Origin of the sequence: Siphonobacter sp. SORGH_AS_1065, assembly GCF_030818595.1 — a bacterium.
GTDB lineage: Bacteria > Bacteroidota > Bacteroidia > Cytophagales > Spirosomataceae > Siphonobacter.
In genome coordinates, this window is record NZ_JAUTAM010000004.1 from 1,482,501 (window position 1) to 1,540,171 (window position 57,671).

Sequence of the window (57,671 nt, forward strand, 5' to 3'; positions counted from 1 at the left end):
AATCTGAGGAGTAATATTTAAACCTCTACTTTCGATTTTCTCTCTTAAAGCCATTTGAGCAGCGTCGTCTTTTACCCGGAAAGCTACGTGGTGTACACTTCCCCCCGCTACATGGCCTCGACGTTCGCCAGGAACTTCTACCAAATCAATCACACTGGCTGTCTCGCTGTTGGGATTTACAAAGCGGTAGCGGTTCACATGTTCCATTTCCAGTTTGTAGTCCAGCAAATCGGTTAAGATTTCAGCGGTTGCCTGAATGGAGTTCAGCGTTAAAGTTACTCCAGAGAATCCTTTGATACCGTGTTCGGCCTTAATGTCATCAGTGGTGTTGGCTTCGCGGTTATCCTTTTGAGAGGTTACCGTTAATTCCAGTTTTAATCCATCGGGATCTAATACGGTCAAATATTCTTCTCCAAACTTGGTTGCTGGCTTATTATAGATGACTCCATGTTGGTCGAGACGTTTCAGCCAGAAGTCTAAACTTCCTTCAGGAACCGAAAATCCGACTTCCGTTGCCTGCCCCGTCCCCCTTCTTCCTTGAGGTACGGCTTTACCCCAGGGGAAGAAGGTCCAGATCGTTCCGGGTTCAGCCTGGTAATTTCCATAATAGAAGTGGTAGGTTTGCGGATCGTCGAAGTTCACGGTCTTCTTCACAAACCGCATTCCCAGTACTTTGGTATAAAAATCATAATTCCGTTTTGCGTCTCCTGCAATTGCCGTAACGTGATGCAGTCCTATTACTTGCGTTTCCATATCGATTTATGTTTGAGTACTATCAAATTGATGATACAAATGTCATGCATAGAGACGATTGGAAGAATGGCGAAATTACGGAAAGCCTTGTCGAAATCGTGGATGGGTTAGAAAACTGCATAAAAAAGCCCGAAACCAGCAGTTTCGGGCTTTTTCCTTATTCACTAAACACTTTCATTTAATCATCATTTTATTACTCCCTGATCACTTCCCCTGTCCGTTCGACGTTGAGAGAGCTTACTTAGGCAAGAGGCGAAACTTGAATAATGCAAGCAGTGCCCCATTAAGAATGTTTTCTCAGCCTTTCTTAGTAAGGTTCTTCGCCTCGCTCTGAATGACAAAAGAGCGTTTTGAGTAATTGAATGACCGATTTATGTAACCAAACAAGAGATTAGATTCCCAAATAGGCATTTAGTTAATTCATAAATCCGACGCCAACCGTTGCGTGCGAGAATTCATCAATTAATATAAAGGCTCCGTTGGAGGGATTTTCCTGATAGGTGTCGGCAAAAATGGGTTTGGCCACCTTCAAGCGGATTCCACCGATTTCATTCAACTTTAGCTGAGCCGGGTTCTCGCTTTTTTCCAACGTTTGAACATCAATGAGCTCTTCCAAAGCCAGCACTTTTGCTTTTGTGTCATTAATACCATGCTGGAGCAATAAGGTTTTACCCGGTGTTAAGGCCTGGTAATCCAGCCAGCAAACCTGAGCGGAAATTTCCCGCAGTTGCGTAGGCTCTTCACCCGCCTTTACTAACATGTTACCCCGTGATACGTCTACGTCTGTTTCCAGACTGATTACTACCGATTCGCGGGCGTGAGCGTGCTGCAAGGATTGGTCAAATTTCTCAATGGATGATATCTTAGAGCGTTGCCCCGTGGGTAATACCACGATTTCATCTCCTACGCTAAAGGTTCCACTGGCTACTCGTCCGGCGTATCCGCGATAATCGTGATACTCTTCCGTTTTAGGGCGAACGACGTACTGAACGGGGAATCGAGCCGCATGGCTGGAGTCTGTCTTTACCTGATCATCGAATTTTTCCAGTGTCTCTAATAAAGAAACTCCCGAATACCAGCTTATCTCGTCAGACTTTTTGGTAATGTTTACCCCATATAAAGAAGAGATGGGTACAAACTCAATTTCCTGACCTGAAAATTGCACTTTTGCCGCAATGTCCTGAAACTCCTGTTTGATTTGCTGGAAACGTTCTTCACTGTATCCTACCAAATCCATTTTGTTCACGCAGACGATTACCTTAGGAATCCGTAACATAGACGAAATGAAAAAATGGCGGAAGGTTTGCTCTACTACGCCGTGCCGAGCATCGACCAAAATCAGCGATACTTTCGCATTTGAAGCACCTGTTACCATGTTACGGGTATACTCAAAGTGACCCGGCGTATCGGCGATGATGTATTTGCGAGTAGGCGTGCTGAAGTAAATATGAGCTACGTCGATGGTAATCCCCTGCTCACGCTCGGCAATCAGACCGTCGGTTAATAAGGATAGATCCAGGAAATCCAGTCCTTTGCGTTTACTGGCGGCTTCGAGTGCTTCCAGTTTATCGCGGGTGATGGATTGCGTTTCGTATAATAAGCGGCCAATCAATGTGCTTTTGCCATCATCAACCGAGCCCGCAGTAGCTATTCGTAAAATGTCCATAGGAAGGATTAAGAATTGCAGGAGTCAACTTTCCCGCCAGATTCGGCATTCTCAGTTTAGCTGAAAATGCAACCATATCTTATTATATATAGGAAGGGGTTAAAAATAGCCCTGCTGTTTACGTTTCTCCATCGCCGCTTCCGAACGTTTATCGTCCATCCGGGCTCCGCGTTCTGAAATTTCTGCGGAAAGAATTTCTCCGATGATGTCATCTAATTCCGTTGCTTCAGAAAGAACAGCTGCCGTACAGGTCATATCGCCTACCGTGCGGAAACGGACGGTGGCTTCGTAAGGAATTTCATCCGTATCCTTATTAATGAATTCTGAATCGGCCCATAACATGCCATCGCGTTCAAAAACGGGACGTTGGTGCGAGAAGTAAATGGATGGTAATGGAATCCCTTCTTCCTTAATATAATTCCAAACGTCTAATTCCGTCCAATTGGAAATAGGGAATACGCGAACGTTTTCACCTACTGAAATCCGGCCATTGAGCATATCGAATAATTCGGGACGCTGACGTTTGGCATCCCATTGGCCGAAATCGTCACGAACACTGAAAATCCGTTCTTTCGCCCGAGCCTTTTCTTCGTCCCGGCGTGCTCCACCGATGCAGGCATCAAACTTGAATTCTTCGATGGCATCCAGCAACGTTACTGTCTGAAGAGCATTCCGGGAAGCATACTTACCCGTTTCTTCCTGTACTTTACCCTGATTAATGGAGTCCTGAACGTAACGAACGATCAACTCGGCTCCTACCTCCTTAACCAGCCAATCGCGGTAAGCAATGGTTTCGGGAAAGTTATGACCTGTATCCACGTGCACTAAAGGAAAAGGAATTTTGCCGGGGTAAAAGGCTTTTTGAGCCAGACGAACCAGGGTAATAGAATCTTTACCACCCGAGAAAAGAATGGCGGGACGCTCAAATTGGGCGGCTACTTCCCGCATGATGTAAATGGCCTCGTCTTCAAGCTCACGGGGGAAAATCGGATTTTCGAGAGCCGAAGCCGGAATCAGTGACTTATCTCCAAAAGAACTCATTAGGGTATAATTTCAGATTAAACAGATCCTGTAAGATCCATCATTATATATAAGTAAGCGGCTTACGCCGAATGCAATCCACACTCTTTTTTAGACTCTTCCCACCACCAGCGACCGGCACGGGGATGTTCGCCGGGTTCGATGGCCCGCGTGCAGCAGGCACAACCGATACTAATGAAGCCCTGACGGTGCAAAGGGTTATCAGGAACCCGGTATTTCTCCAAATACGCTAATACTTCATCGTAAGTCCAGTGAATCAGCGGATTATACTTTATTAACTGATTTCCTTTGTCCCATTCCAGAATAGGCATGTCAGCCCGGTTTTCGGATTGCTCGGCCCGTAAACCCGTAATCCAGATTTCGGCACCAGCCAAAGCCCGTTTCAGGGGTTCAATTTTACGAATGAAACAGCATTCCTTCCGATTTTCAACGGAGTAATAAAAGCTGTTAAAGCCTTTTTCCTGCACTAACGCCTCTACCCGTTGTGTATTGGGAAAGTAGGTTTCGATGGAATGATTGTATTTGGCCCGCGTCGCATCGAGCAAATCGTAGGTCTGCTGAAATAAACGACCCGTATCGAGCGTGAAAACTCGTACGGGCAAGTTATTACGATAGATAAAATCCGTAATCACCTGATCTTCCTGACCTAGTGAGGTAGAAAAAACTACTTTACCGGGAAATTGCCGGGTAAGGAGTTCGATGGCTTCAGCCGGATTAAGGGCTTCCAGCTGGGGGGTTAACTCCTGAATTAACGCTTCATTGTTCATACCGTCCACTAATTTTTCCATCCCTTCGTATTGCTCATTATTTATTCTATCCGACAAAATTAGACAATGTCTATAAATCAGATAGAATAAATAAATAATTTCTCTGTATTTGAGTTCATTCTCAAGGTCTTATCAAATTCATGAATTTACTTAAATATGGCATAACTTGCTAACTCACAGACTATTATCTGTAAAATCAAGGAAAAATATTTCTTAAACTTATTTACGACTCTTCGTTTGAAAAATTCCCACTAAGAGAAATAGATAATTAGACTTTTCTTAGAAAGCAAAACAGACCCGCCCAAGGGGACGAGTCTGTTTTATAAGAGGTTACCAGCGATCTATTCTTAATCAGCTTCCTACGAATTTTTCAGCTTCACGGGCTTTTTCTTCTTCCTGTTCGGCTAGCTCCTGAAATTCCGAGTCGTTTTCTCTTTTTTCTTTAAACTGATCCTTTTCCTGAGCATTATTCGTGTCGGGTTCTTTCTTTTCTACTTCTTCCAGAAATTTTTCAACCGTGGGTTCTGGTGTTTGAGATGTTTGATTTTCCATAGTTTCCAAGGGTTTTGAGCGATTAATAAAAGAATAATACCTCCATTTATGCCTTGCAGTAACCCGGAGTTACTTTTCCCCATTTTGGGAATTCCTGCAATGGCATATCCTTTTCGCTAGTTGATCACGTCACTAAATATACCTCTTATCCATGGAAACGCAACAACTCACTCGTCCACTACCCGGAGAAAAATCCTCTGGTATTCATACGGATACACCCTCTGAAACCGCACAGGAACTGGAACTAGAAAAGTCAATGGAAGAAAATGAAGGCGATCTAGGTTTGGGAGATGAATCTTCGTATCCACAGGAAACCCGTAAGGAAGAAGATGCCGCTACTCGTCCTAATGCTATTTTTCCAGGATCAGTACCGGAAGTACCTGCCACACCTGAGTTGCCTGAAATTGATCCGGTAACGCCTGATATTCCAGGAACTTTTCCTGACCAGCCCCATGCTCCAGAGGAAATTCCTGATTCGGTTCCCGAAGCTCCCGTAGAGACGCCACCACTGACAGATGTTCCAGAGGTGACTCCTGATGAAATTGGCGAAACGCCCGAAGGCCTTCCTGCTCAGGAAGATGTAATGCCTGTTCCCACGGCTATTTCGGAAGCCGATCAGCAGAACCGAATTCACCCGGCATTTTAATAACGTATATCACTCCATTTCTTCAACTCTAATCTTATCTAATCAATGGCAACGGAAGTAGAAAAATTAATCGACGATTTAGACAATCTGGTTAAGATCAACAATGATCGAACGCATGGGTATCAACTAGCATCTCAGGATATTGAAGATCTGGATTTGAAAAGCCTCTTTTCCACCTTTGTTAAAGAGAGTGAATCATTTGCTGATCAGTTAGGCGAAATTGTTAAGCATTATGGCCAGACTCCTTCAGATTCAGGTACTACGGCAGGAAAACTGCATCAGACCTGGCTTGACCTCAAAGCGAAAATAGTAGGGAAAGATCGGGAAAGCATCCTAAGCTCCTGCCAGACGGGGGATAAAACTGCTATTGAAGCTTATGAAACTGTACTGGATCACGAAAAGGTGAAAGCCCTTCCTGAAGTATACGCTTTGCTGTCTAGCCACCGGGAAGTTATCCAACAGGATTTACTGCTCATTGAATCCCTGCAACAAATGCACAGTAACTCATAGGAAATGCTCCGCTTGGAACGATATTAGTGACCATAAGCATAGAAAATCTATAGCGTCTTTCGTATATACGTTTAGGTTATCGAAATATCCATCCCGTTTTTTAATGCTTATAAATCGTTCCTTTTTATGGAAAGATCTGAAAACCACCGCCTAAACGATTTGCTTAATGCAATTATCAACGCTCACGAAGGCCGTAGTCGCGTTTATCAGTTACTTGCTTTACGTGTAAATTGCCTTTTGGTGAAGCCTTTTTTAATGAGAGGAATCACTAGCAGTAATCTTTGTAAAACACAATTAGTGAATCAACTGTGGAATTTTGGGGGAAGAATGTCCTATGATGTGGCATCAACGCCAGAATGGTATTCCTCAGATGATCATGAGTCATACGAAAAAGATTTAAGAGCTAAGGTAGATAGTAACTTACTGACTCTCTATAAAAACGCTTTACGCGAAGATATGTCTGATAGCCTCAGACACTTACTTACCAGCCAGGTTAGTCTGCTGAAGGCGTTTATCAAACGATTAGAAGAGTTAGAACCTGAAACGGTTAATCATTATCTGATGAGTGCTTAAGGTTTAGCTTTATAAAAAGAAGGGGCTCCTGAACTGATTCAGGAGCCCCTTCTTTTTATAAAAAAATCTTTAATTAATACTATTTTTATTTTTCTCCTTTGCTATAAAAAAAGGATATGATTACTGGTCATACCCTAGTTAATTTATTGCGTTCTTAACGTATCGCTTTCTGTTACATAAGCACTATCGCCCGCCGTAACAGCTCCGGCTCCTTTCGGTGAATCTGGTTTATTACCCGTGAGTAAACTTCCGAAGATGGCCCACAAAATAAACGCTACAAATACTGCACCTATAAATAAGAGCAATTTACGGATATTAGGATTCTCGTTTTGTGGGGTATTTAAAGGTTGGTTAGCCATAGTATTAAAGTCGTTAGATTGAATTATTGGTATGAATTACTCCATAAAATTGTCATGCCTGTTTCGTTAATAACTATCTTAACTCACTCACATATAATAAATTAACACAAAAAAAGGACTTCACGAATGAAGTCCTTTTTTCGCTGCTGCTGTAGACTATTTTCCTCGGTCTAAAAGATCATTAGCTTCATCAATTTTCTTATCTACATCGCTCAGGAATCGGTTACTTTCGCGTTTCGCTTTTCTCCAGTCCCGACCACTTGATTGGTTAACATCGTAATACACCTGGAATAACTGCATCCGTTTTTCTTCTAACTCGGTTTTCAATTCTTCGCGTTTGCGGCGTTCCTTACGGCTTTCACCCTTTTGTTTTTCGTCGAGCCATCCAATTCTTTCATTCACATCTTCAATCTGCTCGCGAATTCTTTCGGATAAGTCTTGTTTGTCTAGCTCTTCTCTGGATAAATTTCTGCGACTGTAGTTATCTTCATCGCGGTAACGATCTTCGTTGCGGTTGCTTCTGTAATAATAGCGATCCCGGTCCTCATCCCGACGGCTGTCCCGGCGTTCGTCTTCGTAACGATCCCGGCGTTCATCCCGATCGTCATTTCGGCGATCATCTCGGTCATCCCGACGATTATCTCTTACTTCTTCATCCCGGTACCGATCGCTGCGAATTTCTCTTTCTTCGTTACGGCTGCTGTCACGATCATCGGATCGACGGCTGTCGCGATCGTCTGCTCGCATGTCCTCCCGAAAATCCCGGGCTTCTTCCCGGCGTTCCTCGCGGGCTTCCTGACGTTCTTCGCGTTCTTTCCGCTCCTGACGCTCTTCTTTCCTGTCCTCGCGTCTATCGTCCCGGTTACGGTCTGAGTTTGCATACCTAGACGAGTTACTGCGTTTTAGACTACTAGAGAAGTTATCTACGCCTGCACAAGAGCTTAAGAATAATCCACTAGCTAAGGCTCCAATTAAAATAAGTTGACGTTTCATGGCTGTTAATGCTTTTCCCTGTATAAAGGCTTAATGATTAATTTGATAAATTATGATACAGATCAGTACTATTAGAAATTATAACGAATCCCTGCATTTAACTGTGGGCTGAAGTGCAGAAAGGCGGGTAATAACTCTGCGTATAATCCTCCCTCAAAAAAGATAGAATAAGGGGTTTGTTTGGGAAGAATCTCAAGACCGATGTTAGCCGTAGGCCCAATACCAACGTTTTTGACGTAAGCATTGCTAGCAGCAAACTCGCTGGGATAGTAGCGACGCGAAGTTACCTGAGCTCCGACACCCCCATAGAGCGAGAGTCGATCATTCATAATGGGAGCGTACCAGAGATAAGATGCGTTGATAGCAAAGCCCACGCCTTTCAATTTTCCCTGTCGGTAATCCGTAGTACCACCCAGCAGACCTCCATAGGTTCCTACGGTCAAATCAAAGGCGTTTCGATCGCCATATTTACGTAAGTTCAAACCCGTAGGTTGACCTACTTTCACTCCAACTGCCCAATCTCTGAGCTGAGCATGAGCCATAGAACTACAGGCAATCAGGAATAATGAAATTACAATTTTTTTCATAACGATAGCGGAATTATTCAACCATGTTGGTTAGGATAATAAGCTTTATTACTTAAACAAGCAAGTCTAAACTAATAGTTTACTATCAATGTATGGTTCAAATGCTGTGCCAATAAGATTATCAATCAGAAAGTCAGATATCTATAGAAAAAAATACTATTTTGGGTAATTTAATACACAGTATTTTCCTTTATATTACCCTTCCTGAATAGGCATAATCCTTTCTTTTTGTGAGTCATCATATAATAGGATAGCCATGAAAACTGATGAACTACTTCACACGCTCTCTCCCACTACGCGGGAACGTGCGTTATTGATTGCCAAACGATTAATGAACAATGGGATTCGTAATCATGGCGAAGCTTTAAAGATTGCCATTGAGATGGCCCGCCGCTGGGCTTGGCGGAATGCGGCAACGAAATCTATGACTACTCTTGAAGCATAACCCTGTCTATTCACAACGCATGACCTCACAACAAAGACTTGCCAATTCGGTGGCCATTATTACGGGCTCCAGTTCAGGAATTGGAAAAGCCATCGCTATAGAAATGGCCCGCGAAGGGGCCTCCGTAGTTATTAACTACCACAAAAGTTCGGAAGGAGCCGACGAGGCTCTGGAACAAATCAAGGGCTTCGGCGGAACAGGCATCACGGTTAAAGCCGATGTCAGCAAAGAAGATGACGTAAAAGCTCTTTTTGCTCAAACTATAGAAGCGTTCGGAAGACTGGATATTCTGGTTAATAATACGGGCCGTCAGATGGATGCCCCATTTCTGGAAATGACTCTGGAACAATGGGATGGTGTAATTTCAACGAATCTGACGAGTCAGTTCCTTTGTTCACGCGAGGCTGCTCATCAATTCATCAAGCAGGCTAAAGATCAAAAAGAGGAAGATCTATCAATTGGAAAAATCATTTGCATGAGTTCCGTTCATGACATGATTCCCTGGGCGGGCCATGTCAATTACGCAGCCTCTAAAGGCGGTGTACTGATGTTTATGAAATCTATTGCTCAGGAGCTGGCTCCGTTGAAGATTCGGGTGAATGCCATCAGTCCGGGAGCTATTAAAACGCCGATTAATAAAGAGGTCTGGAGTGACCCGGAGAAGTTACCTGGCCTGCTGGACCTTATTCCTTACAAACGCATTGGAAAACCCGAAGACGTAGCCAAAGCTACCATCTGGTTAGCTTCCGATGAATCGGATTACGTAACGGGCGAAACCTTATACATTGATGGTGGAATGATGCTGTACCCAGAATTCGCCGATAATGGTTAATGAACCATCCGAACAAGAAGAAGGGGTTATGAAACGTGTTTTATAACCCCTTCTTCTTACCTGCTTAAATCTGAGTGGAATCGTAAACGACTACCTTACTCCACAAATGGTTGTTCTTATCAATAAAGGCCTTATGCTCGGGATGAACAAGATAGGTTTGTTCGTCCTTTGCTGACGCAAAAACCAGCATTACCGAGAAAGAATACGTCCCGTCGGTAACAGACTTATCAAATTCAGTCACTACGGGCTTACCAATGTGAGCGTGCTGAATGACTGATAATTTTCCCAGAGTTTTCAGAGCATTTAGCATCTGGTCATAGTCAGCCTTGTTATCAGGGTTTTTCAACCAGAAAAAAACGTGGTGTACGAATGTTAGTTTTTCGCGGGTTTCGGGCATTACGCCCGCACCAGCCGCAGCTACAGAAGCATTTTTCACAAATGATCGGCGATCCATGATTTGAGGTTATAATTGAAAGTAAAATAGACGCTTGGCGATAGTCCTTCACCCTTATTCTGCTTTGGTAACTTCTGCCCCGGGACGAAGGACCGAAACCCGGACTTTTTTGATTCGTTTCTGATCAGCAGCCAGAACCCGGAAGGTGAAATACTGATGCATTACCTCTTCGTTTACTTTGGGTAAGCGGCCAAAAAGTTCAAGTAACAAACCTCCCAGTGACTCACTATCGCCGCGAACGGTATCAAATATTTCCGAATCCATCGATAGTACTTTGGTTACGTCGTTAAGTGAAGTCTTTCCTTCAAAAACGTAAGTATTATCATCGATTTTAGTGTACTGAATTTCCTCTTCGTCGTATTCGTCCCGAATATCCCCTACGATTTCCTCAATGATGTCCTCCAGCGTAATCAATCCCTCGGTTTCTCCGTACTCATTAACGATAATGGCTACGTGCACCCTTTTTTCCTGAAAATCATGTAACAAATCGTCAATTTTTTTGCTTTCGGGAATGAAGTACACGGGGCGTAGTGTTTCCTGCCAGTTGAACGATTCGTCCTGATCAATGTAGGGTAGTAAATCCTTGATATAGAGAATCCCCTCAATTTTATCGATGGATCCTCGGTAAACCGGTACTCGTGAATAGCCCGACTTATTAATCTTATCCATTAACTCGTGGAAATCCAGCTCAATGTCAAAAGCGGTAATGTCCATCCTTGAACGCATAATCTGCCGGGCCGAGATGCTGCTGAAATTCACGATTCCCCGAAGAATTTCCTTTTGTTCCAGCGACGTATCCTTCCCCGTCGTAATTTCTAACGCGTGGCTTAGTTCTTCCGCCGTAATGGTGTATCCTTTCCGTTGAACCCGTTTCTCGATCATATTCGAAATACTCATCAGAGGAATCGAGATGGGCTTAAAAATAACCTGAGCCGCTTCTATAACCGGAGCCGTTATTTTTAGAAACTTAATGGGGTTTTGATTAGCCCATACTTTAGGGATCAATTCTCCGAAAAATACAATCAGGAAAGTAACTCCTACGGTCTGAATCAGGATACTAACCCAGGCTTCTACTCCTTCGCCCAGAGCTTCTTTGGTAGCTACTGCTGTTAGGGTTACCAGTGTAATATCCAGTAAGTTTTTAAAAATCAGGATGGTAGCCAGAAGCAACTGCGGATGGTCGAGCAGTTTAGCAATGCGTCGCTCGGAAGCATGGTCACTATCGCGGATGTCATTGCGAGCATCGAGCGAAAGAGAGAAAAAACCTACTTCAGAGCCGGAAGCCAGGGCTGAGGCGGCTAGTAACAGAATCAGGATAAGTCCGTTACTGATGTAGAATCCGGCACCTACCGCGTTGGCGAGAGGTGCCCAAAGAGGGAATGGGTCTAGGATATCGCCTAGAACAGGTTCAGTGAGCAAATGTGGCTCCAAAATGGAAAGCGTTTGGTCTAACGTAAGCCAAGATAACAAAAAAGTATCCGTTAACCCCGGTTGAATTGCAAAACAATCAGGATTAACGGATATGTGCTAATTATTTTTTATGCTTTTCTTAAATTAGAAGGGTAAATCATCCTCTTCGCCCGAAGAGCTACTAAAGGTAGTTGGGGTCGCATTTGAAGTCGGCATCGCGGTAGGTTGTGAAGCCGAAGTCGCTTGTTGAGGAGCTGACATAGAGGAAGATACAGGAGCAAAACCACCTTCGTCGGAGCGATTATTATTGAGCAACTGTAAATCAAGCACCCGAAGACGCAAAGCCGAACGCTGATTACCGTCTTTATCGGTATATTCCTCCATCCGTAAACGTCCTTCCAGATATACCTGATCTCCTTTTTTCAAATACTGAGAAGCTACATCACTCAGACGATCCCAGGCTTCGGCACGAAACCAGGTCGTCAGGTCCACTTTCTCCCCGTTTTTCGTATTATATGACTCTGAAGTAGCTACGGGAAAATCCGTAACCTTCGCTCCGCTGGGAAGCGTACGACTCTCTGGATCACGGCCTAAATTTCCGATTAATGTTACTTTATTGAATGTACGTGCCATATTGATTATCAACAGATTGAATATAAATTTACGAAATTCAAGCTTCAAATCAAAGAGAATTTCCAATAACTTACCTTACCGCTCAATCAGTATTTGTACTCGCTAACTTGTTTAAATAATTAACGACTAAGACTGGTTTGGGTAACTTTTCAATTTCGTCCAGCTCATGAAATTGCAAGGATGCTGGGAAGTTACTTTCCGAAGTGGTTTCCAGGTGCCAGAACTTAGCCTGAATCCGCTGATGAGAAAGCACATGGGTATATACCGGCGATTCGCTTTTGAGCGTTAACTGCGAAGCTACTGCCTCAAGCGGCGGATGTTCGCTCAGCGTATCCCAGTCCAGCAGTCGGTCGTCTTCCACCAGCCAGAAATCGAACATGGACATCCAGACATCTTTGGGTGGCCTTTCCCGCATGGCAAACCGGCCTTGGTGTTCAATAACGAGGTAATGAAAGTAACGCTCCCGCACTTTTGTTTTCTTCGACTTCACGGGCAATTGAGCCTGCCGCCCGGTGTTGCTGGCTTCGCAAACGGTATTAAACGGACAGAACATACACTGCGGCGAAACGGGCACACACTGCGTCGCTCCGAAATCCATAATGGCCTGGTTGAAGCGGGCGGGCTGAGATGGATCAATCAGTTGATTAGCCAGAGCCGTAAACTCTGCCTTGGCCGCATGACTGGCGATGTCGGTTTCAATTCCAAAAATGCGGGCAAGCACGCGGTACACGTTTCCATCCAAAACGGCCACAGATTCATTAAAAGCGAACGAAGCGATCGCGGCAGCGGTGTACGGTCCGATGCCCTTGAGTTTTAGTAACTCCTGATAAGTACCGGGAAATTCACCACCGTATTCTTCCACGATAATCTGAGCGGTGCGGTGCAGGTTTCGGGCCCGGGAATAATACCCCAATCCCTGCCAGAGTCGTAATACTTCGCGTTCGTCGGCCTGAGCCAGATCTTTAACGGTTGGAAACGCTTCGACGAATTTATAGTAATAAGGCATGCCCTGCACTACGCGGGTTTGCTGAAGAATGATCTCCGAAAGCCAGATGTAATACGGATTGGTGGTATGCCGCCAGGGTAGATCCCGTCCGTGACGATCATACCAGGCTAGTAATTGAGGAGCAAAAAAATCGTTGGTCATTTCATGGCTTAAAATACGGAAAAGTAAAAGAACCAGACCAAAGGTTTTGCCACGTCAGAGTGTCAGTATGGGTTAGAAAAAGCCTAAAACAGCCTATGAAGCCCCGGTCTTTTTATTTAGTTTTTAGCATAAATTACCTTCTAAAAACCTTACTATTAGGTATTTATAAAAAAAATATCGAGGACTTTTCTGAGGAATTGTTTTGCAAATGAATTCAAACCCGTACTTTTGTGCCTCTAAAATTTTGAGCCTTAGGCACTTTCTCAATAAAATAATTAATAAACCTTTAAAGTTTACCCCAGTGACCAAAGCAGACGTTATCGCAAAAATCGCCGAAAAGACCGGCATTGACAAAGCTGATGTAGCTCAAAGTCTGGAGACATTCTTCGGCGTAGTGAAAGAGGCTCTCGTGGATGGCGAGCCGGTATACGTTCGCGGTTTCGGCAGCTTCGTAAACAAAAAACGAGCTAAAAAAGTAGCACGGAACATCTCTAAGAATACAACGATGGAGATCCCTGAGCACTACATTCCTAGCTTCAAACCAGCGAAGGAATTCACAGAATCAGTAAAGACTTCTGAAAAAGCTAGCCAAGCTGTTTAATCAGTTCGGTTAGAGAACAGGCAGGGTAGGAAGAAAATAGCTGTCCTCTTCTACTTTCTTTCTGCCCTTTTTGTTCACAAGTGTATTCAAGTAATGAATTGATTTGCTTTGGTAGTTGTTGAATTTGTGACTTTCTATCCGAATGGATTCTAACGGTCCCAAATTTTAGTAAACATTACTCCTGTGAAAAAATCATTTATCGCCCTTATTGTTGTTGCAGCGGCTTCGATCGGCGGTCTTTATAGTCTGCCCAAGATTGCTGTGAAGGATGATAAACGTGCTGCCGCAGAAACGAAAGTACCAACGCAGTCAGAAGCAGCTTCAAAACCTGCCTCTTCAGCTCCGGCAGCTGAAACTCATCTGCAACCCGTTTCAACCGAACAAAGACAGGCTTTGGATAAAGCTCGTCAGACGTTTGAAACAACCAGCAAACCCACGGACGAACGCATTCGGGCCGCTGAGCAATTGGTGGAACTCTTTACTAAAGTTACCCGGTTTGATAGTGCAGCGTATTTCGCCGGAGAAATTGCTGGATTACAACCTTCTATCGACCACTTTTTAAAAGCGGGCGATCGGTATTACGAAGCCTTTACGTTTGCCCTTGATTCTGACAAAGCGGCAACTCTAGGCCAACAAACGCGTGATTGGTACCAAAAAGCATTAGATAAGAACCCTAATCTGATGCAGGCCAAAGCCAACATGGCTATGACTTATGTTTCTACGGCGAATCCTATGCAGGGTATCGCCATGCTGCGTGAGGTCTTAGAACAGGATCCTGACTTTGAACCTGCCTTATTTAACCTGGGTATTTTGTCGATGCGTTCCAACCAGTATGAAAAAGCGGTTGGACGTTTTGAACGAATCCTGCGGACTCACCCCAACAGTACTCGCTCGATGTTTTATTTAGGCATCTGCTACGCTGAAACGGGCCAAAAAGAAAAAGCCAAGTCTCTTCTTGAAGAGGTGCGGAAGAAAGAAACTGATCCCTCCATTCTGGCGGGAGTCCAGGAATACCTGGAACAGTTAAAATAATTTTTTAACGTCGTTGACGGTTATCGGTTCGTTCTGAATAGATCTACTGTTCGGGCAACGGTAACTACCAACATTAAACTCATTACAATTATGCCTTGCGGAAAAAAACGTAAACGCCACAAAATTGCTACCCACAAACGCAAAAAGCGTCTCAGAAAGAACAGACACAAGAAGAAATAACATTGAGTGAAAGGTGAAGAGTGAAAAGTGGTTTTTCACTTTTCACTTTTTAGCTTTTCATTTTTCACTCTCTGGGCTGGCTCGATGGAGTTACAGCCTTTTTGTGTATCCACCCATTCCTGTTCTATCGGAATAACAGATTCAGCCCTACCGATTTTCGAGGAGGTATGATGCTGTATTCTATTATTCCTTAACCCTCTGAGCATCACCTGTGAGCAATGAATTAATTATCAATTCGACTCCCAAAGGTGATAGAATCGCTCTTTTGCAGGACAAAAGAATCGTTGAATATCACTTTGAAGAGTCTGAAGAGCACTTCTCTGTGGGCGATATCTACCTGGGCACCGTTAAAAAACTGGTTACCGGGCTCAATGCCGCTTTCATAGATATTGGGTATGAGAAAGACGCCTTCCTTCATTACCTTGACTTAGGCCATAATATCAACTCCTTGAATAAGTTCACCAAGGACGTTATTGCCAAACGAGTTAGCGACGGAATGTTAAATGGCTTTGAAATGGAGCCGGAAATAGATAAGCATGGAAAGATTGACAAGGTCTTAGCTAAAAATGCTCCTATTCTGGTTCAGGTTGTCAAAGAACCCATCTCAACCAAAGGTCCTCGACTTTCCTGCGATATTTCGATTGCAGGCCGCTTTTTAGTGCTAGTGCCTTTTGGCCATTCGATTAATATCTCTAAAAAAATTACCAGCAAACAGGAACGGCAACGTCTCCACCGGCTGGTACAGGGCATTAAGCCTCCCAATTTTGGAGTAATTATCCGAACCGTAGCCGAAGGAAAAGAATCCGAAGAGATTGAACTGGACCTCCGAAGCTTGCTAGCCAAGTGGGAAGCCGGAATGAAAGCTCTTCGTGATGCCAAACCCCGGGACAAAGTCATTGGTGAAATGAGCCGGGCCACGTCGATCATGCGGGATATGTTGAATGATAACTTCGACAGTATTACGCTTGATAATAAAGAAATGTACGAAGAGGTACGTTCGTATGTCACTCAGATTGCCCCCGAAAAACAGAACATTGTTAAATTCCATCAGGGAAAAAACAAGGTGTTTGAACACTTCGGGATTGAGAAGCAATTAAAAATGCTTTTTGGCCGTTCCGTCAGTTTACCCGGCGGCGGTTATCTGATCATCGATCATACGGAAGCCTTACACGTCATTGATGTAAACTCCGGTAATAAATCCAATCAGGAAGAAAGCCAGGAGGACACTGCCGTCAATGTTAACATGGAGGCAGCGAAAGAAATTGCCCGTCAGTTGCGGCTTCGGGATATGGGTGGTATCATCGTCATTGATTTCATTGACATGAAAAAGCCCGAAAATAAGAAGCAGATTTATGATGTGATGCGGGAAGAAATGAAGCTCGATCGTTCGAAATTCACCATTCTGCCACTTACTAAATTTGGTCTTATGCAAATTACCCGTCAGCGGGTAAGGCCTGAGCTTAACATCCAGACCCAGGAGGTTTGTCCAACCTGCGGCGGAACGGGAAAGATTACAGCGAGCATCGCAGTTTCGGATATTGTGGAACAGAATCTGGACTACGTGCTGAGCAAACAGAATGAAAAAGGGCTGCGAATTATGCTTCACCCCTATCTGTATTCATTCTTCATGAGCGGTTTTCCGTCTCGCCGAATGAAGTGGTGGCTGAAGTATCGCACCTGGGTTAATTTGGTTCAGGACAGCTCGCTGGGTGTAACCGAATTCCACTTTTATAATAAATCCGGGGAACCCATTGAGGTTCACGGATAGTAAATACGAAGAAAACGGGCCGGAATCAAATGATTCCGGCCCGTTTTCTTTAGTAATAGTTACGAAGAAAGTCTTTCAGATTTTCATAGTTCCGATTGCGATTGACCTCATCTTTCAATTGCTTAATAGTTGTTTTTAGCTTTCTGATTTCCTGGGCAAACTTGACATCCATCCGCTGGGGTTCGGCTACGAAGCGAGCGTGAAAATCATTCTTTCTTAAGTCATTCAACTGACTTTGTAGCTGATCTGCCTGTTTCTTTAATGCCTGATTATAGCTGATCATTTCTGGCATATCCGCCAATTCCTGGGCTTCAGAATGTTCACTTTGCAGTTTCAGTAAGGCAAACCAGTTCCCCTGCTGATACGCTTCTGTTACCTGCTGCATTAGCTTTGTCTTATACTCCCGCCAGGCTTCGTCCCGCTCCCGATCCGGGTGAAAAAGTTTAGCTAAAGCCATATAAAGCTTCCGTAACGGCACCATTGCTACGGGTACAGATTCTGGATTACTAACTGCCTTTTTCTGTTTTTTCTTCTCTTTTTTTTCTGCCCGCTTCTGCCGTTTTTCGTCCTGACGGGCCTGCTGCTTTCCAATTTCTTCGGCCACATAAGCCCGAAGTTCTTCTTCCGAGTTAATGGGAATGCCTTCAAAACTGATTCCAAATTGTTCCGAAAATAGTTCTTTTAACTCCGCCAGACGGTCTTTCTCGGAAACGTTCTTCTGCCCCGTATGCTCGTTATAGATGGCCCGCAGATCTTCCCGGCCAAATCTTCGAATCAATACTTCTGATTCCTGGATAATGAATTCCTTCAAAGCCACTTTTTCAGCTTTACGAAACGCTTTGGAATGATACGCATCATTAAATCCATGCACCCGTAACACGTGAATTTCGATTACCTCCTGTTCCAAAGGTAAGATATCATTCATTACCCGCTCCCGAGCCATGGCTTCCCAAGCTTCCTGATTTTGTAGGTCTTCCCGCAGTTTTTCAATGCGTTGCAGTTGCTTCTGAAATGTTTCCTGAGCCTCAGACGGGGCTTTTCCTTCCGGCGTATGTATGAGCTTTTCCACCAATCAATTCGAATTATTCTGCGAAGTAAAAAGATAATCTTTCAATCCATCTAAAAGGAATATACCGCAGAGTCGCCAAATATTATTTCCTCTGGCCTTTACCTTTCTGTTTAATTGATAGAATCGTTCCTTTTTATGATACAAATGAAGACCCAGGCAAGAGCCTCTATTTCATTACTTTGAGGATCGTTATTAAGTACTCTTATTGATTTCCACCATTCTTTAAACAGCCTTCTTTATGCTACCTACTACTATGAAAGCGGCGGTTGTTCGTGCCTTTGGTCAACCCCTAACCATCGAAGAAATGCCCGTTCGGCGACCCGGTCGTAACGAAATTCTGGTCAAAGTAATTGCCAGTGGCGTTTGCCATACCGATCTGCACGCTGCTGACGGCGACTGGCCCGTAAAACCCAAGTTACCCCTCATTCCTGGCCATGAAGGCGTAGGATATGTAGTTGCTCTGGGACCGGATGTGAAGAATGTAAAAGAGGGTGATGCCGTGGGTGTCCCCTGGTTATACAGTGCCTGCGGCTGTTGCGATCATTGCATTACGGGCTGGGAGACGCTTTGCGAAAGCCAGCAAAACGGAGGGTATAGCGTAGATGGAGGGTATGCCGAATACGTCATTGCGGATGCCCGTTACGTGGGGAAGCTGCCTTCCCACGTAAATTTCGTTGAAATGGCTCCGATTCTCTGTGCAGGTGTAACGGTGTACAAAGGCTTGAAAGAAACCGAAACCAAACCCGGTGAATGGGTCGCTATTTCGGGCATTGGTGGGTTGGGGCACGTAGCCGTGCAGTACGCTAAAGCCATGGGTATGCACGTAGCTGCTATTGATGTAGCCGACGATAAACTAGAATTAGCCAAACGCCTTGGAGCCGACTTAGTGGTCAATGCCAAGAATCAGGATCCCGGTGAATATTTACAGAAAGAAGCAGGAGGCATGCACGGCGTGCTGGTTACTGCTGTCTCTCCCATTGCGTTCCGGCAGGGAATTTCAGCTCTCCGCCGCAAAGGAACGATTGCCCTTAACGGATTACCCCCCGGAAGCTTTGATTTACCTATTTTTGAAACGGTGCTTAAACGTATTACCGTTCGCGGTTCTATTGTGGGCACGCGGAAAGATTTGCAGGAAGCCATTGATTTTGCCGTCGAAGGTAAAGTCAAAGCTACGGTTCACACAACGCCGCTTGAATCCATCAATGAAGTGTTTGACCAGATGAAAAAAGGAGCTATCGAAGGTCGGATGGTCATGGAAATTGCTTCTGCTTAATGCTTTCTTCCCTCTTTTTTATAGAAGTACAAACAGGCGGCTTTCAGTCGCCTGTTTTGTTTTATGAATACCTCTTATTTCATCAGGTGGTTTTTAAATAACGACCCCAAGCCACAAACAGGGCTAATGAAGCAAAAACGGCATTAAACCCAACGGAAGAAATTTCTCCTCTGGTCACGTGAAAAACAATAGCACTTATCATTAAGGCGACCACTCCGGCGGCGGTGAAAGCTATAAGCTGAGGTTTAGTCTGGAATAAACCTGGTACAATCAAACCTAGTCCTCCTAACAAATCAATACAGGCCGTCAGTTTTACAAATTCAGGAGATACGTCTCCCGTCCACGGCCACATGGTTGCTAATTGATTGATCGGCTGAACCCATTTCATTGTCGCCGCCCAGATCAGGGTAACTGCCAGTAAGATTTGAACCATCCACAAACTCATCTTTAATAGCTTTGATTGTTTTTTCATGCCTAGTTATTTTAGAACAGGCTAAAATTAGGTATCATCGCTTTCCGTTAGATAGTACTATCCTATTGGATAGCACTATCCGATGGGATAGTAACGACTCATTACATTTATACCTTGACATGCTCAACGGAACCCCTTGTCCTAAAACCTATTTATCCATCAAGGATGCTTTGGAAGCACTGGAAGGTCGCTGGAAGTTATTGATCTTATTTGCTTTATCTGCCGGCCCCCGGCGGTTTAAGGAATTATCGAGAGACGTACAGGGAATTACGGATAAGACGCTTTCGAAGGAATTAAAGGCTTTAGAGCTAAATCAGTTAGTTAACCGGGAAGTCAAAGATACCTTTCCGCCAACGGTAGAATATTCCATTACTGAACACGGTCTTTCGCTGGAGAAATTAATGGATGAACTGCATTACTGGGGGCTGGCTCACCGGGAGAAGATTATGGGGAAATGATTCTGGATTATTTATCTTATTTGAGTTGAAAGATATAAACTTGTTCCCATTAACGAGTAATATAAAAGTATATTGATTATTAAATAGATCACTTCTTTACCAACAACAGATTCTCTTTCGAACGTAGTGAGAACTTCGGAGATCAGTATACCAATGGATAGAAAAACTAAGACTACTGAAGCTATAAAAAAGCAGTAAACTATATTTTCGTAATACGAATAACTAAAATTACTTTCACTAAAATAATAATTTTGAATCCCAAATAATAGTATCATTAGATACAATACTATTTGATACTTATAAGCTTTTATTATATTCATTATTTCCTTAGTTCACAAATAATTTTACCAGAATTTAATTCTAATGTAAAAGAATTATAGTAACTACGATGTACAAAATTTCTATAAAATTCATTCAAATACCGTTTCATCATACGACTATCTAGATTCCCCTTATCTTCTTCTATAGTTAATACATAACCTTCCAGATCCTTTATCTTGCCTGTCTCAACGTCTCTGAAGTACCAGAGCGTATCTTCGTTATTATAAACATTTGCAGAAATACCATACTTACTATTTAGAGTATGAAGCAGCCGTTCTGTTTCCAAATTTGGAAAATAAGGGCGTTTAGCTCGTAAAAACCACACAAATGGATTTAAATAGATCAATAGAGGTAAAAGTACAAGACCTATAAAAGCTATTTTCAGTATTCCTTTCATATAGGATAGTATAAGCTTAAAACTCAAATATTCATCTCTAATGCTACTTCTTTCGATATTGGTGATGATAATAAATCAATGATGTGTTTCTATTCCTAAGAAGTCAGTAATTCCAAAACTGATGTTATTAAATAATATACCAATAATCCCATTTAATGCTACACTAAGAATCAATACATTTGAGTACGAGCTTAAAACTTGATTTTTATTATTTTTCAATGAATTCCAGCCAATAAAAGGAATAATTATGACAAGTATAGGAATTCTAAAATAAGGACTAAAGACCCATACCTGATCTTCATACCAATAACTTATAATAACAATCAAATAACTTGCTAAAGAACTACCTAAGGAATAGGCAATATTCTTTTTCGAGATTTTATTTCCTCTAATTAGTTTAAAAGATTTTATGATACTATACATTACTATAACCAGCGTAGATAGTAAAAAAGGTATCAGAATAATTCCCATTGATTATACTACTTTGAAGTAACAGATGATGGTTAGGTACTAAATAATGCTTCAATTTAAGAAAAAGGAGAGATTACTTATGCTTCTTAGGCTAAAATCTCTAGTTGCCGAAAGTTACCTTATTGGCAATTCATACTAGCCCATAACCATAAGGTTAGCATTAATAGACCCTACAATCGGCAATCCAACCGCTCATCCCAAAAATATAGGCTTTTGAACTATCTCGGCTGGTACGCTTGTTTCACTCTTTAGAACTGATTCTTACTACTTCCCGATGAATAGAAGTCTTACACTCCTTATAACATTAGCCGTGTTGCTGGTTGCTGACTGGTATGGCTTTCAAGCCGTGAAAACGGCTACCCAACACGCTTCGTCCGGCTGGCAACGCTTCGCCCGGATTTTATACTGGAGTTTTCCAGTAGTAGCCTTATTCATGTTACTTACTTCGGTTACCCTGGGTAGCGATTTTTGGGGCAAGTTCAGGCTCTTGCGGGGCTTTCTCTTTAGCTATATTCTGATTGGGTATCTGGGAAAGATTTTCATGATTCCCTTCTTATTACTCGACGATCTGGGTCGCGGGTTTCGCTGGGTTATGGCTCACTTCAATTCGTCTTCGCCCGTAGACAGCTCGGAAACGCAACAAGCCGTTATCGCTCCTGAGCCGCATCCACAAAAGGATACCATTACCCGAACGGAGTTTTTAAGTAAAGCGGCTTTGGCGGCTTCGGCCATTCCGGCAATTGGTTTTACGTACGGAATTGTTTCCGGTGCTCACGATTACCGCATCCGTCGCATCCCACTGGTGCTTAAAAACTTACCCCGCGAATTCGACGGACTACGGATAGCCCAGATTTCAGACATCCATTCGGGAAGCTTTTTCAATAAAACAGCCGTCAAAGGTGGAATTGAAATGTTGATGGGCGAAAAGCCCGATGTGGTCTTCTTTACGGGTGATTTAGTAAACGACCGGGCCATCGAGGTAAAAGATTACAAAGACGTTTTTGATAAAGTAAAGGCTCCTATGGGCGTATTTTCAACGCTGGGTAATCATGACTATGGCGATTATACCCAGTGGAATAGCCTTCAGGAAAAACGTCAGAACCTTTTAGATCTCGAACGGGTCCATAAGGAAATGGGCTACGATTTATTACTTGACGAGCATCGTTTTCTGGAAATGAATGGCGAAAAGCTGGCCATCATTGGTATTCAAAACTGGGGTACGGGCGGTTTTGCTCAGTACGGTAACTTGAAAAAAGCCATTGCGGGTACGGAAGACGCTCCCGTGAAGCTGTTACTTTCCCACGATCCCAGCCATTGGGATGCTCAGGTCCGCACGCAATTCCCAGAGGTAGACGTGCAGTTTGCGGGCCACACGCACGGGATGCAATTTGGTGTAGAAACCAAGTACTTCCGCTGGAGTCCTGTTCAATATCGCTATAAGCAATGGGCAGGTCTTTACGAAGAAGGCAATCAGAAATTGTACGTAAACCGAGGCTACGGTTACATTGGTTACCCTGGTCGGGTTGGTATGCCCCCTGAGATTACCATTTTTGAGCTGAAAAAAGGGTAATGTTTTTTTTGTTTAGTGTTTAGAGTTGGTACTGCCTCTGTTGCTTCCGGCCAACTTCTGTTATCATCAGAACTTTGGGTTATCGAAATTTATTGACTTATTAACTATGGTACTCTTGCTGTCTGCTCTAAAGCTGGTAGCAGACTTTAAAAAAATAGCTGGCCTTTCTGCCAGCTATTTTTTTGGGATACCAAACTCTAAAGATCGAACCCAAAACCCCAAACTCCCACAGAACATCTTTTATACTTAGCAGTTTTATACTAGTAACACACCTCGTTGTCGAGGGCTTTCCTAAAAATAGAAACGCATGAAAAAGCTACTCCTTGCCATTACTTTGGTTGCTAGTGGATTGAGCTCTTACGCTCAAAGTTGCTGCGAACAGGCTGACGCTGCTTGTCACGATACGAAAAAAGAAGCCATGCGTCCTGATGAAATGCAGTTGATGGCCTCTACGAAAGAATTCCAGGCGATGCACGCCGAACCCCGGCCTTTTACCTTCACCAGTAAAGCAGGTGGTGAAATGATTAAAATGGATGCACCCGATGGTCAGGCGGCCAGCGGGTTTTTAATTAAAGCGAAAAACCCTTCCAACAAGTATCTATTAGTATATCAGGAATGGTGGGGCCTCAATGATTACATTAAGCAGGAAGCCGAAAAATTCTATAATGAGTTGGAAGGTCAGGTAAACGTGCTGGCTTTGGATATGTATGACGGGAAAGTAGCCACCGCTCGCGAAGATGCCGGTAAATATATGAGTCAGGCGAAGCCAGAGCGTTTGGAGGCAATCATGAAAGCCGGAATTAATTACGGCGGGGCGAAGGCCAAATTCGCGTCTATTGGCTGGTGTTTTGGTGGAATGTTATCCCTGAAATCTGCAATGCTGGAAGGTTCTAAAGCCGTAGGCTGTGTGATGTATTATGGCCGCCCCGAGCAGGATATCGACAAACTGAAAACGTTGAAAACGGACGTGATTGGCTTTTTTGGTTCAAAGGATAAGGGCATTCCCCCTACCCTTGTAGAACAGTTTGAGAAAAACATGAAAATGGCAGGCAAACAAATTGACATCAATATGTATGATGCCGACCACGCCTTCGCCAACCCCAGTAACCCGATCTATGACGAAAAAGCTACCAAAGACGCCTTCGAAAAAGCCTCGGATTACCTCAAGAAAAAGCTTTTGAGCGAATAGATTTGAAGTTTTGAGCTAAATTATAGCTGCCGTGGCTAGTGTCCTCACAACCATTATTCTTTAGCAGACTGGCTGGTGAAGACACCAGCCAGGGCGGAGGGTCCATCCAGACCGGGGCCAATTCCGGCATTCCCCCCGGATTATCATCCGGGGCTATCCATATGGAACCCCTCCGGGGCTACGATTCCCTTTCCCACTATCTCTCTTATCTTTATGGGTTTTCTCTTTCCAACTGACAACTCAAAACGACAATAAGAAATAAACAGGCGTAACTTGCGTTAATACTTTATAAACTAGACAATCTGATGAAAAAGCTTCTTCTCACTCTCTTGATTGGAGCCATGGTGTTACCCGAATACGCCTCGGCATCTACCTATTCATCCGGTACGACGGTTCAGATGGAACAGGCCAGTGCCCGCCGACGCAAATCCTATCGCAAGAAAAAAGGATTTATGTGGGGATTGTTCAAAAAGAAAAACAAAGGCTGCGGCTGCCCTAGCTATAAATAAAGTTATTATGTTTTGAGTTTAGGGTTACAGAGTTTTACTACGATTCATTAACTCAAAACAACAAAACGTTTACATTTTCAACTGAAGACCGTAAACCAAGAACTGTAAACTTCTAAACCCGTCCCGGATGGACGGGTTTTTTCGTAGGCTCTCTTACCTTTGTAACACTTTCCTGAGGAAAGCATCCGATTTAGTCTTTTTTCCTTATTAATAACCAGTAAAAGCCCTGGTTATGATCCGATACAATGAGCAAGTATTTTCATTTAACGGTTAAAGAAGTCGTTCGTGAAACGGAAGATACCGTTACCATACATTTCTGGCATCCGCCGCATGCAACCATTGCATACAAGGCTGGTCAATTCCTGACGTTAATCGTAACCGTTGAAGGAAAGAAACTTCGCCGGGCTTACTCGATGTCCAGCTCCCCAACGAAAGATGCGTCCATTGCGGTGACGGTGAAGCGACTGCCTAACGGACAGGTTTCGAATTACCTCAACGATCACGTAAAAGCGGGTGATGTCATCGAAGTCATGGAGCCCATGGGTCATTTCGTCTATGAACCGAAGCCTGCTAAAAGTAAATCGTTGTTTTCTTTTGGGGGTGGCGACAAAGGACGTCATTTAGTCTTTTTCGGAGCAGGCAGTGGCGTAACGCCTTTGATGTCAATGCTAAAAACAGCATTACCCGCCGAGCCTCAGGCGAAGGTTACGCTTTTTTACGGCAGTCGCACCGAAACGAATATCATCTTCCGCGATCAGCTTTCGCAGTTACAGGAAGAATACGGCAACCGTCTGGAAGTAATTCACATCTTAAGTCAGCCCAAAAGCTGGTCTGAACGTACGGGTCGTATCAATCAGCAGGCGGCCATTCGTCTACTCGATGAAACGGGTATTAAAGTTCCCGCTGCGGAGTATTACCTCTGTGGCCCCGACGGTATGATGGAAGAAGTTCAGAACGCCTTAACGATTCTGAAAGTCCCCAAAGAACAAGTACATAAAGAAAGTTTTGCACCTTCAAAAGACACCCATGGCGAAGTGGTAGAAGAGGAAGATGACAGCAAACTCAAAGCTCGCGAAGTAACTATTATTTACGAAGGAGCGGAATATAAAGTAGAGGTAAAACCACACCAGACCATTCTGGAAGCGGGCCTTGAAATGGATATTGACCTACCCTATTCCTGTCAGGCGGGTATGTGCACGGCCTGCATGGGTCGTTGTCAGTCGGGAAAAGTAATGATGGACGAAGAAGACGGTCTTACCCCTCAGGAAATTGCCTCGGGTTTTGTGTTAACCTGCGTGGCACACCCGCTCAGCGATGGAGTCGTGGTAGAAATCGAATAATTACGAAAAAGAGCAAAGTCAAATGGCTTTGCTCTTTTTGTATCCTTAACTGAATTTACTGACTTAATTCCACAGGTTAACTCCCCAGTAAGGATTTCGCCTGGCTCCTATGCTGTCTTTGATATGCTCTTTAATGATGCGATCGTGATCGGCCATATTGATTTTCTTCCCTTTCATTTTCGGTAAAACCAGCTCTTTAGGATCGACTTTCTTCATTTCGACTTTAGTAGCCGTGATCACACTCACGCCGTCGTTATAATCCAGTTCCAGAATAATTCCGGGTAAACCGTACATCCGCTCAGGGCCTACTGATACAGGAATATCGTCGGCAAACCAGGCAATAATCTTCTGGTTTTTCACAAGGTCTTCCGTTTCTGCCTTCATGCAAATGTGGCCCGCGATGTCTTTCAACTGGTTCAACACTTTCCACTTGGGGGCCTTTAGGGAATCCTGAATGATATAGGGTTTTACCCGCAAATTCCTGAAGCTCTGTTAAGGTTTGCTTTTCGAAATTTCGCTGAATAACGTAATCAGACTGCCGCCAGGACCATCGACCGTCATCCGTCTCCCCTTGTTCTCCGATGTAGGTGTAGAGGCTTTGATCGGGTGTAAACGTCAATTTCATTTTCTGCTTATCCCCCTCTTCATTCCCCCACATCATCTTCGCCCGATCTTTTTCTTCCTGACTCAAATAAGGGAGTTTAGCGACCATTTTCGTATAACTCGTATTTCGCTCGTAAGTCACGGTTCCCTCCAGTTCCTGAGCCTGTGCATACGTACACATGACCATGAGCCAACCGAATACAACCAGTAATTTCTTTTTCATCGACAGATTTGGTTAATGTGTAATCTGATTAAAATCCATTATTGCGACGCATATTCGCCTTCACACCCCGCATGTTGTAAGTGTAGCTTAGCATGAAATAACGGGTAATCGTTTCCACCCGCGTCTGCGTGAAGTAGTTTACCCGAAGCTCCCTGCGTAATACCCAAGTTTCTGCGGAACAAGTCATATGCCGAAAGACGTACTTCTGACTTCTTAGCCTTACCCAGTAACTTATATACCGCCAGATTCAGAATCGGAATGTTCTGATTTAAACCGAAGCGATCATTCTTATAAAGCCGGTAGTCAAACGTAGCATTGAAGTACGCCTCCCAGGGCAGTTTTACGTTCATCTGACCGCTATAACTCTGATTCCAGATTTTTTGATTCTGGGTAGTATTAATTGAATACCTCACATTGCTATAACTCCAGTTGGCATTCCCGTAGAACGTAAACTTCTCGCTTGGCGTTAATTCCAGATTCGTACCCCAGTTATAGCTATTGTTATTCGTCCGGTTTTCTATATCGTTAATCAGGGTATAATTACGATTAAAGTTAATATTGGTGTTGAAACTGATGTTGGCCTTATTCTTCTTGAGCGGAAAACCTACACTCAGATACGTTCCAAATCGCTGTCCTCCCGATACGTTAGCTGGGCGGGTTCTGGTGACCAGCAGGGAATCAATGGTCTGGTTGTAAACGACTTGATTTACTGCATAGTTGTAATTGATATTGCCAAAGAACCGTGTAAACGAAGAAGGATTAAAATACTGATATCCCGCGTAGGCTTCATGGTTGACCGTTGGTTTCAAATTAGGATTTCCCTGCGAGATATACAAAGGATTCGAGTAGTCGATAATCGGCTGCAAATCCCGAATGGAAGGCTGCTCCACGTTTCCGGCGTACTCGGCGTATAAGTAACGATTGTTTTTCATGTCCATATTGAAACTTACACCCGGCACCACGATGGTATAATTCCGGTTGACTTCCATGACGTTCGGAGAGCTCTGATCGGCTGAAAATTTACCAGCGATATTCATATTGATAGCCGCAAACCCTGCACTGATATTGGTGCCTTTGTAATTATAACGAAGCCCCGAACCCGCCCGGTTATGCATAATTTGGTTCGTGTAATAACGGCTCAGAGAATCATTACGAAGATTTCCTTCCAATTGGTTAAACACGTCACGGTCTACTTTATCACTACGAACACCGAAGTTGTAGAAACTCTCCCAGAATACCCGCTTACTAATGGGCTGTACGTATGATAAACTGCTACGAATCTGATTCTGACGGTTGCGGTTGGCATTAAGCAGACTGAGTTGGCGGGAAAATAAAGGTGTACCCGTGGTCGGGTCAAAGAACTCGTTCAGCGAACGCTGTTCGGCATCCGAATTACCGTTATTTAATAGATAAGAAACACTGGCAGCGAAGCTCTTGCCTTTGGTTTTGAACTTCCGGCGGTACAAGACCGAGCCGGAAAGATTCAACGTCAGGGCTGAGTTCCCATTATCCTGAGTAGTTCGGTTGGTTAACTGCGTAGCCGAACGACGGTTTTGCTGCGATAAGTCCTGTGAGTAAGAAGAATTGTTAATCGTTCCGTTTGCCAGGACGATCAGCGTATTAAGCGAATCCAGATTATCTTCGTAACGTATCTGAACTTTGTGGTTATCATTCTGGGTATGTTCGTTGGAACGGCTGTCGGTTTCAAAGGCGTTATCCGACAAAATACTCTGGCGGTTAATGATTTGATTGGTCCAATTGCGACGCTGGTTGAAGTAATAATTCGACGTAAACTTCCGCTTTTTAGTTTCGAAGTTATAGTTAACCCCACCCGAATACGTGTTATTAAAACCACGGTCACTACCGCCGCCGCCGTTCATAATGATAATGTTCCCCCCCTGCATGATGATTCCATCACCGCTGTTACCACCACTGGTGATACCGCCCCCAAAACCAAAATCGGTTTCATCCCAGCGGAACAGCGAGCTACCATAAAAATCCTGACGATCATCCCAGGACATTCCCGACTGATTGATGTTATTGCCCGAAGCCACGACAGCGAACTGCTGCTTATCGTTGAATTTATTATAGTTTCCCCGCACATCTACCCGCTGGTCAGTACCTACACCAGCTTTAATTTTACCAAATCCGCCTTTTTTGAATTCTTCTTTCAAAGCCAGGTTCACCGTTTTTTCCTTCTTGCCATCGTCAATACCGGTGGCTTTTGCCTGCTCGGTTTTGCTGGTATAGACCTGCACTTTATCAATAGCTTCGGCATTCAGGTTCTTGGTAGCCGTCTTGGGATCGCCGCCGAAGAAATTTTTTCCATCCACCGTCACCCGTTTTACTTCCTGTCCCTGAGCCCGGATGCTTCCATCCTGCTCGACCTGAAAGCCGGGTAATCGACGTAATAAATCTTCCACCGTTGATCCGGGTGGCACTTTGAAGGAACTGGCATTATATTCAATCGTATCGCCCCGAATATTCAGCGGAGCTTTCGCCGTTTTCACCACGACTTCAAAAAGCTCTTTGGAAATAGGCTTCATTTTCAAATCACCTAAATCCGTTACGGCTCCTTCGGCGGGAGTTACTTCCGTCTGAAAGGGTAAGTAACCCGTGTAGGACATTTTCAGAAGGTACGTGCCACGTTTGGCATTTTTTAATTCAAAACGACCATTTTCATCCGCCCGGGCATAACTCACCAGAGCCGAATCTTTGGGCGTTAATAACATAACGGTGGTAAAAGGCAGGGCTGTGCTGGTGGTATCTACGGCTCGCCCCTTGATGGATAATCGGGTTTGAGCTTCAACCATACAGGCACAAAGAATGAAGCAGGCACTCAGTAGAAGGTGTCGCATGCGGAAAGGATAGGTTGTGAAGGACAGCGTACTCGTTATTTGAAACGAATATATTAGTTTATTAACTAAAAGATTCGTTAAAATGTGTTAATAATTTCTTATCTATTGTATCAGGCACTGGCTAAAGACGCTAAGAAGGAGTTTAGTGTTGCATTTAACCAAAAGAATATTTTCTATTAAGTACAGATCAAGGCTTACGTCAGCTACAGGTGAAAATGATGATTTCTATATTTTTCTATCCTCTGATTAATACTTTTTCGTACATACTTCCGTCAACCAATCTTTATCTTTCTTTATGAAGTTTTTTTCGAAAGTAGTTGCTCTATTTCTATTTTCAGTGAGCATTCAACATGTACAGGCTCAGTTACAGGTAGGCGTGCATGGTGCCTATGCAATTCCTACCCCTAAAGAAGCGGGGGCCAAAAACAGTTTCGGCGGAGGAATACAGGCCCGGTATTTCCTTTCACCCAACCTGGCAGCGGGGTTGGAGGCGAGCTTATTGACCTCAAAAGCTACGCTGGATTATGGCTGGGCCGGCACTTACACGGTTAAGGAGAGGTTAATTCCATTTACACCCAAAATCGAATATTTTTTTATCGATGGTCCGCTTCGGCCTTATGTAGGGTTGAAAGCAGGCTTATACTTAGCAAGCGTTTCGGTCAATAAGCAATCGGAGTCTGAATCATTTTTTGGCTTTGCTCCTAAGATGGGGGTTCAGTATAAGCTCCCACAAAATCTGGCTGTTTTTCTGGAAGGAGATTATAATCTACTACTGAACAAAAAAGAAGCTCGTGATTTAGGGGGTGATACCTTTGGTTCAAAGTTCATTCAGTTTAACCTAGGAATTGCTTATACCTTAGATTTATAACTCAGGAAAAAGCATCTATAAAAACGAGGCCGTTTATGAACGGCCTCGTTTTTATTTTAGATACAAATTACCCAAAGCGTCATAGCCAATGAGTTCATCACTAACCAATTCACGAACGGTTAACAGAAATCCATTTTCGTTTTTAGGAGCGAAGTGACTGACTAATTGCTGAATTGTAATGGCTCCGTTGGCTAAATAGTCGAGAATTCTTTGTTTTTCCTGCGAATCTCCCGTTCTAGCTTGCCGGGCTTTCTTTCGGGCCAGGCAATGATCGCAAATGCCGCATTCGTAATCCGTTTTTTCATCGAAATATTCCAGTAAAACCTGGGTTCGGCAACGGTTGGTATGGTAAGCGTAATTAATAACGGAATGTACCTTATCTAAGTCCCGATCTTTTCGGGCCGCAATATCCTTTTTGGAAAGTGGTAAAGCCGCTGCGTCATAACGAGCCGTTAAAAACGTGAGTTGAGGCTTCGTTTTTTGAGGATCGTATTCAATAATGTTCATTTCTGCCAGCCGATACAGCAGGTTTCGTACTTCGGCTTCGGTTACCAGAAATACCTTGGCAATAGCGGTTTCCGAAATGATTACATAATCAGTGAAAATACCACCGCCGTACATCCGAAGTAACAGCTTGGTAAAGGCATCAAAGCGTTCGTTCCGAACCTGGAAATCGTATAACTCCCGACTGTTAATCAGAAAATGTAAGCGTGAAGGATTATTGTAGGATTCGCTCATCTGAATAAATCCTTCGCTTTCCAACAGTTTTAGAGCATAATATGTATCTGTCGTGGCCAGTCCGAACGTAGACTGAAAATCAGTTAAATCAAAATCATAGCTACTGCCCTCACCCACGCCAATGGCCAGCCGGAAGTAGTTAGCCAGGCACTGATACACCCGCCGCACAAAATCCAGGTCAGGGTATTGCTGTTCGACTTGCTTGATGAGTTCTTTCCCATCCGCAGGAGCTACTAAAGCTACGGCATAGGCCTTTTCCCCATCGCGTCCAGCCCGGCCTGCTTCCTGAAAATAAGCTTCCAACGTATCCGGTAAATCGACGTGAATAACCGTACGTACTTCGGGCTTGTCGATTCCCATTCCGAAGGCATTTGTCGCCACCATTACCCGTACCCGACCCTTTACCCAGGCATCCTGTCGCGTATGCCGATCTGACGTACTTAAGCCTGCATGGTAAAAGGTTGCCGAAATTCCCTGTCGCATTAACTCATTGGCGATCAACTGCGTCCGGCGGCGATTGCGAACGTAGATAACGGAACTTCCAGACACATTGTCCAGAATTTTCTTCAGTCGCACTTCCTTATCTTCCGTCATAATCACCGAATACGATAAATTAGGGCGGGCAAAGCTCTGCTGAAAAACCCGCTCGTTCTTCAAAGTCAGTTTTTGAATAATATCGGCCTTTACTTCCCGCGTGGCCGTGGCGGTTAAGGCGATCAGCGGAACGTTTGGAAACATCTCCCGGAACTCGGCGATTTGGAGATAGGGCGGACGAAAATCATACCCCCAGGCGGAGACGCAATGGGCTTCATCGACAGCGATGAGGTTAATCTTCATCATTTTAGCCCGTACCCTGAATAGCTCCGTGCGAAGGCGTTCGGGCGAAACATAGAGAAACTTGACGTCATTATAAATGCAGGCATCCAGTGTATGATCAATCTGACGGTAACTCATGCCCGAAAACACTGCCTGAGCATTAATGCCCCGTTTGCGAAGATTCTCGACCTGATCTTTCATTAGGGCAATTAATGGCGAAATAACCAAACAGAGGCCTTCCCGGGCCAAAGCCGGAACCTGAAAACACAGAGACTTTCCGCCACCCGTCGGCATTAAAGCCAGCACATCGTGCCCCTCCAAAACGGACGTCACTATGTCTCGCTGCAAGGGCCGGAATTCGTCATATCCCCAAACCTGTTTTAGTATCTCGTCAATCGTCATACTTCTGATAAAATCAACGCTGGTGGCGTTTCAATCCATTATTTATTGGGCTCAAAAATAACAAAACCTGAGTCGGGTTTCACGGCTGGCTGAGCTATTTCAAATCGCTTTAGTTATAGGTAGTTATTTAATCGGAATACACCTTTGTTCCGAACCCCTTTTAGTCTATGACTTTATTTTAAGGATTTCCTATTATTCCATACTGCATTTTGTATTTTTACTTGATTACGATCCTGTCGCTATGAAAAAACTTTTACTAATACCTTTTCTTTTGATTGGCAGTTTAACCTGGGCCCAGAAGGAATTGCCTCAACCGAAAAATATTCGCACTAAATCTTCTTCAGATCTGATTTTCTTACCCGCAGAGAAGACGGTTTGTTACTCCACAGGGCAGGCCGATAGCCGCATTGGCCCCCCACCCGAATTTTTAAGAAAACGCGGAGGCCGCACCACCGCTACTACGTCCGAGTTTACGGTGGAATACGTGGGTTTTTCGGATAGTGCCCGCGTTGCTTTTCAACAAGCCGTTGAAATCTGGAAATCCATCATCGTTTCGCCCGTGCCTATTCGCGTGTATGCCGTCTGGACGGATTTAGGAAGTGGCTCCAACGGCTCGATTATACTGGGTGGAGCTCGCCCCTATTCATACGTGACTGGATTTCAGGGAGCCACTAAAACCAACACCGCTTACCCCATTGCTCTGGCTGAAAAACTGGCCCGGCAGAGCCTGAACGGGAACCAGCCTGATATTTACTGTGAGTTTAACAGCAATAAAGCTGTAAACTGGTATCTGGGAACGGATGGAGCCACGAATGGTTCGGCAGGTCGGCAGGATTTTGTTACCGTAGTAACGCATGAATTGGGGCATGGACTGGGTTTTACCAGCTCTTTTTATGCCAACAATAGCCTAGCCATGTGGGGAGATGATTCGAATTATGGCTATCCCCGTGTTTTTGATCATTACATCAAAAATGCGAACAATCAGCAACTGATTAATACGAGTGTTTTCAGTAATCCATCGACCCAGTTATACAGTCAGGTAACGGGACGAAATCTCTTTTTTGACAGCCCGATTGCTAATGCTCAGAACGGAGGTACCAAGCCTAAGTTATACGCTCCGACTTCTTACAGCGTAGGTTCCAGTATCTCACATTTGGACGAAACCACCTATCTAACGGGCACTTCCAATGCGTTAATGACGCCGAATTTGGCCCGTGGAGAAGTCAACCAGAACCCTGGCCCGATTGTACGAAACATGTTCACGGAAATGGGCTGGAAATCAACATCCATTCTGCATAATCGATTAACGGATTCGGAAGATTTACTAGGACAACCCATTGCATTTACGGCTCAGGTGGTCAGTGATACATCGGTCGTAGGCCCCGTCCGCCTTTCCTATACCATTAACGACACGACTCGGGCCAACGCCACTACGGTTCCCATGACTCAATCAGGAAACACCTATACGGCAAACCTCCCGGCTTCGAGTCAGGCCCGGACGATTCGTTACTGGATTTCAACTACGGAAGCGAGTTATCCTAACCGTACCTTTAGCAGTCCCGCCGAAGCTCCCAGCCGGGCTTTCTGGACATTCAAAATTGGCACTGATAATACGCCTCCCACCATCACGCACGCTCCGCAAACATCCATTTTATCTTCTACAGACTCGCTGATTGTTGATGCAGATGTATTTGATGATTTTAGTTTTGGTATTGATACCACTTACATTGAATATCGGGTGAATGGTGTGGCTCGCCCTTCAGTGCCAATGCCCCGGTTGGGTTATTACGTAACCAATGGTATTCGTTCCAATAACATTTACGCCGTAGGAGCCATGACCTTCGGAGCGGGGAGTTTGAAGGGCGGTGATAAGATTGAATACCGCATCGTAGCCCGTGATCGTTCGAAAGCCCGCAACGTGGGTTACGCTCCTTCGACGGGTTATTATACAGTGAACGTAGCGGGAATTTCGGCAGCCGTAACCGAGTATGTCAATGACTTTAACGCCACTACAGCCAGTAGCGATTTTACAGGTACGAATTTCAGCATCGCCACCCCTACGGGTTTCATCGACGGAGCCATTCACTCGGATCACCCTTACAAAGACGGGCCCGAATCTCAGGGTTATGAGGCTAATTACACCTATACCTTACTCAAACCCATTCGCCTGAGTGATCAGGATCCGTTCATTCGTTTCGATGAAATCTGTCTGGTTGAACCCGGCGAAGACGGTTCCGTTTTTGGCAGTAGCAGTTTCTATGATTACGTAGTGGTGGAAGGCTCCAGCGATGGCGGAAAAACCTGGAGGCCTTTTCAGGATGGCTGGGATGCCCGAGCTAATAATCAATGGTTAACGGGTTATAATTCCAAAACAGAGCAAGTTAATGTCAACGGAACAAACGTAACCAACTCCACTTTTGCCGGAACAGCAGGACTCTACAAAAGCCGCGAGATCAACATGGTTGGATCGGGTTACTTCAGTCCCGGCCAGCAGGTATTGGTTCGATTCCGCCTTTTTGCCGATCAGCTTTCACACGGCTGGGGCTGGGCCATTGATAACCTGTACATTCAGAAGACAAAACCCATCATTACTTCGACCGAACCAACCCTTACGCAAACCACTATTCAGGTTTCCCCCAACCCCAGTCAGTACGGTCGTTTCCTGATCGATGCCGAGTTTCCGGCTTCGGTTAAATCGGTTGATATCAGTGTGACAAACATCATGGGACAAGCCGTTTATCAGAAAACTGCCAAGCAACCGGGGTCGTTACGGGAAAGACTGGAGCTGACTTCAATGCCCGCCGGAACGTATTTGTTACGCTTTGTTTCCGAATCTGAAGTCATTACCAAACGCATCGTTATTACTCAATAAATGAATCGGGGAAGTCAGTGGCTTCCCCTTTCTGTTCCTATGAAGTTACTAGTCATTATCAGTTCGGTAGTCCTCACGCTTTCGCTGACTTCCTGTTCCGTGAGCAAGCGAACCTCTTCCCTGAACAACTTGGATTCACTCTGGACTTCGGTTACGTTTGGAAATCACCACGCTGGGCTTATGCTCTACGACCCCGACCGAAAGCAGACGCTTTACGCCCACAACGCCGAACGTTACTTTGTCCCCGCTTCCAATACCAAACTTTTTACTTTTTATGCCGGACTTAAAACGCTGGGCGATTCGGTAGAAGCTCTGCGGTACCTCGTTCGAAATGATTCGCTGATTTTTTGGGGAACGGGCGACCCGACATTGCTAAACGTCAATGTTCCCAGCAGCAAAGCTCTGGAATTTTTAGCCCGCCGCCCGGAAAAGCTGTTTTACTGGCCGGGTCATTTCCCTCAAAGACCCTTTGGTAGCGGCTGGGCCTGGAATGATTACGAGGATTATTACCAGCCCGAAATCAGTGCCTTACCCGTCTATGGCAACGTAGTTCGTTTCTTGGCTTCCGATAAACTAGCGATTAACGTTATTCCCCAATCATTCGTACTTGAAAAAGACACCAGCCGTGCTACATTCCAGGTTCGTCGTGACTGGATGAGTAATCAGTTCACGGGTACTTCTGGTGTAGTGCCTGCTCATTTTGAACAGCACGTACCTTTTCAGACTTCGTCTGTATTAACCACTCAACTCGTAAGCGATACTTTGCATAAACGGGTAACTTTATTACCCTCATTTTCTACCAAAGTGTATCAAAGTCTTTCCTCCATTTCGGTGGATACGCTTTACAAACACATGCTGCAACCTTCCGATAACTTCGTGGCTGAGCAAATTCTCATGCTTGTTTGTTCGAAAATAGAGCAGCCTTTTCAAAGCAAAACCGCCATTGATTACGTCCTCAAAAATCACCTGACCGATTTGCCTGATCGCCCCAACTGGGCCGATGGCTCCGGGCTTTCGCGGTATAACCTCTTTACGCCCAGAAGCATCATTCGTCTGTTGGAAAAAATGTACACCGAATATCCAGCCGAGCGAATTTTCCCTTTACTAGCCATTGGCGGCCAGGCCGGATCCATAAAAAATGCGTATAAATCCGCCGACGGGAAGCCCTTCATTTTTGCCAAAACAGGTTCTTTATCAGGCGTTTATAACCTGAGCGGTTACTTACTGACTAAAAGTGGGAAGACGTTGTTATTCAGTTTTATGAACAATAACTTTAACCGCCCTACCAGCGAAATTCGCCGCGATATGGAACGAATTTTGACCCAGATTCGGGAAAAGTATTAAGTGCACGGAATCTGAAAATCAGGGTTATAAAACCAGCTTTTCAAATCCTGTCGCGTGGCTTATGTAAATGTTGCGTATTTTTGCACCGGAAATCCACAATACATGCAGTCGCAAAAACCTTTCATTGTTGGCATTACTGGTGGTAGTGCGTCAGGTAAAACGTTGTTTTTGAAAAGCCTTTTATCGGCTTTTCCACAGGAAGAAATCACCTTAATTTCTCAGGATAATTACTACCGCCCGCGGCACGAAATTCCGTTGGACCGCCACGGGGTTCATAATTTTGACTTACCCGAGTCCATTGATTTTCAACAATATGCCCAGCATATTCACGACTTACGGGAAGGCAAGGACGTTCAGAAACTAGAATACACCTTTAATAATCCCGACCTTATTCCGGCGATGCTGACGTTCAAGTCTACGCCGATTATTGTGGTAGAAGGTATTTTCGTTTTCTATTTCGAAGAAATCGCGAACATGCTTGATTTGAAGGTATTCATTGATGCTAAAAACAAAATCAAGCTCAACCGCCGGATTCGCCGGGATTCGGAAGAGCGGGGTTACGACATTAATGATGTATTATATCGCTGGGAACACCACGTCAAACCAACGTACCAGAAGTATATCAAACCTTTCCGGGCTCAGGCCGATCTGGTTATTCCTAATAATGATCATTTTCAAAAGGGACTCGATATGCTGGTGCATTATTTGAAAATGCTGATTTCGAATCAGACAGGCCCAAATTCGGTGGACATGCCTTCCAATTCAGAGCATTAAAAAAGCTTCCTGGGAAAATTGATTTTTTAGGGCTTTCAGACCACTAGCAAAATGCGTTACTTTGCAACGCATTTTGCGGAGTAAAGAAAGAGCATCCGATTACCTTTCTTTCATTCCTTTTTTAGACAGGAAATAACCATAAACTTTTCTTTATCTATGAGTACGATTCAGTACGTACACGCCCGCCAGATTCTGGATTCGCGTGGAAATCCGACCGTTGAAGTTGACGTTCGCACTGAAAATGGCTTTTTAGGCCGTGCGGCGGTTCCCTCTGGAGCTTCTACGGGCGTACACGAGGCCGTTGAACTTCGCGATGACGATAAGTCAGTATACCTGGGTAAAGGTGTATTGAAAGCCGTTGAGAATGTCAACGAACTGATCTACCCTGAAATTCTTGGTATTTCTGTATTCGAGCAAAACATGATTGATAAAATCATGATTGAACTCGACGGTACGGCAAACAAAGGCAAATTGGGAGCTAACGCCATCTTAGGCGTATCTTTAGCCGTTGCTAAAGCGGCTGCTCAGGAAGCAGGTCTGCCTTTGTTCCGTTACATCGGCGGCGTAAACGCGAACACGTTGCCCGTTCCGATGATGAACATCATCAACGGTGGTGCTCACGCGGATAACGCTATTGACTTCCAGGAGTTCATGGTCGTTCCTGCTAAAGCAGAAACGTTCTCGCAATCTCTCCGTATGGGAACGGAAGTATTCCATGCCCTGAAAAGCGTATTAAAATCAAAAGGTTACTCTACGAACGTGGGTGATGAAGGTGGTTTCGCTCCTAACATCCAGTCAAACGTAGAGGCACTGGAAACGGTATTACAAGCCATCGAAAAAGCGGGTTACCGTCCAGGAGAAGACGTATTCATCGCTATGGATGCGGCTGTATCTGAGCTTTACAACGCTGAAACGGGTAAGTATATCTTCAAAAAATCAACGAAAGAAGAATTAACTTCTTCTGAGCTGGTTTCTTACTGGACAGAGTGGGTGAACAAATACCCCATCATCTCCATTGAAGATGGTATGGCCGAAGACGATTGGGCTGGCTGGAAAGCTCTGACTGACAGCATCGGTTCTAAAACGCAGTTAGTGGGTGACGATTTATTCGTAACAAACGTGAAGCGTCTGGAAATGGGTATCGAGCAGGGTGTAGCGAACGCCGTTCTGGTGAAAGTAAACCAAATTGGCTCGTTAACCGAAACGATTGATACCGTTAACTTAGGCAAGCGTAACAGCTATAACAACATCATGTCTCACCGTTCAGGTGAAACGGAAGATGCAACTATCGCTGACTTAGCAGTTGCTCTGAACACGGGTCAAATCAAAACGGGTTCTGCTTCTCGTTCTGACCGTATGGCAAAATACAATCAATTAATCCGCATCGAGGAAGAATTAGGCGATTCAGCTTACTTCCCCGGTATTAAAGCGTTTTAATTAGAATACCTGAGAAGGGCTATGGATTTGAGCATTGGCTTAAACCCATAGCCCTTTTTTTCGTTTACAGAGTAAGTAACGCTTTCATTTTTAACTTTCTGAGCAGCCTATGTTTCGCGTCTGGCCTCCCAAATTTCCCGTCATAGCGATCACCATCTGGGTCGTTTTGATTGCCCTGAGTGATTATAATCCGCTGAAAAAATATCAGATGAGCCACGAGCTTTCGGAACTGGAAGCTCAGAAAGCGTTCATGGAAAAGGAAATCGTCCGTGTCCATAAAGAGCGGCAGGAAATCACCGAATCCGACGCATCCCTGGAAACCTTCGCCCGCGAGAAGTACATGATGAAGAAAGATAACGAAGAAGTTTTCGTACTCGTAGACGAAGAGGGAAATCCTGTAGAATGAGTTGGCGATGTTTTGAGTTTAGGGTTTTGAGTTATTATGCTCGCAATAATCAGTATGGTTAAAGCCTTTAGTCTCAACATCTATTTGCTAACTCAAAACCCAAAACTCCAAACCTAGAAACGCTTATGGTTAAAGTCCTTTTTGTTTGTTTAGGTAATATTTGTCGGTCTCCACTAGCGGAGGCTTTGTTTAAGAAAGCAGTAGAAGATCGCGGCCTTACGGATCAGATTTACTGCGATTCGGCAGCGACGAGTACCTACGAGATTGGGAATCGTCCTGATCGCCGGACGTGTGCTAATGCTGAATCGCACGGACTAAAGCTAGACCACCGGGCCAAGCAATTGCGGAAATCAGACTTTACGGATTTTGACTATATCATCGGCATGGATGACTCGAATTTCGATAACATTCACGCCATGTCGCACCGATTCAGTGGGTCGTATCCTTCGCACGAACAGGTTTTTCTATTGCGAAAATTTGATCCCTTTGTGGAGGTTTCACGCGGTATTCCTTCCCTGCCCGATCCGTATTACGAACCAGATGAGGCTTTCGAAGAGGTCTACCAGATTGCCAAACGCAGTACCGAAAAACTGCTGGACTGGATCATTAAGAAACACCATTTACAGTAGAGACGTCGATTGTATCGCGTCTTTTTTTTGTTTGAGTAGAGGTGCTCTCGGCAGTCGCTCAGTTTTGCCGAGTGACTGCGGGGTTGGATTACCATCATTTCTAGCCCAGACGCGATTAATCGCGTCTCTACGGGTTGGGGTTTCTAATGCTTTTTTAGCCTTTTCTAAACTTCTGCTTCGATTCTAACGGCTTCGGTTTAACTTTGTCTGTACCAACATTGTACCTGATTCATTCTCATTCCCGAAATATCGTGAGCAAAAAAGTTCTGTTAGTTATCCTCGACGGTTGGGGCATTGCCAAACAAGGCGAGGAAGATCGTTCGGCCATCATTGCCGCTCAGACCCCCTTTTACGATTCGTTATTCGCGAATTATCCACACTCTACACTGGTGACTTTCGGTCCCGAAGTAGGTTTGCCCGAAGGTCAGTTTGGTAATTCCGAAGTAGGTCACATGAACCTCGGAGCGGGTCGTACCGTCAAACAAAGTCTGGTTCGTCTCAATGACGCTATCGAGCAGGATACCCTTCGCCACGAACCTGTACTGGTAGAAGCTCTCGAATTTGCCAAGGCTAATCATAAACCCGTTCACTTCCTGGGTCTGGTTTCTGATGGGGGCGTTCACGCTCACATCAATCACCTCAAGGCTCTTTGCAATGTGGCGAAAGACAATGGTCTGGAGAATGTATTCATCCACGCCTTCACCGATGGACGCGACACCGATCCTAAATCTGGTGTAAAATATATCTCTGACTTACAGGCTTTCCTTCCTACTTCGGTGGGTAAAATTGCCAGCGTTACCGGACGGTATTATTCCATGGATCGTGATAATCGCTGGGAACGTATCAAACTGGCTTACGATGTGATGGTGAAAGGGATTGGTCAACCCGTTGAGGCCAGCCAGTTAATTTCTACGCTTGAAACGTCGTATTTGCAAGGGGTTACCGATGAGTTCATTCAGCCCATCGTTATTACCGAAAACAACCTGCCCGTTGCAACCATTCAGGAAGGTGATGTAGTGATTTGCTTCAACTACCGTACCGATCGTCCGCAGGAAATCACCAAAGCTCTTACGCAGGAAAACTTCCCGGAATATGGCATGAGCAAGTTAGATATTCGTTACCTGACGATGACGAATTATAACAAGTCATTCACGGGTGTAAACGTCATTTTTGATGATTCGAACCTGCCTTATACGTTAGGAGAAATCATTTCCAAAGCGGGCAAAACGCAAATTCGTATCGCGGAAACCGAGAAATATCCGCATGTAACCTTTTTCTTCTCAGGAGGCCGTAACGAACCCTTCGAAGGCGAAAACCGAATTCTGTGCCCTTCGCCTAAAGTGGCTACGTACGATCTTAAACCCGAAATGTCGGTATATGACGTTCGTAATGCCCTGGTTCCTGAACTGGAAAAAGGATCGGCAGATTTCGTGTGTCTAAACTTTGCCAACCCTGACATGGTAGGCCATACGGGTAGCTTTGAAGCCGTAGTAGCCGCTTGTGAATCAGTTGACGTATCGCTGAATGCCGTAGTGACGGCAGCTCGTAACAGTCACTATTCCGTTATTGTATTAGCAGACCACGGTAATGCCGATTACATGATTAACGACGACGGAAGTCCAAACACTCAGCACAGCCTGAACCTGGTTCCCTGTATTCTGCTGGACGACGACCATAAATCCATTAAAAACGGAAAGCTCGGCGACATCGCACCAACGATTCTGGCCTTAATGGGCATCGAAAAACCCGAAATCATGACTGGCGACGTTTTGGTTTAGTTGTTGTTAGTTATACAAATAAAAACCGTCCGAATAAGAAATTCAGACGGTTTTTATCTATTAAGTCAGGTTATTATCCAGGAACTAATAACCAACAACTATTAACCCCTAAACATTAACCATTAACTGAACTGCTTCTGTCGCCAGAAATACCAGCCACCGCCTAACAGAACAATGAAGACTAGTGGACCTAACAAGTTTAATACTTGCCAGACCGTTTTGTTTTCTTCTATTTCCACTTTGTCCAGCGGCCGTAACTTGAATTCTTTCGTTAGGGCCGTAATTACTCCGTTGTCATCGAGCAGATAATCCACTGCATTCAGGATAAAATCTTTATTGGCATAGATGTGGCGATCGGGGCTGAAGCGGTCAAAACCCAAGGGCAAAGGTACCTGACGTTTCGGATCGAAATCGTTGAGAGCTAAATCTCCGTCAGCTACTACTACAATTTTGGACGGTTTATCCTGAACGGCGAACCCTTTCGAGCGAGGATCGTCGGGTAATAATCGATTGCGGAATAATGACGAAAACTTACCCTCCAGCAAATAGGCCACCGCTTTGGGTCCGCCCGTATACTGCGTTGGATCAGGTTTGCGGCCCGCTTCGTTGTAAGGAATAACGGCTGGAGCCCGTAGGGTTTGGGTATAGGCGGAGGTAAATACCAGCGGTGTTTTTCGAATGCCTTCCGCCGCTACGGTATCGAGTGAACCTACGTAACGCCCGTATAAAGCATCCAGATTACGGGTAATGGGTGATTTACCGTACGAATTCAGCAAAGGATAAAACCGCCAGGGCATGAGCTGAATGTTAGCCTTATCGCCCATCGTTCCGACGTTTAGCGGAATTTGAGCCGAGAGCATATCCTTCACGACTACCGAGTTAGCCCGGAGCCCATAACGGAATAATAACTCATCAATTTTCAGATTCGTTGGCTGAGCATACACACCTTCGCGTCCTACCGAATCGGTCTGCACAGCATCCATGAAGAACAGAGCTTTACCTCCGTGCACAATAAACTGATCGAGCTTTAACTGATCGTCCTCCGAAAACTCCTGATCGGGTTTGATGACCAGTACCGCATCCAGCCCATCCAAATTAGGCGAGGTTTGCAGGTTCACCTGAAAAATATCGTAGTTCTTTTGCAGAGCCACAATCAAATCCGAAATCCGCACGGGATTCAGTTTTTTGGAGAGTGTAGATAATAACCCAATCCGCTTTTTTTCTTTCTGGGTTAACTCCCTCAAAGCCGTAGCCAGCGAGTATTCCACGTTTTCAGCCGAAAGATTCAGATTTTCCTGAGCCGACTGCGAGATATTTCCTTTCAGTAACTGAACCGAAGTCTCCTTATTCTGAAAGGTTAATAAAGCTCCCGGCCACACCAGCTTCTGCGAGCGACTGTCTTGGCCCCCTTCTACTACATTCGTAGGGATTAAACCTTTCTCAGTCAAGGCTTCGTATAAGGCATTTCGCTTCTTGGCATCTGTTTCAGCCGAAGGATCAATAAATCGATAATCGAGGTGACCACCGGAATGAGCTTTAAATTCTTCCAGCGTTTCTCGAATGGATTCCCGCAGATGCCGAAAACCAGGGTTCAAATCACCGTCGAGGTATACTTTCACGTACACCTCGTCATCGAGCTGGTCAAGTATATTTCGGGTGGCATCCGAAAGACTGTAGCGGCGGTCTTCCGTTAAATCGAGACGGAAATAGAAAAAACCGGCCAGCACATTCAGGGCTACCACTCCAATCACTAATAGCAGGGGACGCAGGTACTTGGATTTCATCATATTCTAGGCTCAGAACAAGCTGAGATAGTCACTAAAAACAAAAGTCCGGTTTCTTGAGAATCCGGTTAATTCTTTCAATATGCCTAATTTCTCAAAATCAGCGGTTAACTCTCCCGCAGCTTTAGGGCTCAAATGACAGATCGTCTGTACATCTTTCACCCGAATAACCGGATTTTGAAATAAAGCTGACATCAGCGTTAGCCCTGATGTGACTTTGCGGCCTAGTGTAGTTCGGATTTCAATTTCGTATTTTTCTTTTAACCCTAAGATTTTACCTAACGTATCGCAAGCCGTTTTACTAGTCTTTTCTATTCCAACGAGAAAATATTTCAACCATTGTAACAGATCATTTTTATCTCTAACCCTGGTCAGGTTATCGTAGTATAGGGCTTTATTTTCCTCAAAAAAGGAAGATAAATACAAAAGTGGCTTGTCCAGGTAACCCGCTGATACGAGGTATAACGTAATTAACAATCGACCAATCCGGCCATTTCCATCTAGAAAAGGATGTATGGTTTCAAACTGATAATGAGCAATTCCAATCCGTATCAAGGCTGGTACCTGAATATCTTCATTATGAAGAAAATTCTCCAAATCGCCCATTAATTCATGCAAATACGTATGACTAGGCGGAATGAATACTGCATCTGCTAAAGAGGCTCCTCCAATCCAGTTTTGACTACTCCTAAATTCTCCTGGTAACTTATGCTGGCCTCGCACTCCTTGAAGTAATATTCTATGGGTATTTCGCAGCAATCGGGAGGAAAGAGGGAGGCGATCTAGCTCCAGCAAAGCCGCATTCATGGCTTCTGAGTAATTTTTTACTTCATACCAGTCATCCCGACGTTCGGGGTCAATATCTTCTATAGGCAATAATGCCTCTTCAACGTTTGTCTGGGTACCTTCGATTCTGCTGGAATCTACAGCTTCCTTAGTAACGTGTAACTGGATAAACAAGTCAATATTAGGGACTAAACGAGCGAAGGAATTCAGTTGACCCAATTGTAAAGACGCTTTTTCAAGTAATATATTCAGACTAGAGTCCGACCAAATCCATTGCCGATTTATTTTTTCTGGAACAAAGAAAGAATAGCCTATGCCGCGTTCCTTATGCCCAGAAACAAAATCCTCAACTTTACTTGATTGAATATCCATATATATGACTTTCAAAATGGAGACGAAAGTAAAAAACAAAATTTTATATTTTACTTTCAGGCCTAAAAGTAAAATATAAAATTCTATAGTTTACCTTAAGGCCTAAATCATAGGAGGTCAATTTCATGGTAGAGTGCTGCTCCCAAGCCTTCTAAAAATTTTCTTTCCCTAACTTGTAACCTTTCGCTTTTTCCGAAGTACCCTTCTACAAAATCAACCATCTGTTAACCCCGCTTCCATGACCGACGAACAGGCCATGCAGGCCGTAAGTGAAGGAGACCTCGACAAAGCCGCCATTTTGTACGAACGTTACAAAAAGTCGTTGCTGAATTTCTTTCTCTATCGGCAATCATCCCGGGACATTGCCCGCGATCTCACCCAGCAGGTATTCCTGCGGTTGTTGCGGTATCGGCATACCTTCCGGGAAGGGGCAGTTTTTCGAACCTGGATCTATGAGTTGGCCCGAAACATCTATAACGACCATCTGAAAACGCTGCGGCATCACACGAACGAATTTCCTGATATCCTGCTGGAAGAAGATGAAAGCGAAGCCTATCACCAGCGGTTACATCAGGCTCTGGAGCTTCTCCCTGATTCATACCGGGAAGTGTTGCTGCTCAGCCGCTTTCAGAATATGAGTTACGAAGAAATCGGGCAGGTACTGGGCCTTTCCGTAGCTAATGTAAAGGTGCGGGCCTTTCGGGGACTCCAGAAATTACGTGAATTGTATTTCCAGATCAATGATTAATTATTCTCTGTTCATGTCATGGAAAAAGATACTTTATTAATTGACTATCTGCTGGGCAGGTTATCCGAACCCGAGCGATTGGCTTTTGAGGAAATGCTTGCCAACGATTTACCCCTCTGCCAGGAAGCCGAAAGTCTCGAAAAAATCTGGCGGGATGTTCAGCGTTACGAGGTAGAACCAGATGCAGGATTAGACACGGCTTTTTACGCTTTGCTGGATCGGGAAAAGGAGAATCAGACGCTTGAAAGTCAGCATCAACAGGAGGCAAACGTTATTCCGCTTCCTAAAAAGCGAGTTTACTGGCCTTATGCCGCCGTTCTGGCTGCTTTTGGAATCATGTTCTGGCTGGGACGGATGACAGTTGCTCCCGAAATCAAAACGCAGACCGTAACCATCGAAAAGCCCTCTTATCGACCTTTGGAAATACCACCTGCGGAGGAAGTGGCTCAGCTAGAGCCCTCTACCAAAGAGGAAACGAAAGACGTTTCCATCAAAAAAGTACAACAGGAAGTAGCCACGCTCCGCAAAGAATTAAAAGTTACCCAGGAATTAGTGGTGCTCGGCTTACTCCGAAAAGAGTCAGCAGCCGAGCGGTTGAAAGGACTGCAATACGCCAGTAATATGCCCTCTCTCCCACCCGATTTATTACAAGCACTGGCTCAAACCCTTCGCAAGGATGAAAACATTAACGTTCGCCTGGCCACGCTGGAAACGTTAAAGAGTTACGGCAAAAATCCATCGGTTCGGAAAGCCTTACTGGCCCGGCTGAATGCCGCCTCGGAGTTACCCGAACAGATAAGTGTAATGGAAACGCTTGTCATCAACAAAGAAACGGCGGCCTTACCTCGCCTGAAACAACTAGCAGAAGACGAAGCCGCTGACCCCATCATTCGCAAACAAGCTCAACAGAGTATTCAACTACTAACGATCTAACGTCATGAAAAAGGTTTTCATACTTACGCTGCTTCTTTCGGCATATTCGGCATTGGCTCAGGAAGAAAAAGAGACCAAAACGTACCGTATGCCTCTTAAAACGAAGAAAGTTTCTTTTCTGATCAGTAATGCAGAAGTAGCCATTCAGGGATACGACGGCACTGATATTGTTATTGAAGCCAAGGGCGTTACGCCCCCACCTAAAGAAGCGGAAGGACTAAAGGCTGTGGGGGCCGGCGGCACGGATAATACCGGTATTAACCTGTCCTCGCAAACGGAAAATGGGGTAACCATTTTTAAAACGGCTCTTCGGCAGGACGAGATCTCGTATGTCATTCGTCTACCTAAAAACACTGATTTACTCTGGAAATCGGGTAATAATTTCTTTGCCAATGATGACGAATTAACAATTACGGGTATTGAGGGAGAAATTGAAGTTCGTACGGCCTCTACGAATATCAATCTGAAAGACATCACAGGTCCGGTGATTGCTTATTCAACGATGGGAAAAATCAGTGCTCAATTTAGTAAGGTAAATCAGAATAAGCCGATTTCCCTGTCTACGAGTCACGAGGCCATTGATGTAAGTCTCCCATCGGACACCAAGGCTTCTGTCATTCTGGATGCTTCTCAGGGTAATGCTTTCACAGATTTTGACCTACTGCCTTTGCCTGAAAAAGAAGCCAAACAAAGTGAGTCCCAAAGTGTAGATGGGTTAGTCGTAGTGGGTTCTGGTTCCAGAAGAAAAGACAGTGAAAATATAGCCAAAGGAGCAACTAGTTCTAAAAATAATTCGGCTTCTAATTCATCTGCCTCTTCCATAAGCATTAGCACGAAAGATGTAAACATTCAAACGGATAATAATCAAATTCTTAGCTTCGCCAGTGCAAAGCCATTTACCATTAACAACATTTATATCAACGGTAACGCAACCAAAGGTATCATTAATGCTCCCGGCGTTTCAATTACCTTAAAATCTTCGATGGGTAATATCTACCTCCGAAAGCGAAAATAATCAGCTTAATGAAAAAGAGCAGGCTACTAAGTCTGCTCTTTTTCATTAAGGAAGTTTCACCAGCATTTCAATTTGTTGCTTCAGTAAGGTTTTGATAAACTCATCCTGGATCTCACCTTCTACCCAGTTCTTTTTCAGAAAAGGAATCTTAACCCGTAAGCCTAAAACCGTGGCGTTCATAAAACTTAGGATATCCGTCAGGTGACTCATACCCAAGGGATTTCCACTTCCCCCATCCGAAATACCGACCAAGGCTACCATCTTTCCACTGAGCTTGCTGGGGTAATGAAAGCCGTCTATAAAAGCCTTCAGCACGCCGGGAAACGAACCATTATATTCAGGCAAAACAAAGACCAGTTTGCTGGCACCTTCCACCAGATCACGCACAGCATTGAAGGCATCGTGCTTGCCAAAATTCCCGTAAAGGGCCGATTCAATAAAATCAACGGGCAAATCTGCCAGGTCTACTACGCGGGCATCCGCCCCTGCCGCCTGTATTTGCTGACGGTAATATTCAGCCACCTGTCGACTACGGGAGTTTTTCTGATTGGTTGAGGAAACGATGGTAATCATGGATACTATTATCTTTTCTGAGTGTCAATTCAATACCTATTTCTAGGGTAGCAGGAATGCTTGATACTAATAAATAATAATCAGCAACCTGCATTTGAAATTTAAAGTTGCAGTCTTTCTCTAAACTTTTCTATAGCAATTTATTCTATCATTGTTCGCAACTAAGTAACTGCTCTTTCGGATTTATAATCCGAAAGCTATCTGTCAGGGATTTGTAATCCTACGCAGCAACCATAACCGCCTCTACCCAGACGCGACTTCATCGCGTGTCTAAATTTTTTATCCCTATTAAAAACCACTACCCACTTTTCTGGTGGTAGCCTAAGGGATGCCATAAGTCCTACTGTTAGCGAAGTTACCTCAATCTTCGCTTCGCTCTGAATGACAGGGAGGGGTGTTTGCAGTTGTTAATATCTCTTTTCTTCAACTGATCAATCTTGCGAACGCAAGAGGAGATCTTGGCTAATAATGAATCGAAAGTTGAGGAAATATAAGGTAATAGTGGCTGGCAGCATGAGCTATGCGATCAGCAAAAAAGCGGGTAGTGTCTTTCTCGAACTATATCCCTAGTCCGAGAAAGAAATTGCTTGCAGATAACGTTTACCTTTGCTTTTCCTTCATTCTACCTCCATCATGTCTCATCAGGACGTTATTCAATTACTTCAGACTCAGGCTAATCCCGAAAAAGCTGCCTTCGTCGCTCGTTACTTCAAAACCGGGCCGGGCGAATACGGGGAAAATGATCGTTTTCTGGGATTAGCCGTCGGCGAAGTTCGGAGCATTGCCAAGAAGTTTCGCTCTTTGCCTCTGGAAGAAGTTACTCAACTCATCCAAAGCCCTTACCATGAATGCCGGGCCGCGGCCCTGTTCATTTGGGTAGATCAGTATAAAAAGGGAGACTTGAGTCAGAAACTGGAAGTTTTCGAAGCATATTTAGCTCATTTGGAATACGTCAATAACTGGGATCTCGTCGATGTTTCTGCCCGGGATATTGTCGGGGCATTTCTTCACACCCAGGATCGGCAGTTACTTTACGATTTCGCTCGTTCCGAGCGAATTTGGACGGTTCGCGTCGCTATCATCGCTAACTTATATTTTATCAAAAAGAAAGAATACAGCGATACACTGGCGATTGCTGAATCTCTGCTTTCTCACAAACATGATCTGATTCACAAAGCCTGCGGCTGGATGCTCCGTGAAGTAGGGCAGCAAGATCTGGAAGTGTTACGGGAATTTTTAAACGAACATACCCTTGCCATGCCCCGCACCATGCTTCGGTATGCCATTGAAAAATTACCCGAATCCGAACGACAGTATTATTTAAAGCTGAAGTAATGCAGGACACTAAGTAGTTGATCGTTTTTAGTGGCTGCGGTAGTTAATTAAACCGCTCCCGCTGCGTGGTTAGTTGATCATTCGATAGTCAACGTTTTACAACCTAACCATGTATTGAGAATACATGTAGAGACGCGACTTTATCGCGTCTGGTTGGGAGATGAAAATAAATGACTAGTAATAAAACCGCCTTTTACCCAGACGCGATAAAGTCGCGTCTCTACATTTCTAAACCCTAATAAAACTGCTCTTTCGGATTTGTAATCTGGAAGCTATCTGTCAAAGATTTATAATCTCAAGCAGCAAAACGGGCAGAGAACCCTTCCCTATCATTTAGAACGAAGAACTCACTGGGGTTTGAGTTGAGAAACCTGCTGCCAGCAGAAAAGCTGGCAGCAGGAGCTATGTAATGGAAACGCTTCCCAGTCACTCTTACCTTTATTTTCTCAACTCTCGCCTCATTGTCAGTCAAGTAACAACGAAAAATCAAAAAACGCTGACAGAACTAAATCTGCCAGCGTTCTCTAAAGAGTTAAGGTTCAGTAACTCAACACACCAAACCCAAAACTCCAAACTACTATAAGTATTGGTTTACGTTAACCGCGTTCAGATCTTCGAAAGCCGCTTTCAGACGAGCAATGAAAGACTTCTCACCTTCGCGTAACCATACGCGGGGATCGTAGAATTTCTTGTTCGGAGAATCTTCACCCGTTGGGTTACCAATCTGAGCCTGTAGGTAGTCTTCTTTGGATTTGTAGAAACCTAAGATACCATCCCAGTATGCCCACTGTAAATCCGTATCAATGTTCATTTTGATAGCACCGTAGCTGATTGCTTCGCGGATTTCTTCGCGAGAAGAACCTGAACCACCGTGGAATACGAAGTTCACGGGTTTCTCAGCTTCCAGATTATACTTCTCACGAATGTATTTCTGAGAGTTATTCAGGATTACGGGTTGCAGTTTCACGTTACCGGGTTTGTATACACCATGAACGTTACCAAAAGCTGCTGCTACCGTGAAGCGAGGAGAAATAGCATTCAGTTTCTCGTAAGAATAAGCTACTTCTTCAGGCTGCGTGTACAGACGAGAAGAATCAACGTCAGAGTTATCCACGCCGTCTTCTTCACCACCCGTTACCCCTAATTCAATTTCCAGAGTCATGCCAATTTTTGACATACGCTCGTGGTATTTTGAAGAGATTTCGATGTTTTCTTCCAGGGGCTCTTCTGATAAATCGAGCATGTGAGAAGAGAACAGAGGCTTGCCATTTTGCTCGTAGAATTTCTCCCCTGCTTCCAGCACGCCATCAATCCAGGGAAGGATTTTCTTGGCACAGTGGTCCGTGTGAAGAACTACCGCAACTCCATATTTTTCAGCCAGCAGGTGGATGTGCTGAGCACCTGAGATCGCACCCGCAATAGCGGCTTGTTCGTTTTCGTTTTTCAGGCCTTTACCCGCGTAGAACTGCGATCCGCCGTGCGAAAACTGAATGATTACAGGGGAATTCAGATCACGAGCCGTCTCCAGAACCGCGTTTACGGTGCTGCTTGAAATTACGTTTACGGCTGGAAGTGCAAATTGATGTTTTTTGGCGAGTTCGAATAACTCCTGCACAGCGTCTCCAGAAAGAACACCTGGAGCAATTTTAGTTGCATTGGCCATACCAATCGTTGAAATGAGAGATTATGATATAATTTTTACTCGTATCAAAGGAAGTCTTGAATCACTGGTTTTAGAGTAGGTGCACTCTTCCATTATTGACTCTTAACATCTCATGCTGATGAAGAAGAGGTGCTGCTTTCCGATTCTGAAGAATTGAAAATCAACTGTTGCAAACTTATGCATTTTTCCAGGGATCATCAGTACATCTCTATAAATAAGCTGGATTATGGGGTAGTTCGTTCAATTTTAGGTCTAAAAAATCCAATATTCTGTAAAAATTGGATTAATGCTGCCTTGAAAAGTACAAATTCTCGGTCTATCCCACGCATACAAGTCAGGAATGATCTATCTTTGATGTCCTAAATCAAGTGCTGAATGGCTTGACTTGAGGATACCCTCCTCCCTTAACCTTTCAGACTTCAAAACAAGAAGCAGAAATATGTCTTGGTTCACCCGGAAAGACAAGGGTATTCAAACGCCCACTGAAGCCAAACGGGAAGCCCCCGACGGGCTCTGGTACAAGTGCCCCGAGTGCGGTAACATCATGCATACCCGCGAGCACAAAATGCAGGCTTACACCTGCTCGAAATGTAATTACCACGAAAAAGTAGGTTCTCAGGAATACTTTGAACTACTCTTCGACGATACCCTTTATACTGAACTCGACGCCACGATGACCTCGGGCGATCCGCTTCATTTCAAGGATACCAAAGCGTATCCCGATCGTATCAAAGCCACGGAGAAAAAAACAGGTCTGAAGGATGCCGTTCGCACGGGTCACGGCAAAATCAATGGTATTGATCTGGTGGTTGCCTGTATGGACTTTGGCTTCATCGGTGGTTCGATGGGTTCTGTAGTAGGTGAGAAAATTGCCCGGGCGATGGATTACTCCCTCAAAAACCGGATTCCCTTCCTGATGATCTCAAAATCGGGCGGTGCTCGGATGATGGAGGCAGGTTTCTCGCTGATGCAGATGGCCAAAACTTCGGCTAAAATTGCCCTGCTCGACGAAGCAAAGATTCCTTATATCTCCTTATTAACGGATCCTACAACGGGAGGCGTGACGGCATCTTTTGCGATGCTTGGCGATTTCAATATCTCCGAACCTGGTGCCTTAATTGGTTTTGCAGGTCCCCGCGTCATTCGGGAAACCATCGGTAAGGATCTTCCTAAAGGTTTCCAAAGTGCTGAATTCGTTCAGGAACACGGTTTCCTTGATTTCATCGTGGATCGTAAAGAATTAAAAGATCGGCTGAGTAAGTTACTTGAAATAATTTGGGTACAGCCTTCCTAACGTACTAGTGAATGCATGAAAGCCTGGGTGAAAATCCAGGCTTTTTTTGTGGGTACTTAGATGGGATGAGCACATTCTAAGGGTTAACCTCTATTATTCTATTTTAAATCTTTCAAGTCTAGTATCTTTAGCCACTTGCTTAATCGTAAACATTGATAATCCTGTTGCTTTATGCGTCGTAGCTTACTTGCCGCTTTTCTTCTGCTAAGCGTCTGGGTATGCCTGAGCTGTAAATCTTCCGAAAAAACTTCGGGAGAATCGAGCGTGGCCATTTCCTGGAAACTCCTTACTAATTTCCCGAAAGATACCACAGGCTTTCAGGCCCAGTTTGTCTTAACTAATAAAGGTGAAGAAACCTTAACCAATGAAGGATGGACGCTGTATTTCAGCATGTCGCCCCGAACGATTCTGGCTTCCACTACCCCCGTTCCCGGCACCGTCGAACACATTAATGGCGACTGGTACAAACTCACGCCCACTGAAAGCTTTGAGTTAAAACCCGGAGCTTCCGTAACTATTCCTTACGCGGGGACAATCCCCATCAATAAAATGATCGACGCTCCGGTCGGACTTTATTTTGTTTTTGGAGAAGGCGAAAACGAACGCATCGAAACGGTAACGGAATATACCCCAGAGCCGATGACAGAAAAAGAACAGATCCTTCGTGGTCCGAACGACCAGATGCCTTTGCCCACAGCGGCGTATCATTACCAGCAGAATTCGGCTTTATCTTTACTCTCTCCCGAGCAGTTACCCGCTCTAACGCCGATGCCCGTTCAGGTAACCAAAGGTCAGGGCAATGTGAGTCTGAGCAGCCAATGGCCCATTTATTATACTAAAGAATTACAAAAAGAAGCTACTTTCCTCCATAACCGTCTGCAATCCTTAACGGGTACTTCCTTCCCACTGAAAGAAGCGACGACGGCGGCAAGCAAAGGAATTTTACTAAAGATTGCCCCCGTTACGGTAAATGGTGTTTCGAAAGAAGCTTATCAATTGAATGTGAGTAATGAAGGCATTACCATTACGGGTAATGATGCCGCTGGCGTATTCTATGGCGTTCAGAGCTTACTGGCTTTGGCTCCTGTCGCGGCTTATAACAAACCTGTGGCTTCGCTTACGTTACCCGCTCTGCAAATCCAGGATGCCCCACGTTTTGGCTTCCGCAGCGTTCATCTGGACGTTTCGCGTAACTTCCAAACCAAGGAAAGCGTCCTGCGAATGCTGGATTTATTAGCTTTCTATAAAATTAACAACCTGCTCTTCTACATTACTGAAGATGAAGGCTGGCGTTTGGAAATCAACGGATTACCTGAGCTTACCGAAGTGGGCTCACACCGCCAGCATGTGAAGAATATCAAGGATAATGCCTTACCTCCGGCTTATGGTTCTGGCCCAACCGCAAACGCCAAGGACACCTACGGAAGCGGTTACTATACCCGCAAAGATTTCATTGAAATTCTTCAATATGCGAATGATCGTCACATTCGTATTATTCCTGAAATAGGCTTTCCCGGCCACTCGCGGGCGGCTATTAAGTCGATGGAAGCTCGTTACGAGCGTTTCATGAAAGAAGGCAATAAAGAGGCGGCGGAAGAATTTCGTCTGATTGATCCTGATGATAAATCCGTATACAGCTCGGCTCAGGCGTATTCAGATAACGTGATTTGCGTAGTTCGTCCTTCGGCGGCTCATTTCTTTGAAACGGTGGTGAATGATGTCGTTAAAATATACGACGAAGCCGGTCTGAAACTCAACGCTCTGCACGTCGGTGGCGATGAAGTTCCGATGGGTGTCTGGACGAAATCTCCCCTGGTGGATGCTTTTCTGAAACAACATCCTGAAGTGAAAGGCCCCCGGTATTTACAGAGTTATTTCTTCGGTCAGATGTTACCCAAGCTGAAAAAGCATAATTTGGAAGTACACGGCTGGGAAGAAATAGGCTTGAATGTGGACGCGAATGGTACATACGTAGCAAACCCCGAGTTTGCCGGGAAAGGGGTCATTCCTTACATCTGGAATAACGTCTTCGACCTGGATCTGGGGTACCGCATGGCAAATGGAGGTTACCCCATTGTGCTCTGTAATGTTACGAACCTGTACATGGATTTGGCTTACAACAATGACCCCGCCGAGCCCGGTCTGTACTGGGGCGGTTATGTGGGGCCTCGCAATGCCTGGACGTTCGCTCCTTACGATTATTTCAAAACGACGTATGTGAATTCGCTGGGTAAGCCTCTGGATTTTTCAGGCAAAGAGAAGCTTCAGAAACGTCAGAATATTTTAGGACTGGAAGCTCAGCTCTGGACGGAAACCGTTCGCGGTCGGGACATGATGGAGTATTACGTTTTACCCAAACTGATGGGTTTTGCAGAAACAGCCTGGTCAGCGGAACGGAAATGGGAAACCATTGAAAATAAAGCCCTCCGCGAGCAAGCTATTTCAGAAGGCTGGAATGTTTTTGCAAATAACCTGGCTCAACGCGAGTTACCTCGTCTGCGTTACCTGAACGGGGGCTATAACTACCGCGTTCCCACGCCCGGAGCAATTCTGGAAAAGGGTATGCTAAAAGCCAATACGGAATACCCAGGCCTGCAAATTCGCTATACCACAGACGGTTCCGAACCTACCGTACAATCGAGCTTATATTCAGCTCCGGTAGCCGTGAAAGGCCCCATAAAGTTAAAGTGTTTTGATACAACGGGGAAAGGCAGTCGTAGCGTTACGGTTCAGTAAGCTGATTTTATAAAGTAAAAGCGGTTAGAGTCCTCCCTCTAACCGCTTTTTGTTAAGGAATAATAATTCGCTGGCTGGAAGTCTGATTCCCGACACTAGCTCGAAGCACATACATACCACTTTCCAGCATGGCCATGGGTGAAAGTAGGGTCTGTTCGCTGGTGAGTTGATCTACTTTCAAAGGAACGGGTTGCCCGGATTTTGAAAACAACTCGTAACTCATTTGTTGAATGGCTTGAACGTAAATGGCTTTAGCAGAAACGGCGGGATTACCCATTACCTGCCATTCAAATGTCGGCCTATTCCTTACAACAGATACCGTCCGACAGATGTATTGGGTTCCATCTTCATCTATTTGCCGGAGGCGGTAATAACTTGTTCCGCTTAATGGGTCTTCATCCACCGCTGAATACTCGTTCCGCTGCGTCGTCGTACCGGATGCCTCATAGGTTCCGATTACTTCAAAAAACTCGGCATCTTTACTCCGCTCTACTACGAAAGATTTAGCATTTTTCTCCTGACTGGTGGCCCAGTTCATTCTCACTTTAGTCCCAACAGGAGTGACTTTGAAATACACTAATTCCACAGGCATTGGGCCCATGCTTCCCTTAATTTTCAGATTATCAAAAGTGACGGTGCCATTACTGTTGTTCCAGATGAACTTGAAATCAGTAGGCATAACGCCCGTGGATAATTCACTGGCTTCATCAAATTCCAGTGAATTATCTACCCAGATGTCCATTTTATTAGCTTCCAGTGTGCCGACCCGGCCTTCGTCATCGTTGTAAGAGGTCGAAGCATTAGAGACGTTCATAATCCAGGTAACCGTTTTCGTACCCGAATAAGGGCCTTTGTTTACTGAACCGCCTTCCTGTACATGTAATTGAAAAGAGTTACCTAGGGTATTAAAGTGAAAACCTAAACGAGCGAAGACCGAAGCATTCGCGGGCAAGCTGCCGTTGTCATTGAGATTACCCACGTAGAGGTAATTGTAGAGCGTTGTCGCGTTGGAAGTTTCAGTAATGTTGGCCGAAATCGTAAACTGAATGTAAAGAATCGTTGGCGTTTGAGTAAACAGATCGTCCGTTTTAGAGAACCGAATCTGGCTTCCGGCGGCCTTGTTGAGCGTTAACTTTTGCGAAGAAAGATCAATCGTGGAGGAGCCATTGGCAACGAGCTCCGTGAATTTATTGGGGCCACCGCCTTTGTAGTCAGCAGTATTGGAAGAGCTACTAAAATCCTGCTCAAAGTACGTAGTTACTTGAGCATAGGTTAGGTTTACCCCGCAGAGCAGAAGAAAGGAATAAAGATATTTCATAAATAAGGTTGGTTATTTAACATTCAAACGTCCAACCTTATTCAGAAACTAACAATTATTTATACTCAAAAATTAACCAATGTTATTTAACGGTAGTACCTAAGCTTTTGGCTTCATTCCAATAGATGTCCATTTCAGCCAGCGTCATATCTTTCAGCACTTTACCATCTGCTTTAGCTTTTTCTTCCAGATACTGAAAGCGGGAAATGAACTTCTTGTTGGTGCGTTCCAGGGCTGTTTCGGGATTAATGTTAATGAAACGGGCGTAGTTCACCAGTGAAAATAGAACATCGCCAAATTCACCTTCCGCCTTTTCGCAATCATGCGAGGTTCCGGCTTTAAACTCGTCCTGAAACTCTTCCATTTCCTCCCGCACTTTTTCCCACACCTGTTCTTTTTCTTCCCAGTCGAAACCCGCTCCACGGGCTTTTTCCTGAATCCGCATGGCTTTCACCAAAGCGGGAAGAGAAGAAGGTACACCACCCAGCACAGATTTGTTACCTTCCTTAATTTTCAGTTGCTCCCAGTTTTGCTTTACCTCTTCTTCGGTGTCGGCCTGAGCATCGCCATAAATATGAGGATGGCGGTGCACGAGCTTGTCACACAGGCTATTCATCACGTCAGTAATGTCGAAATTACCCGTTTCTGAGGCGATTTTAGCGTAAAATACTAGATGCAGTAAGACATCACCGAGCTCTTTCTTAATCTCGGGTAAATCTTTCTCCAGAATCGCGTCCGAAAGCTCGTAGGTTTCCTCGATAGTCAGGTGCCGGAGTGTATCCATCGTCTGCTTCCGATCCCAGGGACAATTCTCCCGAAGCTCATCCATGATCGTTAATACCCGATCAAAAGCCATAAGCTGCTGCTTACGACGACTCGATAACTCCTCAAAAACCCGAGGCTGCTGCGAAGCGTGAAGTTCTTTTTGCATGAATGGGAAGTGTTTTGAGTTTACAGTTTTCCGTTGTCAATTTTCAGGGTTAATAATGTTAACCCAAAACTGATAACGGAAAACTGACAACTGTAAACTATACTTATTCTGCCAGGAAGGGGTAACGATAATCCGTAGCAGGGATAAAGCCTTCTTTAATGGTACGAGCGGATACCCAACGCAGCAGGTTTTGCATGGAACCCGCTTTGTCATTCGTTCCCGAACCGCGAGCTCCACCAAAAGGCTGCTGACCTACTACGGCTCCCGTACACTTGTCGTTAATGTAGAAGTTACCAGCCGAGTTAACCAGCTTACGGGTAGCCAGATCAACGGCGTAACGATCCTGAGCGAATACGGCTCCGGTCAGAGCGTAAGGCGACGTGCGGTCAATGAGTGACAGCGTTTCCTCAAACTGGG

General features: G+C 44.6%; 54 protein-coding genes (2 of these 54 cut by a window edge). 28 read left to right on the forward strand and 26 right to left on the reverse strand.

The genetic code is table 11. The features are described 5' to 3' along the window. The 5 genes from QE390_RS06735 to QE390_RS06755 all read right to left on the reverse strand — a co-directional run. Positions 1-753, reverse strand: partial view of a ring-cleaving dioxygenase gene (locus tag QE390_RS06735; RefSeq protein ID WP_307141571.1) — the 5' portion only. 183 nt of this gene lie to the left of the window's left edge; 753 of the gene's 936 nt are visible here — the first part of the coding sequence; its start codon is at positions 751-753; the stop codon falls past the left edge of the window. Between the two features lie 415 nt (positions 754-1,168). Beyond that, positions 1,169-2,419 (reverse strand): sulfate adenylyltransferase subunit 1, encoded by a 1,251-nt coding sequence (locus tag QE390_RS06740; protein ID WP_307141572.1) that lies wholly within the window; start codon positions 2,417-2,419, stop codon positions 1,169-1,171. A gap of 99 nt (positions 2,420-2,518) precedes the next feature. Then, complete coding sequence (gene cysD / locus QE390_RS06745; RefSeq protein WP_232793762.1) at positions 2,519-3,367, reverse strand: sulfate adenylyltransferase subunit CysD; 849 nt, start codon at positions 3,365-3,367, stop codon at positions 2,519-2,521. A gap of 155 nt (positions 3,368-3,522) precedes the next feature. Next, complete coding sequence (locus QE390_RS06750; RefSeq protein WP_373424536.1) at positions 3,523-4,248, reverse strand: phosphoadenylyl-sulfate reductase; 726 nt, start codon at positions 4,246-4,248, stop codon at positions 3,523-3,525. Between the two features lie 330 nt (positions 4,249-4,578). Beyond that, positions 4,579-4,779, reverse strand: a complete 201-nt coding sequence (locus QE390_RS06755; RefSeq protein ID WP_106637512.1) for a hypothetical protein — start codon at positions 4,777-4,779, stop codon at positions 4,579-4,581. Between the two features lie 151 nt (positions 4,780-4,930). Between QE390_RS06755 and QE390_RS06760 the strand changes: the two genes are divergently transcribed. The 3 genes from QE390_RS06760 to QE390_RS06770 all read left to right on the forward strand — a co-directional run bounded on the left by QE390_RS06760 (position 4,931) and on the right by QE390_RS06770 (position 6,508). Beyond that, on the forward strand, positions 4,931-5,425 hold the full coding sequence (locus QE390_RS06760; RefSeq protein ID WP_307141573.1) for a hypothetical protein: 495 nt from the start codon (positions 4,931-4,933) through the stop codon (positions 5,423-5,425). 45 nt (positions 5,426-5,470) lie between these two features. Continuing rightward, entirely contained in the window at positions 5,471-5,935 is a 465-nt protein-coding gene (locus tag QE390_RS06765; protein WP_106637510.1) for a PA2169 family four-helix-bundle protein, read from the forward strand. Between the two features lie 126 nt (positions 5,936-6,061). Continuing rightward, positions 6,062-6,508 (forward strand): hypothetical protein, encoded by a 447-nt coding sequence (locus QE390_RS06770; protein ID WP_106637509.1) that lies wholly within the window; start codon positions 6,062-6,064, stop codon positions 6,506-6,508. A gap of 143 nt (positions 6,509-6,651) precedes the next feature. On the opposite strand, the gene QE390_RS06775 is transcribed toward QE390_RS06770, so the two are convergent. The 3 genes from QE390_RS06775 to QE390_RS06785 form a co-directional block, all read right to left on the reverse strand. Then, positions 6,652-6,867, reverse strand: a complete 216-nt coding sequence (locus tag QE390_RS06775; protein ID WP_106637508.1) for a hypothetical protein — start codon at positions 6,865-6,867, stop codon at positions 6,652-6,654. A gap of 156 nt (positions 6,868-7,023) precedes the next feature. Beyond that, complete coding sequence (locus QE390_RS06780) at positions 7,024-7,860, reverse strand: hypothetical protein (protein ID WP_307141574.1); 837 nt, start codon at positions 7,858-7,860, stop codon at positions 7,024-7,026. Positions 7,861-7,931: 71 nt separating this feature from the next. Further along, positions 7,932-8,447, reverse strand: a complete 516-nt coding sequence (locus QE390_RS06785; RefSeq protein ID WP_307141575.1) for a hypothetical protein — start codon at positions 8,445-8,447, stop codon at positions 7,932-7,934. A 256-nt stretch (positions 8,448-8,703) separates the two neighbouring features. Here QE390_RS06785 and QE390_RS06790 point away from each other — a divergent pair, with 256 nt between their 5' ends. Together QE390_RS06790 and QE390_RS06795 are read left to right on the forward strand one after the other, a co-directional pair. Then, positions 8,704-8,892, forward strand: coding sequence for a hypothetical protein (locus tag QE390_RS06790; protein ID WP_106637504.1), 189 nt, complete (start codon positions 8,704-8,706; stop codon positions 8,890-8,892). Between the two features lie 19 nt (positions 8,893-8,911). Continuing rightward, complete coding sequence (locus QE390_RS06795; RefSeq protein WP_106637503.1) at positions 8,912-9,724, forward strand: SDR family oxidoreductase; 813 nt, start codon at positions 8,912-8,914, stop codon at positions 9,722-9,724. 64 nt (positions 9,725-9,788) lie between these two features. Here QE390_RS06795 and QE390_RS06800 read toward each other — a convergent pair whose 3' ends face one another. The 4 genes from QE390_RS06800 to mutY all read right to left on the reverse strand — a co-directional run bounded on the left by QE390_RS06800 (position 9,789) and on the right by mutY (position 13,368). Next, positions 9,789-10,178, reverse strand: a complete 390-nt coding sequence (locus tag QE390_RS06800) for a Dabb family protein (protein ID WP_307141576.1) — start codon at positions 10,176-10,178, stop codon at positions 9,789-9,791. A 54-nt stretch (positions 10,179-10,232) separates the two neighbouring features. After that, complete coding sequence (gene gldE, locus QE390_RS06805) at positions 10,233-11,609, reverse strand: gliding motility-associated protein GldE (protein ID WP_307141577.1); 1,377 nt, start codon at positions 11,607-11,609, stop codon at positions 10,233-10,235. Between the two features lie 123 nt (positions 11,610-11,732). After that, entirely contained in the window at positions 11,733-12,221 is a 489-nt protein-coding gene (locus QE390_RS06810; RefSeq protein WP_307141578.1) for a single-stranded DNA-binding protein, read from the reverse strand. A gap of 82 nt (positions 12,222-12,303) precedes the next feature. After that, positions 12,304-13,368, reverse strand: coding sequence for an A/G-specific adenine glycosylase (gene mutY / locus QE390_RS06815; RefSeq protein ID WP_307141579.1), 1,065 nt, complete (start codon positions 13,366-13,368; stop codon positions 12,304-12,306). Between the two features lie 301 nt (positions 13,369-13,669). Here mutY and QE390_RS06820 point away from each other — a divergent pair, with 301 nt between their 5' ends. From QE390_RS06820 to QE390_RS06830, 3 genes are all read left to right on the forward strand, one after another. Next, a complete protein-coding gene (locus tag QE390_RS06820; protein ID WP_094810619.1) occupies positions 13,670-13,969 on the forward strand; it encodes an HU family DNA-binding protein in 300 nt (99 codons plus the stop codon). A gap of 183 nt (positions 13,970-14,152) precedes the next feature. Next, positions 14,153-15,001: a lipopolysaccharide assembly protein LapB gene (locus QE390_RS06825; protein WP_106637499.1), complete on the forward strand. Its 849-nt coding sequence runs from the start codon at positions 14,153-14,155 to the stop codon at positions 14,999-15,001. A 391-nt stretch (positions 15,002-15,392) separates the two neighbouring features. After that, positions 15,393-16,949 carry an Rne/Rng family ribonuclease gene (locus QE390_RS06830; protein ID WP_106637498.1) on the forward strand — a complete coding sequence of 519 codons (1,557 nt, stop codon included), beginning with the start codon at positions 15,393-15,395 and terminating at the stop codon, positions 16,947-16,949. A gap of 49 nt (positions 16,950-16,998) precedes the next feature. Here QE390_RS06830 and QE390_RS06835 read toward each other — a convergent pair whose 3' ends face one another. Next, a complete protein-coding gene (locus QE390_RS06835; RefSeq protein WP_307141580.1) occupies positions 16,999-18,018 on the reverse strand; it encodes a hypothetical protein in 1,020 nt (339 codons plus the stop codon). A gap of 238 nt (positions 18,019-18,256) precedes the next feature. Here QE390_RS06835 and adhP point away from each other — a divergent pair, with 238 nt between their 5' ends. Further along, a complete protein-coding gene (adhP, locus tag QE390_RS06840; RefSeq protein WP_106637496.1) occupies positions 18,257-19,291 on the forward strand; it encodes an alcohol dehydrogenase AdhP in 1,035 nt (344 codons plus the stop codon). 82 nt (positions 19,292-19,373) lie between these two features. Here adhP and QE390_RS06845 read toward each other — a convergent pair whose 3' ends face one another. Next, positions 19,374-19,763: a DoxX family protein gene (locus QE390_RS06845; RefSeq protein WP_307141581.1), complete on the reverse strand. Its 390-nt coding sequence runs from the start codon at positions 19,761-19,763 to the stop codon at positions 19,374-19,376. 119 nt (positions 19,764-19,882) lie between these two features. Here QE390_RS06845 and QE390_RS06850 point away from each other — a divergent pair, with 119 nt between their 5' ends. After that, positions 19,883-20,221, forward strand: a complete 339-nt coding sequence (locus QE390_RS06850; protein ID WP_106637494.1) for a helix-turn-helix domain-containing protein — start codon at positions 19,883-19,885, stop codon at positions 20,219-20,221. A 319-nt stretch (positions 20,222-20,540) separates the two neighbouring features. Here QE390_RS06850 and QE390_RS06855 read toward each other — a convergent pair whose 3' ends face one another. Continuing rightward, entirely contained in the window at positions 20,541-20,939 is a 399-nt protein-coding gene (locus QE390_RS06855; RefSeq protein WP_307141582.1) for a hypothetical protein, read from the reverse strand. Positions 20,940-21,014: 75 nt separating this feature from the next. Continuing rightward, positions 21,015-21,410: a hypothetical protein gene (locus QE390_RS06860; protein ID WP_307141583.1), complete on the reverse strand. Its 396-nt coding sequence runs from the start codon at positions 21,408-21,410 to the stop codon at positions 21,015-21,017. A 274-nt stretch (positions 21,411-21,684) separates the two neighbouring features. Between QE390_RS06860 and QE390_RS06865 the strand changes: the two genes are divergently transcribed. From QE390_RS06865 to QE390_RS06880, 4 genes are all read left to right on the forward strand, one after another. Then, entirely contained in the window at positions 21,685-22,980 is a 1,296-nt protein-coding gene (locus tag QE390_RS06865) for a metallophosphoesterase (protein ID WP_307141584.1), read from the forward strand. 307 nt (positions 22,981-23,287) lie between these two features. Further along, on the forward strand, positions 23,288-24,169 hold the full coding sequence (locus tag QE390_RS06870) for a dienelactone hydrolase family protein (RefSeq protein WP_106637491.1): 882 nt from the start codon (positions 23,288-23,290) through the stop codon (positions 24,167-24,169). Positions 24,170-24,474: 305 nt separating this feature from the next. Continuing rightward, positions 24,475-24,678 (forward strand): hypothetical protein, encoded by a 204-nt coding sequence (locus tag QE390_RS06875; RefSeq protein WP_157830389.1) that lies wholly within the window; start codon positions 24,475-24,477, stop codon positions 24,676-24,678. 245 nt (positions 24,679-24,923) lie between these two features. Continuing rightward, complete coding sequence (locus QE390_RS06880; RefSeq protein ID WP_307141585.1) at positions 24,924-26,018, forward strand: ferredoxin--NADP reductase; 1,095 nt, start codon at positions 24,924-24,926, stop codon at positions 26,016-26,018. 63 nt (positions 26,019-26,081) lie between these two features. Here QE390_RS06880 and QE390_RS06885 read toward each other — a convergent pair whose 3' ends face one another. Further along, positions 26,082-26,441 carry a GLPGLI family protein gene (locus QE390_RS06885; protein WP_307141587.1) on the reverse strand — a complete coding sequence of 120 codons (360 nt, stop codon included), beginning with the start codon at positions 26,439-26,441 and terminating at the stop codon, positions 26,082-26,084. Positions 26,442-26,882: 441 nt separating this feature from the next. Further along, positions 26,883-29,702, reverse strand: coding sequence for an outer membrane beta-barrel protein (locus tag QE390_RS06895; RefSeq protein ID WP_307141588.1), 2,820 nt, complete (start codon positions 29,700-29,702; stop codon positions 26,883-26,885). A gap of 295 nt (positions 29,703-29,997) precedes the next feature. Between QE390_RS06895 and QE390_RS06900 the strand changes: the two genes are divergently transcribed. After that, positions 29,998-30,570, forward strand: coding sequence for a porin family protein (locus tag QE390_RS06900; protein ID WP_307141589.1), 573 nt, complete (start codon positions 29,998-30,000; stop codon positions 30,568-30,570). Between the two features lie 51 nt (positions 30,571-30,621). On the opposite strand, the gene QE390_RS06905 is transcribed toward QE390_RS06900, so the two are convergent. Beyond that, the gene (locus QE390_RS06905) at positions 30,622-32,526 is read right to left on the reverse strand and encodes an ATP-dependent DNA helicase RecQ (RefSeq protein ID WP_307141590.1); all 1,905 of its coding nucleotides are present in this window, start codon (positions 32,524-32,526) and stop codon (positions 30,622-30,624) included. Between the two features lie 241 nt (positions 32,527-32,767). Here QE390_RS06905 and QE390_RS06910 point away from each other — a divergent pair, with 241 nt between their 5' ends. From QE390_RS06910 to gpmI, 7 genes are all read left to right on the forward strand, one after another. Continuing rightward, positions 32,768-35,398 carry a T9SS type A sorting domain-containing protein gene (locus QE390_RS06910; protein WP_307141591.1) on the forward strand — a complete coding sequence of 877 codons (2,631 nt, stop codon included), beginning with the start codon at positions 32,768-32,770 and terminating at the stop codon, positions 35,396-35,398. Between the two features lie 39 nt (positions 35,399-35,437). Continuing rightward, the gene (locus QE390_RS06915; RefSeq protein ID WP_307141592.1) at positions 35,438-36,742 is read left to right on the forward strand and encodes a D-alanyl-D-alanine carboxypeptidase/D-alanyl-D-alanine-endopeptidase; all 1,305 of its coding nucleotides are present in this window, start codon (positions 35,438-35,440) and stop codon (positions 36,740-36,742) included. A 102-nt stretch (positions 36,743-36,844) separates the two neighbouring features. Continuing rightward, on the forward strand, positions 36,845-37,516 hold the full coding sequence (udk, locus tag QE390_RS06920; RefSeq protein WP_106637481.1) for a uridine kinase: 672 nt from the start codon (positions 36,845-36,847) through the stop codon (positions 37,514-37,516). Positions 37,517-37,672: 156 nt separating this feature from the next. Next, entirely contained in the window at positions 37,673-38,953 is a 1,281-nt protein-coding gene (gene eno / locus QE390_RS06925) for a phosphopyruvate hydratase (RefSeq protein ID WP_307141593.1), read from the forward strand. 109 nt (positions 38,954-39,062) lie between these two features. Continuing rightward, the gene (locus QE390_RS06930) at positions 39,063-39,359 is read left to right on the forward strand and encodes a septum formation initiator family protein (protein WP_307141594.1); all 297 of its coding nucleotides are present in this window, start codon (positions 39,063-39,065) and stop codon (positions 39,357-39,359) included. A gap of 125 nt (positions 39,360-39,484) precedes the next feature. Beyond that, positions 39,485-39,988, forward strand: coding sequence for a low molecular weight protein-tyrosine-phosphatase (locus tag QE390_RS06935; protein ID WP_307141595.1), 504 nt, complete (start codon positions 39,485-39,487; stop codon positions 39,986-39,988). Positions 39,989-40,239: 251 nt separating this feature from the next. Next, positions 40,240-41,766, forward strand: a complete 1,527-nt coding sequence (gene gpmI, locus QE390_RS06940; protein ID WP_307141596.1) for a 2,3-bisphosphoglycerate-independent phosphoglycerate mutase — start codon at positions 40,240-40,242, stop codon at positions 41,764-41,766. A 122-nt stretch (positions 41,767-41,888) separates the two neighbouring features. Here the strand turns inward: gpmI and gldG are convergent, their stop codons facing one another. Continuing rightward, complete coding sequence (gene gldG / locus QE390_RS06945) at positions 41,889-43,553, reverse strand: gliding motility-associated ABC transporter substrate-binding protein GldG (protein ID WP_307141597.1); 1,665 nt, start codon at positions 43,551-43,553, stop codon at positions 41,889-41,891. A gap of 9 nt (positions 43,554-43,562) precedes the next feature. Beyond that, positions 43,563-44,708: a Fic family protein gene (locus tag QE390_RS06950; protein WP_307141598.1), complete on the reverse strand. Its 1,146-nt coding sequence runs from the start codon at positions 44,706-44,708 to the stop codon at positions 43,563-43,565. Positions 44,709-44,946: 238 nt separating this feature from the next. Between QE390_RS06950 and QE390_RS06955 the strand changes: the two genes are divergently transcribed. The 3 genes from QE390_RS06955 to QE390_RS06965 are packed head-to-tail and all read left to right on the forward strand — an operon-like array spanning position 44,947 to position 47,404. Beyond that, a complete protein-coding gene (locus QE390_RS06955; RefSeq protein WP_106637476.1) occupies positions 44,947-45,456 on the forward strand; it encodes an RNA polymerase sigma factor in 510 nt (169 codons plus the stop codon). Positions 45,457-45,474: 18 nt separating this feature from the next. Then, positions 45,475-46,389, forward strand: a complete 915-nt coding sequence (locus tag QE390_RS06960; protein ID WP_307141599.1) for a HEAT repeat domain-containing protein — start codon at positions 45,475-45,477, stop codon at positions 46,387-46,389. Between the two features lie 4 nt (positions 46,390-46,393). Beyond that, a complete protein-coding gene (locus tag QE390_RS06965) occupies positions 46,394-47,404 on the forward strand; it encodes a hypothetical protein (RefSeq protein WP_307141600.1) in 1,011 nt (336 codons plus the stop codon). Positions 47,405-47,449: 45 nt separating this feature from the next. Here QE390_RS06965 and QE390_RS06970 read toward each other — a convergent pair whose 3' ends face one another. Beyond that, positions 47,450-47,977, reverse strand: coding sequence for an NADPH-dependent FMN reductase (locus QE390_RS06970; RefSeq protein WP_106637473.1), 528 nt, complete (start codon positions 47,975-47,977; stop codon positions 47,450-47,452). 633 nt (positions 47,978-48,610) lie between these two features. Between QE390_RS06970 and QE390_RS06975 the strand changes: the two genes are divergently transcribed. Beyond that, positions 48,611-49,312: a DNA alkylation repair protein gene (locus QE390_RS06975; protein WP_307141601.1), complete on the forward strand. Its 702-nt coding sequence runs from the start codon at positions 48,611-48,613 to the stop codon at positions 49,310-49,312. Between the two features lie 577 nt (positions 49,313-49,889). On the opposite strand, the gene fbaA is transcribed toward QE390_RS06975, so the two are convergent. Next, positions 49,890-50,975, reverse strand: a complete 1,086-nt coding sequence (gene fbaA / locus QE390_RS06980) for a class II fructose-bisphosphate aldolase (protein ID WP_106637472.1) — start codon at positions 50,973-50,975, stop codon at positions 49,890-49,892. A gap of 439 nt (positions 50,976-51,414) precedes the next feature. On the opposite strand from fbaA, the gene accD reads away from it, so the two are divergent. Then, positions 51,415-52,269: an acetyl-CoA carboxylase, carboxyltransferase subunit beta gene (accD, locus tag QE390_RS06985; RefSeq protein ID WP_106637471.1), complete on the forward strand. Its 855-nt coding sequence runs from the start codon at positions 51,415-51,417 to the stop codon at positions 52,267-52,269. Positions 52,270-52,440: 171 nt separating this feature from the next. Next, positions 52,441-55,005, forward strand: coding sequence for a family 20 glycosylhydrolase (locus QE390_RS06990; protein ID WP_307141602.1), 2,565 nt, complete (start codon positions 52,441-52,443; stop codon positions 55,003-55,005). Positions 55,006-55,057: 52 nt separating this feature from the next. On the opposite strand, the gene QE390_RS06995 is transcribed toward QE390_RS06990, so the two are convergent. The 3 genes from QE390_RS06995 to pruA all read right to left on the reverse strand — a co-directional run. Beyond that, the gene (locus tag QE390_RS06995; protein WP_307141603.1) at positions 55,058-56,323 is read right to left on the reverse strand and encodes a T9SS type A sorting domain-containing protein; all 1,266 of its coding nucleotides are present in this window, start codon (positions 56,321-56,323) and stop codon (positions 55,058-55,060) included. 82 nt (positions 56,324-56,405) lie between these two features. Next, the gene (mazG, locus tag QE390_RS07000; RefSeq protein ID WP_307141604.1) at positions 56,406-57,254 is read right to left on the reverse strand and encodes a nucleoside triphosphate pyrophosphohydrolase; all 849 of its coding nucleotides are present in this window, start codon (positions 57,252-57,254) and stop codon (positions 56,406-56,408) included. A 103-nt stretch (positions 57,255-57,357) separates the two neighbouring features. Beyond that, on the reverse strand, positions 57,358-57,671 hold the 3' portion of the coding sequence (gene pruA / locus QE390_RS07005) for an L-glutamate gamma-semialdehyde dehydrogenase (protein ID WP_307141605.1). Its footprint extends 1,318 nt past the window's final position; the window shows 314 of its 1,632 coding nt (coding positions 1,319-1,632); the start codon falls outside the window, past its right edge; its stop codon occupies positions 57,358-57,360.

What these genes read in the sequence shown, in the direction of transcription:
- QE390_RS06740 (WP_307141572.1), bottom strand. Translation starts at nt 2,419, where the DNA reads ATGGACATTTTACGAATAGCTACTGCGGGCTCGGTTGATGATGGCAAA.
- cysD (WP_232793762.1), bottom strand. Translation starts at nt 3,367, where the DNA reads ATGCGGGAAGTAGCCGCCCAATTTGAGCGTCCCGCCATTCTTTTCTCG.
- QE390_RS06750 (WP_373424536.1), bottom strand. Translation starts at nt 4,248, where the DNA reads ATGGAAAAATTAGTGGACGGTATGAACAATGAAGCGTTAATTCAGGAG.
- QE390_RS06755 (WP_106637512.1), bottom strand. Translation starts at nt 4,779, where the DNA reads ATGGAAAATCAAACATCTCAAACACCAGAACCCACGGTTGAAAAATTT.
- QE390_RS06760 (WP_307141573.1), top strand. Translation starts at nt 4,931, where the DNA reads ATGGAAACGCAACAACTCACTCGTCCACTACCCGGAGAAAAATCCTCT.
- QE390_RS06765 (WP_106637510.1), top strand. Translation starts at nt 5,471, where the DNA reads ATGGCAACGGAAGTAGAAAAATTAATCGACGATTTAGACAATCTGGTT.
- QE390_RS06770 (WP_106637509.1), top strand. Translation starts at nt 6,062, where the DNA reads ATGGAAAGATCTGAAAACCACCGCCTAAACGATTTGCTTAATGCAATT.
- QE390_RS06775 (WP_106637508.1), bottom strand. Translation starts at nt 6,867, where the DNA reads ATGGCTAACCAACCTTTAAATACCCCACAAAACGAGAATCCTAATATC.
- QE390_RS06780 (WP_307141574.1), bottom strand. Translation starts at nt 7,860, where the DNA reads ATGAAACGTCAACTTATTTTAATTGGAGCCTTAGCTAGTGGATTATTC.
- QE390_RS06785 (WP_307141575.1), bottom strand. Translation starts at nt 8,447, where the DNA reads ATGAAAAAAATTGTAATTTCATTATTCCTGATTGCCTGTAGTTCTATG.
- QE390_RS06790 (WP_106637504.1), top strand. Translation starts at nt 8,704, where the DNA reads ATGAAAACTGATGAACTACTTCACACGCTCTCTCCCACTACGCGGGAA.
- QE390_RS06795 (WP_106637503.1), top strand. Translation starts at nt 8,912, where the DNA reads ATGACCTCACAACAAAGACTTGCCAATTCGGTGGCCATTATTACGGGC.
- QE390_RS06800 (WP_307141576.1), bottom strand. Translation starts at nt 10,178, where the DNA reads ATGGATCGCCGATCATTTGTGAAAAATGCTTCTGTAGCTGCGGCTGGT.
- QE390_RS06810 (WP_307141578.1), bottom strand. Translation starts at nt 12,221, where the DNA reads ATGGCACGTACATTCAATAAAGTAACATTAATCGGAAATTTAGGCCGT.
- mutY (WP_307141579.1), bottom strand. Translation starts at nt 13,368, where the DNA reads ATGACCAACGATTTTTTTGCTCCTCAATTACTAGCCTGGTATGATCGT.
- adhP (WP_106637496.1), top strand. Translation starts at nt 18,257, where the DNA reads ATGCTACCTACTACTATGAAAGCGGCGGTTGTTCGTGCCTTTGGTCAA.
- QE390_RS06845 (WP_307141581.1), bottom strand. Translation starts at nt 19,763, where the DNA reads ATGAAAAAACAATCAAAGCTATTAAAGATGAGTTTGTGGATGGTTCAA.
- QE390_RS06850 (WP_106637494.1), top strand. Translation starts at nt 19,883, where the DNA reads ATGCTCAACGGAACCCCTTGTCCTAAAACCTATTTATCCATCAAGGAT.
- QE390_RS06855 (WP_307141582.1), bottom strand. Translation starts at nt 20,939, where the DNA reads ATGAAAGGAATACTGAAAATAGCTTTTATAGGTCTTGTACTTTTACCT.
- QE390_RS06860 (WP_307141583.1), bottom strand. Translation starts at nt 21,410, where the DNA reads ATGGGAATTATTCTGATACCTTTTTTACTATCTACGCTGGTTATAGTA.
- QE390_RS06865 (WP_307141584.1), top strand. Translation starts at nt 21,685, where the DNA reads ATGAATAGAAGTCTTACACTCCTTATAACATTAGCCGTGTTGCTGGTT.
- QE390_RS06870 (WP_106637491.1), top strand. Translation starts at nt 23,288, where the DNA reads ATGAAAAAGCTACTCCTTGCCATTACTTTGGTTGCTAGTGGATTGAGC.
- QE390_RS06875 (WP_157830389.1), top strand. Translation starts at nt 24,475, where the DNA reads ATGAAAAAGCTTCTTCTCACTCTCTTGATTGGAGCCATGGTGTTACCC.
- QE390_RS06880 (WP_307141585.1), top strand. Translation starts at nt 24,924, where the DNA reads ATGAGCAAGTATTTTCATTTAACGGTTAAAGAAGTCGTTCGTGAAACG.
- QE390_RS06895 (WP_307141588.1), bottom strand. Translation starts at nt 29,702, where the DNA reads ATGCGACACCTTCTACTGAGTGCCTGCTTCATTCTTTGTGCCTGTATG.
- QE390_RS06900 (WP_307141589.1), top strand. Translation starts at nt 29,998, where the DNA reads ATGAAGTTTTTTTCGAAAGTAGTTGCTCTATTTCTATTTTCAGTGAGC.
- QE390_RS06905 (WP_307141590.1), bottom strand. Translation starts at nt 32,526, where the DNA reads ATGACGATTGACGAGATACTAAAACAGGTTTGGGGATATGACGAATTC.
- QE390_RS06910 (WP_307141591.1), top strand. Translation starts at nt 32,768, where the DNA reads ATGAAAAAACTTTTACTAATACCTTTTCTTTTGATTGGCAGTTTAACC.
- QE390_RS06915 (WP_307141592.1), top strand. Translation starts at nt 35,438, where the DNA reads ATGAAGTTACTAGTCATTATCAGTTCGGTAGTCCTCACGCTTTCGCTG.
- udk (WP_106637481.1), top strand. Translation starts at nt 36,845, where the DNA reads ATGCAGTCGCAAAAACCTTTCATTGTTGGCATTACTGGTGGTAGTGCG.
- eno (WP_307141593.1), top strand. Translation starts at nt 37,673, where the DNA reads ATGAGTACGATTCAGTACGTACACGCCCGCCAGATTCTGGATTCGCGT.
- QE390_RS06930 (WP_307141594.1), top strand. Translation starts at nt 39,063, where the DNA reads ATGTTTCGCGTCTGGCCTCCCAAATTTCCCGTCATAGCGATCACCATC.
- QE390_RS06935 (WP_307141595.1), top strand. Translation starts at nt 39,485, where the DNA reads ATGGTTAAAGTCCTTTTTGTTTGTTTAGGTAATATTTGTCGGTCTCCA.
- gldG (WP_307141597.1), bottom strand. Translation starts at nt 43,553, where the DNA reads ATGATGAAATCCAAGTACCTGCGTCCCCTGCTATTAGTGATTGGAGTG.
- QE390_RS06950 (WP_307141598.1), bottom strand. Translation starts at nt 44,708, where the DNA reads ATGGATATTCAATCAAGTAAAGTTGAGGATTTTGTTTCTGGGCATAAG.
- QE390_RS06955 (WP_106637476.1), top strand. Translation starts at nt 44,947, where the DNA reads ATGACCGACGAACAGGCCATGCAGGCCGTAAGTGAAGGAGACCTCGAC.
- QE390_RS06960 (WP_307141599.1), top strand. Translation starts at nt 45,475, where the DNA reads ATGGAAAAAGATACTTTATTAATTGACTATCTGCTGGGCAGGTTATCC.
- QE390_RS06965 (WP_307141600.1), top strand. Translation starts at nt 46,394, where the DNA reads ATGAAAAAGGTTTTCATACTTACGCTGCTTCTTTCGGCATATTCGGCA.
- QE390_RS06970 (WP_106637473.1), bottom strand. Translation starts at nt 47,977, where the DNA reads ATGATTACCATCGTTTCCTCAACCAATCAGAAAAACTCCCGTAGTCGA.
- QE390_RS06975 (WP_307141601.1), top strand. Translation starts at nt 48,611, where the DNA reads ATGTCTCATCAGGACGTTATTCAATTACTTCAGACTCAGGCTAATCCC.
- fbaA (WP_106637472.1), bottom strand. Translation starts at nt 50,975, where the DNA reads ATGGCCAATGCAACTAAAATTGCTCCAGGTGTTCTTTCTGGAGACGCT.
- accD (WP_106637471.1), top strand. Translation starts at nt 51,415, where the DNA reads ATGTCTTGGTTCACCCGGAAAGACAAGGGTATTCAAACGCCCACTGAA.
- QE390_RS06990 (WP_307141602.1), top strand. Translation starts at nt 52,441, where the DNA reads ATGCGTCGTAGCTTACTTGCCGCTTTTCTTCTGCTAAGCGTCTGGGTA.
- QE390_RS06995 (WP_307141603.1), bottom strand. Translation starts at nt 56,323, where the DNA reads ATGAAATATCTTTATTCCTTTCTTCTGCTCTGCGGGGTAAACCTAACC.
- mazG (WP_307141604.1), bottom strand. Translation starts at nt 57,254, where the DNA reads ATGCAAAAAGAACTTCACGCTTCGCAGCAGCCTCGGGTTTTTGAGGAG.